Origin of the sequence: Pseudomonas gingeri (assembly GCF_013385635.1) — a bacterium.
Taxonomy (GTDB): domain Bacteria; phylum Pseudomonadota; class Gammaproteobacteria; order Pseudomonadales; family Pseudomonadaceae; genus Aquipseudomonas; species Aquipseudomonas gingeri_A.
In genome coordinates, this window is sequence record NZ_JACAPR010000022.1 from 22,425 (window position 1) to 80,095 (window position 57,671).

The 57,671-nt window shown below is 65.3% G+C and carries 24 protein-coding genes and 3 pseudogenes (1 of these 27 only partly in view); 20 read left to right on the forward strand and 7 right to left on the reverse strand.

The features are described from left to right. Positions 1 to 30: 30 nt before the first annotated feature. From HX851_RS25455 to HX851_RS25470, 4 genes are all read right to left on the reverse strand, one after another. On the reverse strand, positions 31 to 3,603 hold the full coding sequence (locus tag HX851_RS25455; RefSeq protein ID WP_177065596.1) for a hypothetical protein: 3,573 nt from the start codon (positions 3,601 to 3,603) through the stop codon (positions 31 to 33). Between the two features lie 364 nt (positions 3,604 to 3,967). Further along, positions 3,968 to 6,799: an ATP-binding protein gene (locus HX851_RS25460; protein WP_256262847.1), complete on the reverse strand. Its 2,832-nt coding sequence runs from the start codon at positions 6,797 to 6,799 to the stop codon at positions 3,968 to 3,970. Between the two features lie 818 nt (positions 6,800 to 7,617). After that, positions 7,618 to 8,589 carry an alpha/beta hydrolase gene (locus HX851_RS25465; RefSeq protein WP_177065594.1) on the reverse strand — a complete coding sequence of 324 codons (972 nt, stop codon included), beginning with the start codon at positions 8,587 to 8,589 and terminating at the stop codon, positions 7,618 to 7,620. 325 nt (positions 8,590 to 8,914) lie between these two features. Beyond that, complete coding sequence (locus HX851_RS25470; RefSeq protein ID WP_177065642.1) at positions 8,915 to 10,699, reverse strand: NAD(P)H dependent flavin oxidoreductase family protein; 1,785 nt, start codon at positions 10,697 to 10,699, stop codon at positions 8,915 to 8,917. Between HX851_RS25470 and pdxR the strand changes: the two genes are divergently transcribed. Next, entirely contained in the window at positions 10,700 to 12,187 is a 1,488-nt protein-coding gene (gene pdxR / locus HX851_RS25475; protein WP_177065592.1) for a MocR-like pyridoxine biosynthesis transcription factor PdxR, read from the forward strand. A 56-nt stretch (positions 12,188 to 12,243) separates the two neighbouring features. Here the strand turns inward: pdxR and HX851_RS25480 are convergent, their stop codons facing one another. Both HX851_RS25480 and HX851_RS25485 read right to left on the reverse strand, forming a co-directional pair. After that, on the reverse strand, positions 12,244 to 12,546 hold the full coding sequence (locus HX851_RS25480) for a DUF2388 domain-containing protein (protein WP_177056874.1): 303 nt from the start codon (positions 12,544 to 12,546) through the stop codon (positions 12,244 to 12,246). 91 nt (positions 12,547 to 12,637) lie between these two features. Beyond that, the gene (locus HX851_RS25485) at positions 12,638 to 13,252 is read right to left on the reverse strand and encodes a TetR/AcrR family transcriptional regulator (RefSeq protein ID WP_177065590.1); all 615 of its coding nucleotides are present in this window, start codon (positions 13,250 to 13,252) and stop codon (positions 12,638 to 12,640) included. Positions 13,253 to 13,393: 141 nt separating this feature from the next. On the opposite strand from HX851_RS25485, the gene HX851_RS25490 reads away from it, so the two are divergent. The 19 genes and pseudogenes from HX851_RS25490 to HX851_RS25570 all read left to right on the forward strand — a co-directional run bounded on the left by HX851_RS25490 (position 13,394) and on the right by HX851_RS25570 (position 57,242). Continuing rightward, entirely contained in the window at positions 13,394 to 13,834 is a 441-nt protein-coding gene (locus HX851_RS25490) for a hotdog fold domain-containing protein (protein WP_177056876.1), read from the forward strand. A 103-nt stretch (positions 13,835 to 13,937) separates the two neighbouring features. Further along, entirely contained in the window at positions 13,938 to 14,357 is a 420-nt protein-coding gene (locus tag HX851_RS25495; protein ID WP_177065588.1) for a DUF2946 domain-containing protein, read from the forward strand. 119 nt (positions 14,358 to 14,476) lie between these two features. Next, positions 14,477 to 15,082 (forward strand): SCO family protein, encoded by a 606-nt coding sequence (locus HX851_RS25500; RefSeq protein ID WP_177056878.1) that lies wholly within the window; start codon positions 14,477 to 14,479, stop codon positions 15,080 to 15,082. A 29-nt stretch (positions 15,083 to 15,111) separates the two neighbouring features. After that, positions 15,112 to 15,576, forward strand: coding sequence for a copper chaperone PCu(A)C (locus HX851_RS25505; protein ID WP_177056879.1), 465 nt, complete (start codon positions 15,112 to 15,114; stop codon positions 15,574 to 15,576). 283 nt (positions 15,577 to 15,859) lie between these two features. Then, positions 15,860 to 16,061: pseudogene (locus HX851_RS25510) on the forward strand (YbdD/YjiX family protein). A 42-nt stretch (positions 16,062 to 16,103) separates the two neighbouring features. Next, positions 16,104 to 16,622, forward strand: a complete 519-nt coding sequence (locus HX851_RS25515; RefSeq protein WP_177065586.1) for a cytochrome P460 family protein — start codon at positions 16,104 to 16,106, stop codon at positions 16,620 to 16,622. A gap of 508 nt (positions 16,623 to 17,130) precedes the next feature. Then, positions 17,131 to 18,675, forward strand: coding sequence for a sugar ABC transporter ATP-binding protein (locus tag HX851_RS25520; RefSeq protein ID WP_177065584.1), 1,545 nt, complete (start codon positions 17,131 to 17,133; stop codon positions 18,673 to 18,675). A gap of 55 nt (positions 18,676 to 18,730) precedes the next feature. Continuing rightward, positions 18,731 to 19,717: an ABC transporter permease subunit gene (locus HX851_RS25525; protein ID WP_177056883.1), complete on the forward strand. Its 987-nt coding sequence runs from the start codon at positions 18,731 to 18,733 to the stop codon at positions 19,715 to 19,717. A gap of 99 nt (positions 19,718 to 19,816) precedes the next feature. Further along, positions 19,817 to 20,758: an ABC transporter substrate-binding protein gene (locus HX851_RS25530; protein WP_177065582.1), complete on the forward strand. Its 942-nt coding sequence runs from the start codon at positions 19,817 to 19,819 to the stop codon at positions 20,756 to 20,758. Between the two features lie 26 nt (positions 20,759 to 20,784). Next, positions 20,785 to 21,783 carry a LacI family DNA-binding transcriptional regulator gene (locus HX851_RS25535; RefSeq protein ID WP_177056885.1) on the forward strand — a complete coding sequence of 333 codons (999 nt, stop codon included), beginning with the start codon at positions 20,785 to 20,787 and terminating at the stop codon, positions 21,781 to 21,783. 28 nt (positions 21,784 to 21,811) lie between these two features. Beyond that, the gene (gene xylB, locus HX851_RS25540) at positions 21,812 to 23,302 is read left to right on the forward strand and encodes a xylulokinase (RefSeq protein WP_177065580.1); all 1,491 of its coding nucleotides are present in this window, start codon (positions 21,812 to 21,814) and stop codon (positions 23,300 to 23,302) included. A 282-nt stretch (positions 23,303 to 23,584) separates the two neighbouring features. After that, positions 23,585 to 26,653 (forward strand): annotated as a pseudogene (locus HX851_RS45605) (amino acid adenylation domain-containing protein); the annotation flags it as partial. Positions 26,654 to 26,782: 129 nt separating this feature from the next. Next, positions 26,783 to 28,198, forward strand: a pseudogene (locus tag HX851_RS45610) (amino acid adenylation domain-containing protein); the annotation flags it as partial. A gap of 87 nt (positions 28,199 to 28,285) precedes the next feature. After that, positions 28,286 to 31,807 carry a non-ribosomal peptide synthetase gene (locus HX851_RS45615; protein ID WP_439899236.1) on the forward strand — a complete coding sequence of 1,174 codons (3,522 nt, stop codon included), beginning with the start codon at positions 28,286 to 28,288 and terminating at the stop codon, positions 31,805 to 31,807. 101 nt (positions 31,808 to 31,908) lie between these two features. After that, a complete protein-coding gene (locus HX851_RS25550) occupies positions 31,909 to 42,336 on the forward strand; it encodes a non-ribosomal peptide synthetase (RefSeq protein WP_177065576.1) in 10,428 nt (3,475 codons plus the stop codon). Further along, entirely contained in the window at positions 42,333 to 46,493 is a 4,161-nt protein-coding gene (locus HX851_RS25555) for a non-ribosomal peptide synthetase (protein ID WP_177065574.1), read from the forward strand. The genes HX851_RS25550 and HX851_RS25555 overlap by 4 nt, the downstream gene beginning before the upstream one ends. Then, positions 46,493 to 55,696, forward strand: a complete 9,204-nt coding sequence (locus HX851_RS25560) for a non-ribosomal peptide synthetase (protein ID WP_177065573.1) — start codon at positions 46,493 to 46,495, stop codon at positions 55,694 to 55,696. The genes HX851_RS25555 and HX851_RS25560 overlap by 1 nt, the downstream gene beginning before the upstream one ends. Continuing rightward, the gene (locus tag HX851_RS25565) at positions 55,686 to 56,357 is read left to right on the forward strand and encodes a hypothetical protein (RefSeq protein ID WP_177065563.1); all 672 of its coding nucleotides are present in this window, start codon (positions 55,686 to 55,688) and stop codon (positions 56,355 to 56,357) included. Before HX851_RS25560 ends, HX851_RS25565 begins: the two co-directional genes overlap by 11 nt. 15 nt (positions 56,358 to 56,372) lie before the next feature. Further along, positions 56,373 to 57,242 (forward strand): TauD/TfdA dioxygenase family protein, encoded by an 870-nt coding sequence (locus HX851_RS25570; RefSeq protein WP_177056893.1) that lies wholly within the window; start codon positions 56,373 to 56,375, stop codon positions 57,240 to 57,242. Between the two features lie 10 nt (positions 57,243 to 57,252). On the opposite strand, the gene HX851_RS25575 is transcribed toward HX851_RS25570, so the two are convergent. Then, positions 57,253 to 57,671 carry the 3' portion of a hypothetical protein gene (locus HX851_RS25575; protein ID WP_177065560.1) on the reverse strand. Its footprint extends 277 nt past the window's final position, so the window shows 419 of its 696 coding nt (coding positions 278-696); its start codon lies beyond the right edge, outside the window; its stop codon occupies positions 57,253 to 57,255.

Here is a 57,671-nt window from a genome sequence, read left to right on the forward strand (position 1 = left end):
ATCAGCCTCGCTACACATCACCGACCTGAATCAGCTCCCCAGCGGCTTGTCGACATCGTGATAGGTGCCATAGCCGTCGGTGGTCCGCCAGATCACCTTGTGATCGTCATCGATCCACTCCGAGTCGCGGGTCGAGTACTTGAAGTCCTCGGAGCGCCGGTTGCTGCCGTCGCCGATATAGTCCGGGTGATAAGGCTTGTCCTTGATCGTCGAGTGATGGGCCCATTCCTCCCCGCGGAAATCGAACACGCTCTGGTTGGTCGGCGCATCGCGCTGGCCCCAGTCCGACAGGTAGGTCTGCAGCCAGACATAGGCGTCATCGCCACCTGGTTTGAGCAGACCGTCATCCTTGAAGTCCTTGATCTGGTCCCAGTTCTGCATCGACAGCTTGTGCAGCTTGTGTTCCTTGATCGAACCGAGGATCACCCCGACCAGCGACAGTGCGCCACTGAACAGGAAACCGGCCGGCCCGAGCCCGCCGATCACCCGGCCGACCGTACCGAACAGGCCGGTCACCCCGGCGATCGAACCGACCAGGCCGCTGACCCCGCCGGCCACGCCGAGGGCGCCCTGGGCGATCTTGATATCGTCCTTCTCGCGCACGCCGTCGCGAATGGTCAGGGCACCGCTGGTAATGCCGAGCACGCTGCCGACCACGTCCGCGGTGGCGCCGATGATCTTGATCGCGCTGCCGGCGATGCGCTGCCAGCGGGCCGGTTCCTTGATATTGATGCCGCGCTTTTCCACGCCGCTGATGATGCCGTCCTTGACCTTGTCGATATTGTCGTCGCTGAACAGCCCGGCGCCCTTGTTGAGGGCCTTGCCGGCATTCTTGGCACCGGCATCGCCGTCAAGCATCGAATTGTCGATGGTGTCGAAGATCTTCGACTGGATGTCCTCGCGCTTGAGGTGATCCTTGAGCTTCTCGGCCGCCGCGGCTTTCTGCTCCGGGGTCAGGGCACTGGTGGTGCCGTCGATGCCCGGTACATCGCTGGTCTTGGGCTTCCAGATATCCGGCAGGGACTTGTCCAGGCCGAGCATCTGGCTGGCTTCGGTGCCCGTGAGCTTGTCGTAGATGTTGCCGCCCAGCTTGGCGAAATGGCTGCCGGTGCCGAGGAAGCCGATAAAGTCACCGGCAATCGCCAGGCGCTGTTGCGGCGTGGCACCGAGGGTATCGCCCTTGATCAGTTGATAGACCGCCCGCGCGCCGCTGATGGTGCCGCCGATGGAGCCGAGGATGCCGGCACTGTTGAGGGTGCCCAGGTGTTCGCGGAAGGCCGACTTCTTCGTCGCGTCCATCGGCGAGTTGTCGACCACCTTGCTGATGTCCTCGGTGGTGATCTTGCCGTTCTTCTGCCAGATATCCCCGAGTTCAGTGGCCGCCTTGCCGAAGTCGCGGGCCGAATCCTTGTCCTTGAGCAGGACTTCCTGGACGAACTTCTCGTAGGTATTGAGGCCGTTGCGCGGGATATCGACGCCGGTGGTCTTGAGCACGCTGATGGTGGTCAGCGCGACGTCGCGGGTCGCCTGTGCCGTGGCGTCGTCGGAAATCAGGCTGGGGTCCTTCATCAGCTTGTCGATTTCCAGGGTGTAGCTGTCGACCTGCAAGTCCTTGAGGAACTGGTCGGCCCTGGCCGGGTCGATGTCCGCCAGGCCCTGGTAGGCCGAGCGGATTTCCTCGCCGGCCAGTTCCGTCTTGCCGTCCTTCTGCAGGTCGGCGATGTAGTTGATGAAGTTCTCCGACGAGGTGCTGTCCAGCAGCTTCTGGCGGGTCTCGTCGACCTTGGCCTGACCGCCGTCGACCTTGCCCAGGGCCGCGTCGTGGTGCGACTTGAGGTCGGCCTGGATGCTCTTGTCGGTGAGCAGGGTAGCGATCTGCTCGTCGATGGCCTTGACGTCGAAGATGTTCTCGCGCACATCGCGGGAGGTGACGCCGATGGCGTCCTGGGCATTGCCGAAGTTGCCGAAGCCGTGCTCGGGAATGATCGACATGCCGTTGTCGGCCATGTTCTTGGCGTCCAGCGCACGAATGAACCTGGCCCGTGGGTCATCCTTGCCGATGCTGCCGTCCTTCATCCCGGCCCGGTAGTCGTCCACCAGGCTCTTCATGGTCAGGTCCTGCACCGACAGCGGGTTGCCGTCGTCGCCTTTCTCGGTGGTCGCCAGGCCGTCGACCGTGACGTCCTTGAGCGGCGGCAGGCCATGGTCGCCGCGCAGCTTGTCGATATCGGTGGTCTGCGCGGCGATATCGTCGCGGTAGCCCGAGATCTGGTCGAACATCTGCGGGTTGCTTTCCTGGGAGACGACGATCTTCTGCTCGTCGGCGCCCGGCTTGTGATAGGTGAAGGCGATCAGCCCCGGGCCATAATCACCGGCACCGCCGACGCTCATGATGTCTTCGGTGGACGGCAGGTAATCGTCGGGACCGGCCAGGGTGTAGCCGTCGCCCCTGGCTTTCTCGACACCGGCCAGGGTCTGGCCCTTCTCGCTGTACTGGGCAAAACTGGTGGGGGTGATGTCCTTGCTCACGGTGACGACCTTGTCGTCGTTGAGGGTGACCTTGAGCACGCCGTCGGCCGGGCTTTCCACCTTCTTGATATCGGTGAGTTTCGCGGCATCGCCGTCCTCGCGCACCAGGCCCTGGTTCGGATCGGCCAATGCGCCCTTGATCAGCTCGCCCGCCGGCGTGCCTTCGGTGGCGGCGAGGCCGTGCAGCAGGTTGTAGTCGGCCGGATTCGCCGCGCCGCTCATCATGTACTTGTGCCCGGCGTCCTCGAAGAAGATCACGCCGGTCTCGGGGTCCTGGGAATCGACCTTCAGGTGGTCGGCCTTGAAGTCGGTCGGCAGGCTGTTGATTTCCTCATAGCCCTTGGCCTTGCCCTCGGCCAGGGTGTCCTTGACCTTGCCGATCGCCGTGTAGGTCTCGAAGGCCCCGGGGGTGATGCCTTCGGCGACCACCTGCACCCGACCGTCCTTGAGGGTGACCTCGAGCACGCCTTCGGCAGCGGGATCGACCGACTCGATGGCGTCGAACTTGATCCCGGCTTCGTCCTTGCGCAGCAGTTGCTTGTCGGGATCGGAGAAACTCTCGGCGATGGCCTTGTAGGCCGGCGTGCCCTGGGCGGCATTGACCGTGTGCAGAAAATCGTAGAGTTGCGTGCCGTGGTCCGGGCCCTGGCCGGGGCGCTCGGCGACGGCATGGCCGAAACGCAGGTTGTCGGTGATGTTATAGCCGCCCTGGGCCTCTGCCGCGGCGGATTGGCTGATCTTGTACTGGTTGCCTTCATGCTCGAAGTAGATCACCCCGGCCGTGCTGTCTTCGGAAACGATCTTCAGCTTGCTGAAGTCCAGGGGCTCGGGCAGGGCGGTGATGTCCGTGTACTGCTTGGCCTGTTCGTCGCTGAGTTTTTCCGTGGCCGGTTTGCCCGGCGCCGGCTTGTGGTCGGCGGCGAGGACCTTGAAGTTCTTCAGCGGACCGTCAGCGGGCGCTTCTCCGGCGTTGCGTGCCAGGTGCCTGACCTTGTCGACCAGGCTGTCGAAGACACTGGGGTTTCTTGAAGAGGATTCGGCGGGAACCGTCGAAGGTTTGTCGAGTTTGATCATGGCGAAGTCCGTGCTAGAGAGGTCCGAGGCAGTTGGCGTTCCAGAAGGGGCTTCTGGTCGGGGCGCACGGTCGGCCCATGGCAGGGCCTGGCGGTGATCCGCGGGGTTGCTGCTCCTGGGCGCAGGCGTGCTGCTTCGGCGATGGTAGGTGCTGGAGGAGCCGGCGGGCGGCTTTCTTGGCAACTTCTCACAACGTTTCACGGCTGTGAAATACGCCTGTCACGATGATCGTTCCCACGCTCTGCGTGGTAACGCCTCACTGGACGCTCTGCGTCCGCTGTCGAAGTGACGCGGAGCGTCACGGGCTGCATTCCCACGCGGAGTGTGGGAACGATCATAAACCCTGGGCTGTTGAGGCTAGACCTCAGTAATTGGCCAGGCGCAGGCGCGGCTCGTCGAGTTGCGCCAGGTCGAGGTTGATCCGCGCGATCCAGAACCGCGCGCCCTGGTGGGTCGCCTCCGCCAGCGCCTGGTACAGCAGCGAATGCGCCAGCGCGTTGGCGGTGGCGCTGTTCTGCGCGGCACACAAGCGGGCCTTGAGCCGCAGCAGTTCCGGCAGGTACCAGCGTTCGTGGCGACCCTGGGTCAACTGCAGGGTTTCTTCCAGGACTTCGAGCCCGGCGTTGCCGAGGCCGATGGCCGCCAGGCCAAGGGCATATTCGCCCTGGAAAAAGCTGAACAACGGGCTGTCCGCCTGCAGGCGCAGCAACCGCAACGCTTCGCCGAGCTGGCGCACACCGCGCTCCGGGTGATCCTGGCGAATCAGCAGGACACTTTCGAAACAGTCGCCGAACAATCGCCAGATATGCAGGTCATGCTGGGTCGTGCTGTCCTGCAGCAGGCTCAGGTAACAGGCCGCGCCGGGCAGGTTGTCGGTGAGCAGCGCAATCGGCAGGGTGCTCATGCAGAGGGTGTACCAGAGCGTCGCCGGGTGGTTGAGCCGCAAGGCCTTTTCGACATTGCTGTCGATGGTGAACAGCGCCTCGTCGACCCGACCTTCGAGCAGCGAGACATTGGCTTTCAGGCAATAGGCGGCGATGCGCTGGTCGAAGTGTGCCTCGATCACATCCGAGTGCGAGGCGCAGGGGGCACTGATCGCCTCGTCGATATTCTGTCGTGCGCCGGCCAGGTCGGCCATGTAGAACAGCGCCGTGGCGCGCATGCGCTTGCCCAGCAGCGGGTAGTCGGCGACCCGCTCCTGTTCGGCCAGCAGGTTGTAGCGCTCGGCCAGCTCCAGCGCATCGCGGTACTGGTTGGCGGCGCAGCGATCGGACCACAATCCCCACAGGGCCTTGAGCTTGTGCTCGGTGTCGCCGAGCACCAGGGCATCCTCGCGGACCCGCCGCCAGGCCTCCCGCACCGGCTCGCCGGCGCCGTAGGTGAGCATCAGCACGGTGGCCAGCGCGGTCATCAATTGCATGCGCCGACGCATCGCCAGGTCGTCGCCGCCGGCGTTTTCCGCCAGGCCGCGCTCGACCTGGACCCGGCACTCATTGAGCAGGCCCAGGCGCAGCCACAGGGGCACCGCCACCAGGGTGATCTCCACGGCCAGCAGGTGCTCGGCCGCGCCATGAGCCCAGTCGAGGGCACTGCGCAGCGCGTTGATTTCCGGGCCGTACAGGGCGATCCAGGCCGCGGGTGAAAGGCTGTCGAGCTTTTGCCCGGCCTCGGCGAGCAATTGGCGGGTAAACAGCGCATGACGCTTGTGCACCCGCGCGGCGTCATCGTGCTCGGCGAGTTTCTCCAGGGCATAGACCCGAGTGGTTTCCAGCAGGCGGTAACGCTTGCCGGCCTCGTCTTCGCGGGCGCTGAGCAGCGATTTGTCCATCAGGCTTTCCAGCAGCGGCAGGGCATTATAGGCCTCCACGCCCTGCTGACCGATCACCGCCCGCACCGCCCCCAGGGTGAAGGGGCCGGTAAATACCGCCAGTTGTCGCAACATGCCCTGTTCGGCCGTACTGAGGATCGAATAGGTCCAGTCCAGCGCGGCACTCAGGCTGCGGTGGCGAGGCAGGGCCGTGCGGCGGCCGGTCATCAGCAGGCGGAAGCTGCCGTCGAGCAGGTTCACCAGGTCCGGGATGCCAAAGGCCCGGACCCGGGCGGCGGCGATCTCGATCGCCAGCGGGCTGCTGTCGAGTTTGCGGCAGATGGCACACACCGCCGCGACATCGGTGTCATTGAGGATGAAGCCGGGATCATGGGCCTGGACCCGCTCGACAAACAGCTGGATCGCCGGATAGGCCTGGGCCTGCGCGGCGTTCAGCGCGCTGTCGGGTGCCGGCAGCGGCAGGGAGTCGAGGACCTGTACGCATTCTCCGGCAGCCCGCAGGGGCTCGCGACTGGTGGTCAGTACGCAGCAGTGGGGCGCCTGGCGCAACAGCAGTTCGATCAGTCCGGCAACGGTCTCCAGCACATGCTCGCAGTTATCGAAGACCAGCAGCAGACGACTGCTGTTCAGGGCACTGACCACGCCCTGCAGCGGGTCTTCGGCCATGGCATTGAGGTGCAGGGCCGAGGCCAGCATGCCGGGAATCAGGTGCGGCGCGGTGACCGGTGCCAGGTCGATAAAGCAGCTGCCCTGGGGAAACTCGTCGGCCAGGGCGTTGGCCACCGCCAGGGCGACGGTGGTCTTGCCGATGCCGCCGGGACCGGCCAGGGTCACGAAACGACGACTGAGCACCTGGCCGCGGAGTTCGCGGATCACCTCGTCACGGCCGATGATCGGCGTCATCAGTCCGGGCAGCCCGGATTTCACTTCCGATTTCACTTCCGATTTCGCCGCCACCACCGCAGGACTGTTGTCGACGCCGGCGTACTGGGTGCCATATTGGGTAATGGGGGCGACAAAGCGGTACCCGCGGCCCGGTACGGTGGAGATGTAGCCGAAGTTGCCATCATCACCGAGGGCACGCCGCAGGGCGACGATCTGTGCCCGCAGGTTGCATTCCTCGACCACCATCTTCGGCCAGGCAAAGGCGATCAATTCGGTCTTCTCCAGCAACTCCCCGGCCCGTTCGACCATGGCGATCAGCAAGGCCAGGGCCCTACTGCCAAGGGTGACCGGCTCGCCGTCTTTGAGCAGCAGATGCTGTCGCGCCAGCAGGGTGAAGGGACCAAAACAGACCGCTCCTTGTTGCTGCACGTGGCTGAGGAGGATTACGTCCATGTTTACAGGGCTGCTGTTGCTCAACTTCATGTGGGCACCGTTTATTGAGTTTTCGGCAATCAGGCGCTTGCCTTTGTTGGTACTTGGCATGGTGTACAGGGCGCAGGACACGCCCAAGAGTCAGCTCAGCAGGCTTCATTTATATGAATGTATTCATGCTACGCAGGCGCATGGGGCCGCTGAGGTGGATCGATCGGCTAGACAGGGGGACGGCCCGACGAGGGCGAGTCGTTGCCGCAGGCTCGGTGCGGCAGGCAGGGTGGAGAGGCGCGGAACCCGCAAGGGGCGGGTGGCTGCAACAAGGAAACGGACAGGTGGCGTATTACCGGAATCAGCGTGCTCATCGTCTTACCCTCCATGGGCGGATCCAGTTCGTCGAGGTCGTTTTCGACCTTTGCCGGGGCAGTGCCAAGGCGGCAACAACAGGATCGCCGTGAGATGTTGGACCATTAGGAGTCATGATCAACACCTTCGTTCCGCACAATCAATCGGCTTTTCCGGTTCTGCTGAAGCAGTCGGCCGAGGGCTTGCAACGGAGTTTTTTGTTTGGGATGGAAGAAAGCAGGTTGTGTGCCATTGCGTAAAAAATTGTATCGAAAAAGTAACAATATGAAATTTAAAGTAATAGTTTCACCACGGTGAATCGCTGAATTTTATTTCGTTCGGGAGCCCGAATCGAACAAATACTTTGTGTTCGGAAAACCGACTGGCTGATGGACGGCGACGCTCGAAAAGTGTTGCCGGGCAGCCTGACGGCCCGCGGAACAAGATGTCGGGTTTGTGAGCCGTGTCTCATTCGAATTCGCGGGTCGCAGGCGTCAACCGATCAGTGGAGCGTTTTTTTCAGCTCAGGGGAACACCTTCAGTTCCTGGAAATTGCGTCCGACAAAGGTCAGCATGTTTTCCGAACCACTGGTCCAGAAGTCATAGTTGTGCTCACCGGGGCGGGTCGAAAAGCGGTTGGGCACCCCCAGTTTGTTCATTTCGGCATGCAGGACGCTGTTGCCGGTGAAGAAACGATCGTCGGTGCCGCAATCCAGGTAATACCTGGTCTTCCTGATGTCCTCCAGCGGCAGGGTCTTGAGCAGGTTGAGCGCGTTGTAGCTCAGGTAGTGCGCGTTGATGCGCGCCTGGCCTTGCAGGCCGACGCCCCAGCCATGGCCATAGCGCCGTTCGTAACCGGCGGTGTCCATGTCGATGATCTGCTCGTCGGTGCGCACCGCGGCGCTCATCACGGCGGCGGCACCGAAGCTGTCCGGATGCTTGAAGGCATAGATCAGCGAGCCGAAACCGCCCATGGACAGGCCGCCGATGGCGCGGAAACGTTTCTCCTTGAGCACCCGGTACTTCTTCTCGATATCGGGCATGAACTCGTTGAAGAACATGTCTTCCCAGCGGAACTGCCCGTCGGCGTCGTTCATGTAGAAGGTCGCGTACTGGTTGGCCTCGTTACGCAGGGCATCCGGGGTGACCACGATCATCGCCGGGATCTTGCCCGCGCGGATCAGCCGATCCAGCAGGTTGCCCAGGTTGTCCTGCATGAACCAGTCGTTGTAGCGCCCGTCATCGCCGCCGTGCAGCAGGTAGAGGATCGGATAGGAACGCGTCGACTGCTGATAGTCCGGCGGCAGGTAGACGCTGTACTTGACGTCCTTGGACAGGATTTTGCTCTTGATCGATGAAGTGTCATCGATGGTGCCCATGTCCGCCCGGGCCGGTGCGACACTGCACAGCAGCAACAGGCTCAATAGCAGGCCGGCCAGCAGGGGCCTGGCCGGTGTCCGGGGGAGGGAGTTTTCGTCGAACCACGCAAGCTGCATAACACGCTCTCCGTTCAAGGGAATGAAGGCCACGATGGGTTTCGTGCCGCTGGCAGGGGTCGCAGGTTCCGCGCCAGTGTCGGATCGAGCTGTGGGGATAAGCGATACCGGAGCCGCGTTCGGTCAATCGGGGATACCTCCCGGCGGGTAGCGGGCGACAGATGGCGGACGCAGACTTACCGGGCAGTCCGCGCATTCGGTCAAGCCACGGGCCGCGGCGTGCCGGACAGGGCAGCGTCGGCACGCCGGCGTTGCACCGATCTGCGCCACTGTGTAGCAAGGTAGCAGCCCTGTGCTCTACCGGCCTTGGGCTGCGTGCCTTTGCTCAAGCCACTGCACGACCTGTTGTAGCGTCCCTGGCGGCACCGGGTTGGCCAATCAGCAGGTCTTCGAAGAAACCGCCGACCGGCTCGGTGGGATGGCGCAACTGGATCTCCAGCACCCAGACCATCTCGCTCGGGACGATCTCGATATCCGCCAGATTGGCCGGGCCATGCAGGGCGTGGGGGAAATCGGACAACCGATGGCCGGCGATATTGCGCTCCAGGACCCAGCCCCTGGCGGCTGCACTGGCCTCGGCGAAGTCATACAGGCCACGTCCGCTCAGCCCATTGCGCCAGGCCTCGCAGCTCTCCTCGAAGACCTCGTGCAAGGCTTGCGTGCAGGCCCGGTGCAGCGGATGTTCGCCGAAGACAAAGGTGTCGCCATAGTCGCCTTCATAACCATCCCAGACCGGTCCGAGGTCGACCACGGCGATATCGTTCGCCTGCAGGCGACGTTGCAGGTCGACGCCCTTGCGCGGGACATGCACGGTGTCCGGACCGAAGCGCACATAGGTCGGGTGCCATGTGTGGGAGGAACCCATGGCCTGCAAGTGCTGGTTGGCCATGTCCAGGGCTTCGCCGGTGGTCATGCCGACCCTGAGCTTGCTGGCGATCTGCGCCAGGGCCCGTATCGACTGTTCGCGGGCGGCGAGCATGCCGTCCAGCGAGTAACGCGGGCCGACCTTTTCCCAGACCGGATCCAGTGGTTTGAACGGCCGGACATTGCCCTGGCTACCGCTGGGCACAAAGGCTTCGGCGACAAAATGCTGTTCCGGCAGGCCGGCGGCCAGGCACTGCGCGCGCACGTCGGCGATCATCCGGCCGTTGCCGCAGGCATAGACCTGGGAGTCCACCCAGCGATGGCCGTGCTGCAGGACTTTCTGCTGCAAGCGCGCCTGCGATGAAAGCACCGGGAACCAGCGCAGCCGTGGCTGGCCGGCACAGGCGGCGTCGAGAAACTCCCGATCATAGAAGTCCGCTGCCTGTGCGCCCCCCCAATACAAGGTGACGTCGGCACCTTCGGCCAGGGCCATCAGCAGCAACGGCTTGATCCCGGCGTAGCCGGTACCGGTGGCGAACAGCACTACCGGGCGCTCGCCATCGGGCTGCCAGGTGCAGGCACCGAACGGGCCTTCCAGGTTCAGCCGCTGGCCGTCCTGAAGGGCATCGAGGATACCCTCGGAAAACACCCCGCCGGGCACCCGGCGGATGTGGAAGACCAGTCGGCCCTGGTCCTGCTCCGGCAGGTTGGCCACGGAAAAGCAGCGGCTGTCGCCGTCGGCGAGGCGGAACTTGAAGTACTGGCCGGCACGTATCTGGAAGTTGGCGGTTTGCGGCTGCAGCACCAGCTCGACGATATCACTGCTCAGCGCCCGCTTGCCGTCCACCACGGCGCTGATTTCCAGGGTCGGGGTGTCCAGCGACCAGCCGGGGATTGCCAGGCGCATATCGGCGCAGGCATGGCTCTGGCACAGCAGCATTTCGTCCGCGGCCAGGGGATAGGAGGGCGCCGGGTCGTTCGGACCGAGCAGCTTGCCCCGGTACTGGCCATCGAGCACCTTGACCTTGCATGAGCCGCAAGCACCGCGGCGGCAGGAGAACGGCACCGACAAGCCGCTGGCCAGCATGGCGTCGAGCAGCAGTTCGTCGCCGGCACTGAAGGTTTTGCCCGAAGGCGACAGCTCGATGACATGGCGATGTGGGTTCATAACGACCTCCTGGCAGATAAGGTCGTCATTGTTGCGGTAGACTAGGACCATGAGAACCTCCAGTTTTGGATAATTCAGATGGTCCAGCTACGCAAATGGCGGCCCTTGCTCAATCTCGAGGCGAGCCAGGGCCAGGCGTCCTACCGCAAGATCGTCGAAGGCCTGGTCACGGCGATCCGCGACGGGCGGCTGGCGCCCGGCAGCCTGTTGCCGGGCACCCGGGAAATGGCGCAACTGCTCGACGTCAACCGCAAGACGGTGATCCTCGCCTATGAAGAGGCGATGACCAAGGGCTGGCTGGTCAGCGAGACGCGCCGGGGCACCTTCGTCAATACGCAACTGGAAACCGCACCGTCGGATCGCCGCGCACCACAGGACTTCGCCCCGCGCCTGCTCTCGGAACCGGCGGTGCCATATCTGACCCCTGGCCCGCGGGACAGGGGGATGCAACTGCTGCCGCAGGCACTGTTCTTCGACAATGGTGCCGCCGACCACCGCTTGCTGCCCCAGGCGGTGCTGCACCGCTACTACCGCAATGCCCTGCGCGACACCTTTGCCTCCAACACCGTGCGCCACGGCAGTGAAGGCACCGGTTATCTGTTGCGCACGACACTGGCCGATATGTTGAGGAACAACCGTGGCCTGGCGGTGACGGCGGAAAATATCTGCCTGACCCAGGGCGTGCAGATGTCGCTGTACCTGACGGCGAGCGCCTTGATCAAGCCGGGGGACGTGGTCTTGGTGGAGCGCCTGAGTTATCCGCCGGCCTGGGCAATCTTCCGTGCCCTGGGGGCACGACTGGTCACCGTGGATATCGACGATCAAGGCTGCCAGGTCGAGCAGATCGACGGGCTGTGCCGGTTGCATCGGGTGCGGATGATCTACCTGACGCCGCATCACCAGTTCCCGACCACCGTCAGTCTGCGCGCCGAGCGGCGGCAGAAGCTGCTGGCCCTGGCCCAACGCCATGATTTCTGCGTGATCGAGGAAGACTATGACCATGAGTACCATTTCGAGGGCCGGCCCTACCTGCCGCTGGCCAGCGATCTCCGGCAACGCCATGTGATCTATGTCGGCTCGCTGTCCAAGGCCCTGGGCGGGACCTTCCGTTGCAGCTTCGTGGTGGCGCCGGCCAATGTGATCGAAGTGCTCAACCGCAACGCCGTGTTGATCCAGTCCCAGGGCGATGCGGTCAGCCAGCAGATGCTCGCGGACCTGATCAATGACGGCGAACTGAAGAAGCACCTGCGGCGGGTGTCGAAAACCTATCGACAACGCCGCGAAACCTTGCAGGAGTGCCTGCTGGCAGCGTTCGGCGAACGCATCGCGATCCGCCAACCGGAGGGCGGGCTGGCGCTGTGGGTCGGTTTCGACGACGCCTATGATGTCGACCGGCTGGTGGCCGAGGCCCTGGAACACAAGCTGGTGGTGCGCAGCGGACGGCAGTTTTCGCCGCTGGACCAGCCGGAGAATGCCTTGCGCCTGGGTTTCGCCTCACTGGACGAGGATGAACTGCGCCAGGCCGTGCAGCGTCTGGCACAGGCGTCCAGAAGTGCGCTGAGATGAGCGCACCGGGACAACTGTCTTGACCGCCGCTCCATGGGAACGGCGGCAAGAGCACGTCAAGGCTGCAGCAGAATCGCTTCGGCCAGATCCTGGTCAGTGGCCTGCAAGCCCGGATGATCCTGGCGGATCTGCCTCAGGGCCGCTTCCAGATAGGCGCCACGAATGGTGCCGCCGCTGGCGATAAAGCTCGATGCATCATCGTGGGAAGGCGCCACCATCTTCTTGTCCTTCTTGAAGGTGGAGTACAGCGAGGCGGAAACCCCGGCCGAAGTCGCCACATCGCCAGCATCGACCCCGGCCACGGCATAACCGGCGGGGAACAAGAGGGCAACGGAAAGAACCAGCACTGCGCTACGCATGATCCTACGCTCCTGGAAATAGGGAGGTTTCCCATAGTAGAGCGTAGTTGCTGGCCGCTAGCGGGGTTGCCCGCTTATCGGACACCGCCCGTCAGGGTTGCAGGGATTTCCAGGCGGCTTCGGCCAACTCACTGCGCCAGGTTCGCGGTGAACTCTGGACACGCCCGGCCAGCCAGGCCCGGCAGTAGTTTTCCGCCGGGCCGACAATCAGCGACAGCAGCAACTCCCTGGGCATGCCGCTGACTTCCGTACCCTCGCGGGTGGCCCCCAGCCAATCGCGCAGTTGTCGGTTGCGGGCCCTGTTGCGGGTGGCCAGTTCCTCGGCGAAAGGGCCCTTGCTCACGACAAAACGCGCCTGGAACTGAAAACGTGCCCACTCTGGTTGCTCGTCGACCCAGTCCACATAGCTGTAGACCAGTCCCTGCAAGACCTCCTTCAGTGTCCGGGCCTCGGCCAGGAAGGCTTCGCGCAGCCGTGCCTGGTCCTCCAGCGCAGTGAAGAACAGCGCTGCCACCAGTCCCTCCTTGTTGCCGAAATGGTGATAGATCGCCCCCACGCTGGTATCGCAGGCGGCACGGATGGTTTCGATGGTGCTGGCTTCGATGCCCTGTTCGTTGAAACACAACAGTGCCTGTCGAAGGATCGCCCGTTTCAGTTCGGCCCTGCGGCCCGGGTAGCAGCGTTCCAGCAGATCGGGGGTTTCCATGGGCAATAACCTGAAAGTTCGCAAAGGGCCCTGGGCCCGGTTCAAGAGTGACCTAGCTTGACAGTTTTTCCGTTAACGGAATATTGTTCTTTTACAGAATATTATTCTGTAAAATCCAATCATCCATCATAAGGTCACAAGATGAGCCAGTTCCTGAGCATGTTCACCGCTGCCGGTCCGGAAAAATTCAGTCAGATGGCCTGCCAGATGGCGCCGTACTTCAGCACCATCAATCCCTTGATCAGTGAGTTGCGGGCCGGGCACTCCGTGGTGCAAGTGCCGTTTCGCCGGGAAATCACCAACCACCTGGGCACCGTCCACGCCATTGCCCTGTGCAACGCCGCCGAACTGGCGGCGGGGGTGATGACCGATGTGTCGATCCCCGAGGGCGCACGCTGGATTCCCAAGGGCATGAGCGTCGAGTACCTGGCCAAGGCCAAGACCGACGTGCGCACGGTGGCCGATGGCAGTGCCGTGGACTGGCAGACGCCGGGCGACAAGGTGGTGGCCGTCGAGACGTTCGACGAGACGGGCGTGAAGGTGTTTACCGCGCAGATCACCATGAACGTCAAGCTGGGCTGAGCCTGTCGCGGTAATGCAGGGCACATGGGCGCCGCCCGCGTTCATGTGCCATTTTGTCGCACCAACCGACGCGGGCCGGGCGACAGTGTTAAATTGCCTGCCCATGACTTCCTTTCTTCCCCTTCGAACCTTCAGGCGCCACACCGGAGCCTGGCTGAGCCTGTTCGCCATGCTGCTGGTGTTCGCCGGGCCGTTGGTCGGGCAGGGGATGGGCCAGGCCCATGGCACGCAGGCGGACCTGAGCGATATCTGCGGTGATGTGCCGCAGGGTTATATCGCCGGTGCCGCGCTGGCGGCCGAAGGCGATAGCGATCCGGCTCCCCATCACATCCTGCTGTGGGAAAAGTGCGGCTACTGCTCGCTGCTGTTCCAGCACCCGGCGCTGGCCGACTCCCATGCCGCCCTGGGTTACCTGGGCATCCGGCCGATCGCCTTGCCGATCCCGACATTCACCGCGCAACAGAACGTTGCGCCGGTCTTTCCCGGCTCCCGCTCACGGGCTCCGCCGCAACTGCGCGCCTGATCATCATTGCCAATCGTTGTCGGCACCCGACCTCGAACGCTCCGCGCCGGAGCTTGCGGGTCACGACAGCTTGCGTTGCACACCTGCGTTACAAAAAGGCTACCTAGAGGGCCCTTTACATGAATGACTTACTGACTCGCCGCCAGGTCGTTGCCGGCCTCGGGCTCCTGAGTCTCGGATTGCTGGCCGGTTGCGACAGCTCCCCCAAACTGTCCTACAAGTACGGCAAGGACCTGAGCGACGAAATCCTCGGGCGCAAGTTCAAGCTCAAGGACACCCAGGGCAACGTGACCATGCTCGGCAGTTTCGGCGGGATGATGCCGATGATCTTCTTCGGTTTCACCCAGTGCCCGGCCGTGTGCCCGACAGCACTGGCCCGGGCCGCCCGGGCCAAGAAGCTGATGGGTCCCGATGGCGATCGCTTGCAGGTGGTGTTCATTACCGTCGATCCGGAGCGCGATACGCCCCAGGTGCTCGATGCCTATGTCAAGGCGTTCGACCCCAGCTTCGTCGCCCTGTACGGCACCCTTGAGGAAACCGCGCAAACGGCCAAGGAGTTCAAGGTGTTCTACGAGAAGATCCCCGCGGGTTCGACCTACACCATGTCCCATACCGCCACCAGCTTTGTCTACGACACCCGCGGCCAGCTGCGCCTGGGGCTGTCGCCGTCGCTGTCGGCCCAGCAATGCGCGGACGACCTGCTCACGGTCATGTCCGTCTGCTGACGCACTCTAGAATTATTCGAGATATTGAAATGAAACCTTTGAAATATATTGCCTTTTCCATTCTTGGAAGCCTCAGTCTGCAGGTTTGCGCGCAGACACTGGTGGAAGATGCCTGGGTCCGCGCCACCGTGCCCGGGCAACCGTCGACCGGTGCATTCATGCGCATTACCTCGACCGAGGGCGGCAAACTGCTCGAGGCCAGGTCGCCGGTGGCCAAGACCGTGCAGATCCATGAGTCGAAGATGCAGAACGACATCATGAGCATGCAACCGGTGGATTCCGTGCCACTGCCGGCCGGCCAGGCGGTCAGCATCGACCCCGAGGGTTATCACGTGATGCTGATCGACCTGGTCGGGCAGGTGAAGGAGGGCGATAGCGTGCCGCTGACCCTGGTGGTGGAAAATGCCAAGGGTGTAAAGGAGTCGGTCGAGGTCAAGGCCACCGCGCGGTCACTCACTGAAATGCCCATGCATGACCATGGTGATATGCACTGAGGCTTTCTGCCAGCCGCCATCTCTGTGGGAGCCGGCTTGCCGGCGAAGAGGCCCTCGGGCCTTGCAGCGTCTGCCCCGGCGCTTTCGCCGGCAAGCCGGCTCCCACAACTGAATCGCCCTCGTCGTGTTCATGTTGTATCACAGTGTGTACAGCTAACCCTTTGATACAACATGCAACGTTTCGGGCAATCCGCGACACTTCCCGGATACATTCCCGCGCTTAACTGCTACCGCTCAAGGCCCTGAGTCCCCTCAGGCTTTCCCGTCATGCGGAGTGCAGCCCATGTTCAAACAAGCCAAAGCCAGCCTGCGGACCTTGCGCCAGATCGCGCGCTCGATGGTCGGCGTGCCGGATTACGACGCCTACGTCGCCCTGATGACGAGCCGACACCCGGACCAGCCGGTGATGAGCTACGAGGTGTTTTTTCCGCGAGCGTCAGGAAGCGCGTTACAACAGCCGCAAGTGCACGACACGTTGCTGCTGACGCGGCCGACCCACCCTCGGCGGGCAAACAGGAATTGATGATATGAAATGGCTTTATGCAAGCTTGCTGGGCGCCGGCGTGGCGTTGTCGGTGGGCATCGTGCTGGCGACGCCTGGTTCGTCCGGCGATACCACCACGCAAAACGCCTCGCCCATTTATGGCGTGACCGTCCCTGATGGCTATCGCCAGTGGGAACTGGTGGCGCCTTCGCTGCAGGGACCACCGCTGAACGAACTGCGGGTGATTCTCGGCAACCCCACGGCGCTCAAGGCCTACCGGGCGAACGACACCTTGCCGTTCCCGGACGGCACCGTGCTCGCCAAGCTCGCCTGGAAACACAGGCAATCGGCGGAAGCCGCCTCGGCGCTGGTGCCGGGAGAGGCGACCACGGTGCAATTCATGGTCAAGGACTCGAAGAAATATGCCAGCACCGGCGGATGGGGTTTTGGCCGTTTCATCAACGGCAAGCCGGCGGACGTGACCCAGCATGAAACCTGCTTTGCCTGCCATCAGGCGCTGGTAAAGGACCGGGACTACGTCTTCACCCGATTGGCCCGGTAACGCTTCCGATCTTGTGACGCGGAGCGTCACTGGCTGCATTCCCACGCAGAGCGTGGGAACGATCAGCGCCTGCTCTCCATCGATCGCTCCCAGGACGCTCCGCGTCCGCCTCCCTGACACGGAGCCCCAGTCCGTGCGCAACGGCTCTCAGCAAAAAATCCCTGATTGATCGTTCCCATGCTCCGCGTGGGAACGCCGCCCAGGACGCTCCGCGTCCGCTTCCCTGACACGGAGCCCCAGCCCGTGCGCAACGGCCTTCAGCAAAAAATCCCCTGATGAAACGTTTAACCTTTGATGAAATCGCCTGCGCAAGCGCTTGCGTAAACAATTTTATCTGATTACATTTTATTTCAATCAGGTCGACCAGGGCGTTTTTTTCCCGGTACGGCTCAGGTATAAAAATAAAAAATCCGGGTGTGAAAATGGGTCTCTTGCTTGGTCAGGTACTCCGCTTTTTTTGCCGTCCCCCCCAGTCTCCCGCGCTGATCATTGCCGCGAGGGCCTGTCCATGAGCCTCGCATCCGCCGCGGTTCCTCTTCTCGAAATGCACGGTATCTCCAAGACCTTCAATGGCCTGCGCGTCCTGAAAAACGTCGGCCTGACAGTCTATGCCGGGGAAATCCACGCGCTGATGGGGGAGAACGGTGCCGGCAAGTCGACGCTGATGAAGATCCTCTCCGGGGCCTACCAGGCCGACGCCGGCGGCGAAATCCGCATCGGCGGCCAAACCCTCGCCAGCTTCGACCCGAGCACCGCCAAGAGCCATGGCATCGCCGTGATCTACCAGGAATTGAGCCTGTGCCCGAACCTGAGCGTGGCCGAGAACATCTATCTCGGCCGCGAACTGCGCCATGGCTGGACCATCGACCGCAAGGCGATGGAAGCCGGTTGCGGCGAAGTGCTGGCGCGCCTCGGCGCCGAGTTCAAGGCCGCGACCCTGGTCAGCAGCTTGTCCATCGCCGAACGCCAATTGGTGGAAATCGCCCGGGCCCTGCATGCCCACGCCAGGATCCTGGTGATGGACGAGCCGACCACGCCCTTGTCCTCCCGTGAAACCGACCGCCTGTTCGCACTGATCAAGCAACTGCGCGAACAGGGCCTGGCGATCATCTATATCAGCCATCGCATGGCCGAGATCTACGAACTGTCGGACCGGGTCTCGGTACTCCGTGACGGCGAATACGTCGGCATGCTGGAGCGCGACGGACTGTCGGCGGAAACCCTGGTGAAGATGATGGTCGGCCGCGATCTGTCCGGTTTCTACAAGAAGGAGCACGCAGCCTACGCTCCGGGCGACGTGGTCATGCGGGTGCGCGACATGGCGGACGGCAAGCGCGTGCAGCCATGCAGCTTCGACCTGCATGCCGGCGAAGTGCTGGGCATTGCCGGACTGGTCGGCGCCGGGCGCACCGAACTGGCCCGGCTGATCTTTGCCGCCGATCCACGCACATCCGGCAGCCTGGAAGTGGCGGGGCGAGCGGTAATGCCGTTGCGCGGCCCGACGGATGCGATCCGCGCCGGGGTGGTCTACCTCACCGAGGACCGCAAGGCCCAGGGCCTGTTCCTCGACATGAGCGTGAACGACAACATCAATGTCTGCGCCTGCGTCCCCGATGCCCATGCCGGTGGTGTGCTCGACCGTGCCAGCGCGGCACGGCGAGCAATGGCCGCGATCAAGTCGCTGTCGATCCGGGTCGCCTCGGGCAAGGTCAGTGTCGGCGCCTTGTCCGGTGGCAACCAGCAGAAGGTGCTGCTGGCGCGCCTGCTGGAGGTCAAGCCGCACGTGCTGATTCTCGACGAACCTACCCGCGGCGTGGATATCGGCTCGAAATCGGAGATCTACCGGATCATCAACGAACTGGCCAAGGCCGGCGTCGGCATCCTGGTGATCTCCAGCGAACTGCCGGAAATCATCGGTACTTGCGACCGCGTGATGATCATGCGCGAAGGCCGGCTGGTAGCCGAAGTCGGCGGCACCTCCGGCCGGGACATCTCCCAGGAGGCCATTATCGAACTCGCCACCGGTGGCGAGCAGGTGGCCGCCCATGGCTGATTCCAACAACACGCAACGGCCAATCCCCCAAACCAAACCCGTGGAGACCAACACTATGGCGCTGACCGTAGGCAATCCGGCGCAGGCGCTCGGCAAAGGTGAACGCATGCGTGAACTGATGCGCACGGTGGGCATGTTGCCGGTGCTGATCCTGCTGCTGGTGGGTTTCGCCCTGGCCAGCGAAAACTTCATGACCGTGCAGAACCTGTCGATCATCACCCAGCAGGCCTCGGTCAACGTGGTGCTGGCCGCCGGCATGACTTTTGTCATCCTGACCGCCGGCATTGATCTGTCGGTAGGCTCGATTCTCGCCGCTTCGGCGGTGGTGGCCTTGCAGGCCTCGTTGTCGCCACAGTTCGGCATGCTCGGCATCCTCGCCGGGGTCGGCTGCGGCCTGTTGCTGGGCCTGGTCAACGGCGGGCTGATCGCCTTCATGCGCTTGCCGCCGTTCATTGTCACCCTCGGCGCCCTGACCGCCATGCGCGGCCTGGCCCGGCTGCTGGCCGACGACAAGACGGTGTTCAACCCGGACCTGCCCTTTGCCTTTATCGGCAACGACTCGATCCTCGGCGTGCCCTGGCTGGTGGTGATCGCGGTGTGCGTGGTCGCGCTGTCCTGGTTCATCCTGCGCCGCACCGTGATCGGCGTGCAGATCTATTCCGTGGGCGGCAACCCCGAAGCGGCGCGGCTGTCCGGGATCAAGGTGTGGAAGGTGCTGCTGTTCGTCTATGCACTTTCCGGCGCCCTGGCCGGACTGGGCGCGGTAATGAGCGCTTCGCGACTGTTCGCCGCCAACGGCCTGCAACTGGGGCAATCCTACGAACTCGATGCGATTGCCGCAGTGATCCTCGGCGGCACCAGCTTTACCGGTGGCGTCGGCACCATCGGCGGCACCCTGATCGGCGCGCTGATCATCGCGGTATTGACCAATGGCCTGGTGCTGCTGGGGGTGTCCGATATCTGGCAATACATTATCAAGGGCATCGTCATCATCGGCGCGGTGGCGCTGGACCGCTATCGCCAGTCCGGAGCCCGTACCTGACGTGGCCCACACCCGAGCCCACGGCTGAAAAGCAGCGTACCTGACAAACACCGCAACTCCCGATACCGACGCTTCAACAATAATCACAAGAGAGCAATCATGAACTTCAAACGCATGTTTCCCGCTGTCCTGTCCCTGAGCCTGGCCGCGTTGCTGTCCCAGGGTGTAGAGGCCCGTGAACTGAAGTCGGTGGGCATCAGCCTCGGCTCGCTCGGCAACCCGTATTTCGTCACCCTCGCCGACGGTGCCAAGGCCCGGGCGCTGGAGCTGAACCCGAACGTCAAGGTCACCTCGGTATCGGCCGACTATGACCTGAGCAAGCAATTCACCCAGATCGACAACTTCATCTCCGCCGGCGTCGACCTGATCCTGCTGAACGCGGTCGATCCGGCGGCCATCGAGTCGGCCATCAAGAAAGCCCGCAAGGCCGGGATCGTCGTGGTTGCCGTGGACGTCAATGCCCGGGGCGTGAATGCCACGGTGCAGACCGACAACGTCGAGGCCGGCAAGCTGGCCTGCCAGTTCATCGTCGACAAGCTGGCCGGCAAGGGCAATGTGATCATCCAGAACGGCCCGCAAGTGACGGCGGTCACCGACCGGGTCACTGGCTGTAAATCCGCCCTGGCTGCCGCGCCGGGAATCAAGGTGCTGTCCGATGACCAGGACGGCAAGGGCTCTCGCGAAGGTGGCCTGAACGCCATGCAGGGTTACTTGACGCGCTTCCCGAAAATCGACGGTCTGTTCGCTATCAATGACCCGCAAGCCATCGGCAGCGACCTGGCCGCCAAGCAGTTGAAACGCAGCGGCATTGTCATCACCTCGGTGGACGGTGCGCCGGATATCGAGAACGCGCTGAAAACCGAGACCTCGATCCAGGCCTCCGCCAGCCAGGATCCCTGGGCCATGGCGCAGACCGCGGTGAATATCGGCAATGACCTGCTCAACGACAAGCCACCGGCCCAGGAAGTGACCCAACTGACGCCGAAGCTGATCACCCGGGACAATGTCGGTTCCTACACCGGCTGGTCGAGCAAGCACTGATTCGATAAGAGCAGGGGGGCAGCAGCGTGGTCACCATGGATGATGTGGCGAGGATCGCCGGGGTCTCGACCTCGACCGTCTCGCATGTGCTCAACGGCACACGCAAGGTCAGCCCGGCCACGGTCAGGGCGGTCGAGCTGGCGATCGAGCAGTTGGGCTACATCCCCAATACGCTGGCCCGCTCGCTGGCGCGTTCACGGACCCATACCATCGGCGTGGCGATCTCGGCGCTGTCCAACCATTACTTCAGCGAGACGGTACACGCGATTGAAACCGAGTGCGCCAAGCACGGCATCATGATGCTGTTCGTCGATACCCATGACGATCCCGAGCAGGAACTGCGGGTGGTCAAGGCGCTGCATCATCGCCGGGTCGACGGCATCCTCCTGGCGCCGTCCACCGGCTCCCGCCCCCTGGCCCTGGATTACCTGCTGGAAAACGAAATACCTGCGGTGCTGGTGGATCGCCTGGTCACCGAGGGCTTCGACCAGGTCGGCGTGGAAAACCGCCGCTCGACCGAGGAGCTGGTGACGCACCTGGTCGAGCATGGACATCGGCGTATCGGCTTCATCGCCGGTCGCGAAGGTTTCAGTACCACCGACGAGCGGGTCGAGGGTTATCAGGCGGCGCTGCACAAGGCCGGGCTGCCATTCGATCCCGCGCTGCTGGTCAACGGCGGTTCGGACAGCGAGCCGGCGCGACTCGCCACCGGGCAGTTGCTGGCGCTGCAATCACCACCGACGGCAATCATGGCCGCCAACAACCTGATGACCCTGGGTGCCATGCATGCCTTGCGTGATGCCCATGTCGACGTGCCAGGGCAGATGGCCCTGGTCGGCTTCGACGATTTCGACTGGGCCGACTTCTTTGTCCCGCGCCTGACCCTGATCGCGCAACCGGTCAAGGCCTTGGGGGCGGAGGCCGTCAACCTGTTGCTCAAGCGCATCGAATCGCCCGAGGCACCACGACAGACCGTGCACCTGGCCCCGACCCTGCGGATTCGTAACTCATGTGGCTGCCCCTAGGCAGCCCGCCGGATGGAAGTGAATTTAGATGAGCAGTCCCGTCTCCCTCGGTATCGATCTCGGCACCTCGGAACTCAAGGCCATCCTGCTGGATGAGAACGGCACAGTGCTGGGCCATGCCGGTGCGCGCCTGACGGTTTCACGGCGCCAGGTCGGCTGGTCCGAGCAGGACCCGCAAGACTGGTGGCAGGCCTGCCTGGCGGTCCTGGCACAGCTGCGCCTGTCCCACCCCGACGCTTACGGCCGCGTGCGCTGTATCGGCCTGTCGGGACAGATGCATGGCGCGGTGCTGCTGGGCGCCGACGACCGCGTGCTGTATCCGGCGATCCTCTGGGACGATTCGCGGGCCATGGCCCAGGCCGACAGCCTGGGGCGCGACCATGGGGATTTTGCCGCAGTCACCGGCAGCCTGCCGATGGCCGGCCTGACCGCGCCAAAGCTGCTCTGGCTGCAACAGCATGAGCCCCAGGTCTTCCGGGCGATTGACTGTGTCCTGTCGCCCAAGGACTACCTGCGCCTGCGCCTGAGCGGCGAACGGATCAGCGATGTCTCGGATGCCGCCGGCACCTTGTGGCTGGATGTGGCCCGACGCGACTGGTACCCGCCGATGCTCCATGCTACCGGGCTTGAACCGGGACAGATGCCACGGCTGGTCGAGGGGCCGGCGGCGTGCACCGCGTTGGGTACGTCGGCGGCCTTGCAGATCGGCCTGCCGGTTGGACTGACGATCGCCGGAGGCGGCGGGGACAACCCGGTGTCGGCGGTCGGCATCGGCGCGGTCAACGTCGGCGATGCCTTTGCCACCCTCGGTACCAGCGCCGCGATTGTCGCGATCACCGACCACGCGGCAGGCAATCCGGCCAGCGCGGTGCACAGTTTCTGCCATGCGTTGCCGCAGCGCTGGTACACCATGGGCGCGATGCTCGCCGGGGCCAGTTGCCTGCGCTGGGTCACGCGCCTGCTGGGCTTCGCCGATGAGGCGGCGCTGTTGCGGCAGATCCAGGCAACCTTGCCGATAGAGCAATCGGTGGCGCTGTCCAGCCCGCTGTTCCTGCCGTACCTGGCCGGCGAACGTACACCGCATAACGACCCGCTGTTGCGCGGCGGCTTCATGGGCCTGGGGCATGACTGTGTACCGGCCATGCTCGGCTATGCGGTGCTCGAAGGTGTCGGCTTTGGCCTGCTGGATGCGATGAACGCCGTGCTCTCGGCCGGCGCCACCGTGGAACGTTGTGCGCTGGTGGGCGGTGGAGCACGTAGCGAGTACTGGGCCCAGTTGCTGGCCAATATCCTCGAACGGGAAATCTTCACCCTGCAGGGCAGTGAACTCAGCGCCTGTATCGGTGCCGCCAAGCTGGGTTTCCTGGCCATGGGGCAGGGCACCGATCTGTTGCGGGCAGGCATGCCGGTCAAGGCACGCTACTTCCCCGATCCAGGCCAAGGGCCGCTACTGCAGGCCCGTTACCGGAAATTCCAGGGGTTGCTCCCGGCGGCAAAAACACTGCACGGGCAAATGTAACTTTATATTCCCAGGCAGCGAAAATCATGGTTATTATCCACCCGCGCCGAGGGCCACAATCCCTGCCGGCGTAAAGGACTGCCACCTGTCGCCACAGACAGGCCAGTCGCAGCCGATCGGGTCGACCCTAGCGCTGTCATCCCCGCGCAGGTTCGTCACCAATCGTTGATCCTCCAATGGAATGAGAGGCTTGAATTGGTCAGAGAACCGAACACCGCGCTTATCCAGCAACTGTTCGAATCCCGGGTACTGCGTGATCCCTCGGCCCCGGCGCTGGGTTTCATGGGCCAGGTCCTGAGCTACCACCAACTGAATACCCGGGCCAATCGCCTGGCGCACCACCTGCGTACACGGGGCGTCGGTCCCGACAGCCGGGTCGCGTTGTGCCTGGAGCGCTCGCCGCAGATGCTGGTCGGCGTGCTGGCGGTGCTCAAGGCCGGCGGCGCCTATGTTCCCCTTGACCCCAATTATCCCGCGCAACGCCTGGCGTACATGCTCGACGATTGCGCGCCGCGACTGCTGCTGACCCACGCGGCGGCGCGCCATGGCCTGACGGCGGCCCTGGAGACCCTGGCGACGTCTCCCGAGGTGCTTGAGCTGGACGACGAATCCGCCTGGGCCGATTGCCCGGCGGACAATCCTGATCCCGAAGCCTTCGGCCTGCACCACCGTCACCTGGCCTATGTGATCTATACCTCGGGCTCCACCGGCATGCCCAAGGGCGTGATGGTCGAGCACCGCGGGCTGGTCAACCTGGCCCGGGTCCAGGGCCCGCTGTTCGAGGTCGACCGCGGATGCCGCGTGCTGCAATTCGCCTCGTTCAGTTTCGACGCCTCGGTCTTCGAATGGGTCATGGCCCTGACCCACGGCGCCTGCCTGGAAATCGCCGACCCCGGCACCTTGCTGCTGGGCGATAGCCTGGTGCATCTGCTGCGTGAACGGCACATCAGCCACGCGACCTTGCCACCGCTGGTACTCGCCGGGCTGGGCGAACCCGACGCCTTGCCGGCGTTGACCACGCTGGTGCTGGCCGGCGAAGCGCCGAACCCGGCACTGGCGGCGAGCTGGGCAGTGGGGCGGCGCCTGTTCAATGCCTACGGGCCGACCGAAACAACCATCTGGGCCACGGTGTATCGTTGCAATGAACAGCACGACCCTGATTGCCCGGTGCCCATCGGCGAACCAATCGACCGGGCCAGTGTTGTCCTGCTGGACGAGTCGGGCGTTCCGGTGCGCACGGGCGAAGTCGGCGAGCTGTTTATCGGCGGCATCGGCGTGGCGCGGGGCTACCTGAACCGCGCCGAATTGAGCGCCGAGCGATTTGTCGACAGCCCCTTCGTGGCGGGCGAACGCCTGTACCGTACCGGCGATCTTGCCCGCTTCGACACCGACGGCCAATTGCTGTTTCTCGGGCGCTGCGATTTCCAGGTCAAGGTCCGCGGATTCCGCATCGAGCCCGGTGAGATCGAAACCTGCCTGGAGCGTCTGCCGGGAGTCGAAGAAGCCCTGGTGATCGCCCGCGAGGACACGCCCGGCGAACGCCGGCTGGTGGCCTACTACCTGGCGGACAGCGAGGTCAGCCCACGCCGGTTGCGTGAGCACGCCCGCCGGGCATTGCCCGAACATATGTTGCCGGCGGCCTGCGTGCGCCTGCGGCAGTGGCCGCTGAACAGCAACGGCAAGCTGGATCGCCAGGCGCTGCCGGTGCCAGATGCCGCGGCGTTGATCAGCAGCGAATACGTGCCACCTCGGAGCGAGCTGGAACAATGGCTGGCCGATATCTGGGCCGAGGTGCTGAAGGTCGAGCGGGTCGGGCGCGAGGACAATTTCCTCGCCCTCGGCGGTGATTCCCTCAGCGCCCTGCAGATCAGCGTGCGGGTTCGCGAGCAGGGCGGACGCAGCCTGCCGCTCAAGAGCCTGTTTCTCGAAAGTACGCTGCACCAGGTGGCACAGCGGCTGAGTGAGCCGATGACGGAGAGTGCGCCGCAAGAGCCGGTCACTGGCGGGGCCTCGCCGATCGCCCCGTTGTCGTACCAGCAGAGCGGTGTCTGGTGGTTGAACAAGGTGTCCGACGCCCGTGCCTATCACGCCCAGAGCGTGATAGGCATCCAGGGCCAGATCGAGGTGGCGTTGCTGCAACGCTGCCTGGACGAGATCGTCGCCCGCCATGAAATCTTCCGCACCACCTTCCATGCCGATGGCGAAGGTGTGCCGTACCAGCGCGTCCATGAGCACGCGCGTGCGGCGCTGACCTGTATCGATATTCCCGCGGACGATGAGCCGGCCTTCAACGCACGGGTCAGCGCGCAGGTGCAGCGTGACATCGACGTGGCGAGCCTGCCGCTGGTGCGCTGGCTGTTGGTCCGGCGCGGTGTCGACTCGTACGCACTGGTGCATATCGAACACCATTTTGTCCACGACGGCTGGAGCGCGAATCTTTTTCTCGAAGAGCTGTTGCATCTCTATCAGTTTCATCACGGCGACCGCAGCGATCCCTTGCCCGCACCGGGCGCGCAATACGCTGACTACGCCCGCTGGCAACAGAGCCCGGCGGCCGAGGCCGGGTACGACCGGCAGTTGCTGTTCTGGAAGGAACAGTTGCAGGACGTGCCGTTCACCCTGCCGTTGCCCACCGACTTTCCCCGACCCGCGCAACGCAGCGGGCGTGGCCGGCAACTGCGCTTCGAACTGCCCGTCGAGCTGGCGGCACGGTTGCGCCAGTTCAGCGAGGCCGAAGGCGTCACGGTCTTCACCACCTTGTTCACGGCGTTCCAGTTATGGCTGGGACGGCGCTGCGGCATCGAGGACTTCCTGGTCGGCTCGGCGGTGGCCAACCGCAAGTCGGTGGCCCATGAGCGCTGCCTGGGGATGTTCGTCAACAGCGTGGTGATTCGCGCCGATCTCAGTGGCGCACCGAGCTTTCGCCAGTTGCTGCGGCGCACCGCCGAGCGCGCGCTGGATGTCTATGACCACGAGAGCGTGCCTTTCGAACGCTTGGTGCGCGAGTTCCAGCCCAGCCGCTCGCTGTCGCGCAACCCGCTGTTCCAGGTGGCCTTCAGTTTCCACAACTCGCAGACCCCGCGGCTCCAGGGGCCAGGGTTCGATCTCTCGCTGTTCGAGGCCTACAGCAACCAGACCGCGAAATTCGACCTCGAAGTGGTGCTGATTCCCCGGGGCACCCGGGCCGACAACCCGGACACGTTGTCACTGCTGTGGAACTACTCGGTTGATCTGTTCAAGGAAGACACCATGACTCGCCTGCGCGACAACTACCTCGATCTGCTCGGACAGTGCCTGGAGGCACCCGAGCGTCATTTCGACAGCGACGCGGTGATCGGCGCCGAGGAGCGCCAGCGCCTGCTCAACGAATGGAACCACGTGACCCTGCCGGGCGCAGCGCCGCGTTGCCTGCACCAGTTGTTCGAGGCCCGGGTGGAACTGGACCCCTGGGCCCCGGCGGTCAGTTGCGAAGGCCAGACGCTCGGCTACCGCGAGCTGAATGCCCGGGCCAATCGGCTGGCACGACACCTGCGTACCCTCGGTGTCGGTCCCGATGTGCTGGTGGGCCTGTGCGTCGAGCGGTCACCGGACATGGTGGTGGGACTGCTGGCGATCCTCAAGGCCGGCGGCGCCTATGTACCGCTGGACCCGGTCTACCCGAGCGAGCGCCTGCACTTATTGCTCGCCGACAGCGCGCCGGCGGTGGTCCTCACCCACGCCGCGGCCCGGCCCAGCCTGACGGCGGCCTGCAAGGGACTGGTGAGCAAGCCACGCCTGCTCGACCTGGAAGCCGACGCCACGCGCTGGGCCGAACGCCCGGACGACAATCTCGACCCACGGGAAATCGGCCTGACCGCGAACCACCTGGCCTATGTCATCTACACTTCCGGCTCCACCGGCACGCCCAAGGGCGTGATGATCGAGCATGCCCAGGTGGCCCGGCTGTTCGCCAGCACCGCCGGACAATTTCATTTCGACAGCGATGACGTCTGGACCCTGTTCCATTCCTTCGCCTTCGATTTCTCGGTCTGGGAAATCTGGGGCGCGCTGCTCCATGGCGGGCGCCTGGTGATCGTGCCGACCCTGACCAGCCGTACCCCGGCGGACTTCTACCAACTGCTCTGCGAGCAAGGGGTAACGGTGCTCAACCAGACCCCGAGCGCCTTCCGCAGCCTGCTCGGCGCCCAGGCCCGCAATCCGGCGGCCCACAGCCTGCGCTGCGTGGTGTTCGGCGGCGAAGCGCTGGAGCCGACCTCGCTCAAGCCGTGGTTCGCCGACCCGCGCAACAGCGAAGCGCAACTGGTCAATATGTACGGCATCACCGAAATCACCGTGCACGCCACCTACCTGGCCCTGCGTGCGGAAGATGCCGAACAACCCGGTGCCAGTCCCATTGGCCGGCCGCTGGCGGACCTGCGTTGTTACCTGCTCGATCCTGCCGGGCAGTTGCTGCCGATCGGTGCCGAAGGCGAGATCCATATCGGTGGTGCCGGGGTCGCCCGCGGTTACCTGAATCGTGCGCAGCTGACCGCCGAACGCTTTATCGACAATCCTTTCGTCGCCGGTGATCGCCTGTACCGCACCGGTGACCTGGCCCGCTACCGGGCGGATGGCAACCTGGAATTTCTCGGACGCAACGATTTCCAGGTGAAGATCCGCGGGTTCCGCATCGAGCTGGGGGAAATCGAAGCCTGCCTGGGCCGCTGCGGCGGGGTGCGCGAAGCGGTGGTCATCGCCCGCGAGGACCAGCCGGGCGAGCCGCGCCTGGTGGCGTACTACACCGCCGTCGAGGGCGCTGTGCCGAACGTTCGCGAACTGCGCGCGCAACTGACCGCAACATTGCCGGAGCATATGGTCCCGGCCGCCTATGTCGGCCTGGAGGCGCTGCCGCTGACGGCCAACGGCAAACTCGATCGCCGGGCGTTGCCAGCCCCCGATGACAGTGCCTTCGGCACGCGACCGTTCAGCCCGGCGCAAGGACCGGTGGAAATCGCCCTGGCGGAAGCCTGGGCCCATGTGCTCGGTCGCGAACGGATCGGCCGCGACGACAACTTCTTTGCCCTTGGCGGCCATTCCCTGTCGGCCCTGCGGGTGCTCGAACGCCTGCGCCGCCAGGGCATCGAGCTGGACGCGCGGTTGATGTTCAGTGCGCCGGTACTGCGCGAGCTGGCCGCCGGCGTCGAAGTGGCACAGATCGCCGCGCCGATCCCGGCCAACGGCATTGTCCGGGGCCTGCCGATCACGCCCGAATGCTTGCCGCTGGCGACGCTGGACCAGGCGCAGATCGATGCCATTGTCGCCACGGTGCCCGGCGGCGCCGACAATGTGCAGGATATCTATCCGCTGTCGCCGTTGCAGGAGGGCATGCTGTTCCACCACCTGATGGCGCGCAACGGCGATCCCTATCTGCTCTGGAGCCTGATGAGCTTCAGCGACCGGGCGACCCTCGATCGTTATGTCCAGGCGCTGGAGACGGTGATCGAGCGCCATGACATCCTGCGCACCTCGATGTTCTGGGACGACCTGGAACAGCCGGTGCAGGTGGTCTGGCGCCAGGTCGGGGGACTGGTCGAAGAGCTGCAACTCGATCCGGCCGACGGCGATATCGCCGGGCAGTTGCGCCAGCGCTTCGATCCCCGGCATTACCGCTTGCCCCTGGATCGCGCACCGCTGATGCGCATGATGGTCGCCCGCGACGATACCCACGAGCGCTGGCTGGGCCTGCGCCTGTTCCATCACATCATCGACGACAACACCTCGCTGAAACAGCTGAATGCCGAGGTCGAGGCGGTACTGGGCGGTCAGGCCGACAGCCTGTTGCCGGCCTTGCCGTACCGCAATTTCATTGCCCAGCGGGTGAGGGGTGGTGACCAGCAGGCCCAGGAGCAGTTTTTCCGCGGCATGCTGGCCGGCGTCACTGAACCTTGCGCACCGTTCGGCCTGCTGGATATCCAGGGGGACGGCAGCGGCATCGGCGAGGCCCGACTGCAACTCGATGGCGATCTCGCCCAGCGCCTGCGCCAGGCCGCCCAGGCGCTGGGCGTGAGCCCGGCCAGCCTGTTCCATGTCGCCTGGGGTCAGGTGGTGGCCCATACGTCAGGACGTCATGACGTGGTGTTCGGCACGGTATTGTTCGGACGCTTGTACGGTGGCGAGGGCGCCGAACGCATTCTCGGCCCGTTCATCAATACCTTGCCGATCCGTATCGACCTCGCCGCCGAAGGCGTGGCGGCCTGTGTCCGCCGCACCCATCGGCTGTTGACCCAGTTGTTCGAGCACGAACACGCCTCCCTGGCACTGGCCCAGCGTTGCAGTGGCATCGCCTCGCCAACGCCGTTGTTCACCACCTTGCTCAATTACCGGCATAGCGAGCGGGCCACTGAAGGCGGCGATTCGACCTCGGGGGCCTGGAAAGGCATTCAGGTGCTGGGCGGCGAGGAACGCACCAACTATCCCCTGGTGCTGGCCGTGGACGACAGCGGCGAGGGCTTTCGCATTGGAGCCCAGGTCTGCGCGGCCCTGGATGCACAACGCACCTGCGCGATGATGCAACGCGCCCTGAAAAGCCTGGTCGCGGCCCTGGAGCAGGCGCCGCAGAGTCCGGTCGAACGCCTGGATATCCTCCCGGCGAACGAACGCCGCTTGCTGTTGGAGGAATGGAATCCGTTGCCCGGCACCCTGGCGGACAGCCGCTGCCTGCACCAGGGTTTCGAGCGCCAGGCCACCGCCCAACCCTCGGCGACGGCCCTCAGCTTCGAAGGCACGACCCTCAGTTATGGCGAGCTCAATGTCCGGGCCAACCGCCTGGCCCACTATCTGTGCGGACGCGGTGTCGGGCCTGAAGTGCGTGTGGGCCTGTGTGTCGAGCGCTCGCTGGAAATGCTCGTGGGCCTGCTGGCAATCCTCAAGGCCGGCGGTGCCTATGTGCCGCTGGACCCGGCGTATCCCGGCGAACGGCTCAGGCACTTGCTCGACGACAGCGGCGTGCCGCTGGTGCTGCACCACGGCGCGACCCGCTCTGTCCTGGATAAGGCTATCTCGGGGCTGACAACGGCACCCGACTGCCTCGACCTGGATAACCCCGGTGACTGGGCCGGGTGCCCGGCGGACAACCTCGATCCGCAGCCGATGGGGCTGACCGCGGCCAGCCTGGCCTATGTCATCTATACCTCGGGCTCCACCGGCACGCCGAAGGGCGTGATGATCGAGCACCGGCATGTCGCCCGTCTTTTTACCAGCACCGCCGGGCCATTCGCTTTCAACCGCGACGATGTCTGGACGTTGTTCCATTCCTTTGCCTTCGACTTCTCGGTCTGGGAAATCTGGGGTGCGTTGCTCCATGGCGGGCGCCTGGTGATCGTTCCGGGCCTGACCAGCCGCAACCCGGCGGACTTCCATCAGTTGCTCTGCGAACAGCGGGTGACGGTGCTCAACCAGACGCCCAGCGCCTTTCGCGGGCTGCTCGATGCCCAGGCCCGCAGCCCGGCGACCCATAGCCTGCGCTGCGTGGTCTTCGGCGGCGAAGCGCTGGAGCCGACCTCACTCAAACCGTGGTATGCCGATCCGCGCAACAGCGATACGCAACTGATCAATATGTATGGCATCACCGAGATCACCGTGCACGCCACCTACCTGGCGCTGCGCCCGCAAGATGCCGAACAGTCCGGCGCCAGCCCCATCGGCCGGCCACTGGCGGACCTGCGCTGCTATCTGCTCGACAGCCTGGGGCAACTGGTGCCGGTCGGCGTCGCCGGTGAAATCCATATCGGTGGTGCCGGGGTCGCCCGTGGTTACCTGAACCGCGCGGCCCTGACAGCCGAACGCTTTATCGACAATCCCTTTGTCGCGGGTGAGCGTCTTTACCGTACCGGCGACCTGGCGCGCTATCGGCCCGATGGCAGCCTGGAGTTTCTCGGGCGCAACGACTTCCAGGTGAAAATTCGCGGCTTCCGTATCGAGCCGGGTGAAATCGAGGCTTGCCTGCGGCAGTGCGCCGGCGTGCGCGAAGCCGTGGTCATCGCTCGCGAAGAGCAGCCGGGCGAGGTGCGCCTGGTGGCTTACTGCACCGGCGCCGAAGGGGCAGCCGTCGACGTCGTGGTGCTGCGTGAACAGGTGGTGGCGCGCTTGCCCGGTCATCTGGTGCCGACGGCCTATGTGCTGCTGGACACGTTGCCGCTGACCGCCAACGGCAAGCTCGACCGCCAGGCCTTGCCAGCGCCGGGTGAGGGCGCGTTCGCGGTGCAGGGCTTCGTCGCCCCGAGCACGCCTATCGAATCGGCGCTGGCGCGGATCTGGTGCGAGGTGCTGCGCTGCGAGCGCGTCGGCCTGACCGACAACTTCTTCCATCTCGGCGGCCACTCGCTGCTGGCAACCCGCATCGTGGCGCGTATCGAAGACCTGCTGGGAATCGAGTTGCCGATGCGGGTGCTGTTCGATCATCCGACGATCGAGGCGGTGCTCGACCATCTCTTCACCCAGGCGCAGGAAAACCGCGCTTCACCCTGAACTCCGGCGACCGGCCCGGCCCTGGTGGCCGGGCACCGATGCCCGGGGCGAGACGCCCCGCAGCCCGACAAAAATAATGCAGTCATGGACGGTAGCCCTCAATGTTCGACAAGACCTCGTTGCGTGAAATGACGCCGGCGCAGTTCGCCGCCTTGCACAAACGCCCGAAAATCACTCCGCTGGAACGCACCGGTACGCCACTGGCGTCCTTCGCCCAGCGGCGGCTGTGGTTTCTCGCCCAACTGGCGGGAGGTGGCGGCGCTTATCACATCCCCCTCGGCCTGCAGTTGCGCGGCCCCCTGGACCGAACCGCACTGAAGCGGGCGCTGGATCGGCTGGTGGCCCGTCACGAATCGCTGCGCACCACCTTCGCCGCCCATGACGACGAGGTGGTGCAGGTGATCGCCGAACCCGGACGGGGTTTCGACTGGCAGATCCACGATCTCGTCGATCATCCCGAGGCCGAGGCACGGATCACGGTATTGACCGAAGAAGAAGCGGATGCGCCCTTCGATCTGAAACAGGGGCCTTTGTTTCGCGGGCGTCTGCTGATAGTCGGCGAGCAGGAACACGTACTGCTGCTGACCTTGCATCACATCATCTGCGATGGCTGGTCGATGGCGGTACTTACCCGCGAACTGGGGGAGCTGTATGACGCCTTCCGCCAGGATCTCGATGACCCGCTGCCGGCCCCGGCCCTGCAATACGCCGATTATTGCGAATGGCAGCGACGCTGGCTCCTCGACAATACCCAGGCCGACCACGGTGCCTACTGGCGCGACACCCTGGCCGGGGCACCGACCTTGCTGGAGCTGCCCGGTGACCGCCCGCGGCCCGTGCTGCCTGACTACCAGGGCGGCTTCGAACCCCTGATGCTGGATGCCACCCTGACCGAACAGCTCAAGGCCCTCAGCCTGCGCCACGGCAGCACGCTGTTCATGACCCTGCTGGCCGGCTGGGCCGTGGTGCTGGCGCGTCTCTCGGGACAAAGCGAGGTGCTGATCGGTACGCCGACCGCCAACCGCACACGCCGGGAAACCGAGGACCTGATCGGGTTCTTCGTCAATACCCTGGTGCTGCGCCTGTCACTGACCGACTCGCCGACGGTGAGCCAGTTACTGGAGCACAGCCGCGCCGTGACCCTCGGCGCCCAGGAACACCAGGAGTTGCCGTTCGAGCAGGTGGTGGAACAGCTCAATCCCACCCGCAGCCAGGCCTACAGTCCGCTGTTCCAGGTCATGTTCGCCTGGGAAAACACCGAGCCGGGCACGCTGCGACTGAGCGGGCTGGAAAGCCGCCCGCTGCGCGGCGGTCATCAGGCGGCCAAGTTCGACCTGACCCTGGTCCTGGCTGAGCAGGATGGCGTGATCAGCGGTGGCCTGGAGTACGCCAGTGCGCTGTTCGATGCAACGACCGTGGCGCGTTTCGCCGGGTATCTGCGCCGGGTTCTGGTCGGCATGGTGGCGCAGCCGCAGCGTCCGGTGGCGGAGCTGGAACTGCTGGATGCCCAGGAGCGCGACAGCCTGGTGCTGGACTGGAACCGCACCGAACGCGCCTTCGACACCAGTCGTTGCCTGCATGAACTGTTCGAAGCCCGGGTACGGCATGATCCCGGGGCCATTGCCGTGCGCTGCGGCGTCGACAGCCTCGACTATGGTGAACTGAATGTCCGCGCCAATCGCCTGGCCCATGAACTGCGCGCACGGGGTGTCGGCCCGGACGTGCGGGTCGGCCTGTGCCTGGAGCGCACCCTGGATATGCCGCTCGCCGTGCTGGCGGTGCTCAAGGCCGGCGGCGCCTATGTACCGTTGGACCCGGGTTACCCGCTGCCGCGCCTGACGCATATGTTGAGCGACAGCGCGCCGGCCGTGGTCCTGACCCATGGCCCGGCCCGCGCGGCGTTGCTCGCCGCCCTCGACGGTGTGGCGATAAAACCGACAGTGCTCGACCTGCAACAGGATGCGCCGCGTTGGGCCGACCACCCTGAGCAGGACCTCGACCCACAAGCGCTGCAACTGACCTCGCGACACCTCGCCTATGTGATCTATACCTCGGGCTCCACCGGCCAACCCAAGGGGGTGATGGTCGAGCATCGGGGACTGGTGGCGGTCAGCAGCGCCTGGGAAGACCTGTACAATCTGCGGCCGGGGCTGCGGCACCTGCAGATGGCGGGATTTTCCTTCGACGTATTCAGCGCCGACCTGATCCGCGCCCTGGGTTTCGGCGGCGAGCTGGTGCTGTGCCCGCGCCAGGTGCTGATGGACCCACCAGCCTTGTACCGGCTGTTGCGCGAGAGCGAGATCGATTTCGCCGACTTCGTCCCGGCGGTGCTCAACCCGCTGCTGGCCTGGGTCGAGGAAAGCGGCCAGGGGTTGTCGTTCCTCGACACCGTGATCTGCGGATCGGATATCTGGACCGCCCACAGCGCCCGCCAATTGCGCCAGTGCTGTGGCGAGCGGGTACGGATCGTCCATGCCTATGGCGTGACCGAAGCCAGTATCGACAGTACCTGCTTCGAACTGGCGGCCCAGCAGTCACTCGACAGCAGCTTGCCCATCGGCCGGCCGCTGGCCAATACCCGTATCTATCTGCTGGACGCCGCCGGTGCCACGGTGCCGATTGGTGTCGCCGGGGAACTGCATATCGGGGGTGTCGGTGTTGCCCGTGGCTACCTGAATCAGGCGCAATTGAGCGTCGAACGTTTCGTCGACAATCCGTTCGTGGCCGGCGAACGGCTCTACCGTACCGGCGACCTGGCTCGCTACCGCGCTGATGGCAACCTGGAGTTTATCGGCCGCAACGACTCCCAGGCCAAGCTGCGCGGGTTGCGCCTGGAACTGGGCGAAATCGAAGCACGACTGGCCGAGATCGATGGCGTGCGCGACAGCCTGGTGCTGCTGCGCAGCGACAGCCTCGGCGAGCCGCGGCTGGTGGCTTATTACCGCAGGGCCGGGGACCAGGTCCCCGGCCCTGGCGAGTTGCGGGAAAAACTGGCCCGCAGCCTGCCGGACTATATGGTGCCGAGCGCCTTCGTGCGCCTCGACGCCTTGCCGTTGACCGCCAACGGCAAGCTCGACCGCAGCGCGTTGCCGGCACCGGATGCCACGGCTTTCGACCAGCAGCACTACACAGCACCGCAAGGACCGCTGGAAACCGAGCTGGCACGGATCTGGGGCGAGGTCCTGGGGATCGAGCGGGTAGGGCGTGACGATGGTTTCTTTGCCCTCGGCGGTCATTCCTTGCTGGTTATCCAGGTGATTGCGCGGATCCGTCGCAACCTCGACCTGGACATCGCCGCCTCGGCCTTGTTCGCCGCGCCGCAACTGAAGCATTTCGCCCTGCGCCTGGGCGATGCCCGGGAGACGCCGCACTCGTCCATCGAACGGGTCGAACGCGGTGCCACGCAAACGTTGTCATTCGCCCAGCAGCGCCTGTGGTTCCTGGCGCAGATGGACGGTGGCAGCGCCGCCTACCATATGCCGCTGAACCTGCGCCTGCGCGGCCGACTGCAGATACCGGCCCTGGAGCGCAGCCTCAATCAGCTGCTGGCGCGGCATGAAGCGTTACGCACCACCTTCATCCGCATCGAGGGCGAGCCACGGCAAGTGATTGCCGGGCCAGGACAGGGCCTGAAGCTGGAGCAAACGGTACTTGAAGGCGATGACCCCAGCGGCGAGCGCCTGGCGCGGCTGGTCGACGAGGAGGGTGGCCGGGCGTTCGACCTGGAACGCGGACCGCTGATCCGGGCGCGCCTGATACGCCTGGCCGACGACGATCAGCTGTTATTGCTGACCTTGCACCATATCGTCTCGGACGGCTGGTCGATGGGCGTGCTGACCCGCGAACTGCAGCAGTTGTACACGGCGGCTCTGCAGGATCGCGACGATCCGCTGCCGCCACTGGCGCTGCAATACGTCGATTATTCGGCCTGGCAACGCGACTGGCTGACCGGCGAAGTGCTGGAACGGCAGAGCCGTTACTGGCGCGAAACCCTCGTCGGTGCCCCGGTGCTGCTGGAACTGCCGGCCGACCACAAGCGCCCGCCGGTGCAGGATTATCGTGGCGGTGTGGTGCCGCTGGTATTCGACAAGGAACTGACCCGAGGCCTCAAGGCCCTGAGCAGGCAGCAGGGCACTACCCTGTTCATGACCTTGCTGGCCGGCTGGGCACTGGTGCTGGCCCGATTGTCGGGACAGAGCGAAGTGGTGATCGGCGTGCCGTCGGCAAATCGCCCGAACAGCGAGCTGGAGGCGCTGATCGGTTTCTTCGTCAATACCCTGGCCCTGCGCCTGAACCTGTCCGACAACCCCAGCGTCGGACAGTGGTTGCAACGGGCCCGCACGGTGGCGTTGCAGGCCCAGGAACACCAGGACCTGCCGTTCGAGCAGGTGGTGGAGTTGCTCAACCCGACCCGCAGCCTGGCCCACAGTCCGCTGTTCCAGGTGCTGTTCGCCTGGGAGCAGGTGCAGTGCGAAGACCTGATACTGCCGGGGCTCGACGTCGAACATGTGGAAAGCCAACGGCATATCGCCAAGTTCGACCTGCAACTGGCCCTGAGCGAGTGCAACGACGAGATCGTCGGTGGCCTGGAGTACGCCTCGGGATTGTTCGAGCCGGCCACGGTAGTCGGTTTCGGCGAATACCTGCGCCGGGTACTGACACAGATGGTCGCCGACAGCCAGCAAACGGTTGCCGGCCTCGACCTGCTCAGCCCGGAACAACATCAGCAACTGCGCGATGAATGGAATAGCAGCGGCTCCGGGCGTGTCCCGCAAATTGGTTTTCTTGCCCGCTTCGAGGCCCAGGTGGCATTGACGCCGCAGGCCGCAGCACTGCTCTGGCACAATGAAGAGCAGGACTACGCCGGACTGAATGCGGCCGCCAACCGCCTGGCGCATTTTCTGCGCGGGCAGGGCATCGGTGCCGAGGACCGGGTCGGCCTGAGCCTGGAGCGTTCGCCACAGATGGTTATCGGTCTGTTGGCGATCCTCAAGGCAGGCGCCGCCTATGTACCGTTCGATCCCGCCTATCCGGCCGGGCGCCTGGCCTATATGTTCAGCGATGCGGCACCGAGCCTGCTGCTGACCAGCGCGCAACTGCGCGACAAGCTGCCGGTCACTGCCGGCGAGCTACCGCTGTATTGCCTGGACAGTGACCAGGCGTGCTGGGCTGGACAGCCGAGCGACAACCCCGAGCTGGCGATCAAGCCGGCCAACCTGGCCTATGTGCTCTACACCTCCGGCTCCAGCGGCCGACCCAAGGGCGTGGCGCATACCCACCAGGCCCTGGACAACCTGATCGATTGGCAGCTGACCGAGGCCACGGGCCAGGCGCCGCTCCCGAAACGAGTGCTGCAATTCGCCTCGCTGAACTTCGATGTGTCGTTCCAGGAAATCTTCAGCACCCTGTGCCAGGGCGGCTGCCTGGTACTGATGAGCGAGGAGCAACGCAAGGACCTCGCCAATCTGCGCCCGACCCTGGTGGCGGCCGGCGTGCAACGGGCGTTCCTGCCGTTCGCCGTGCTGCAACAGCTCGCTGGCCTGACCGAAGTTGGCGCACCGATGCCACCCGGCGGCTGCGATATCATCACCGCCGGCGAAGCCCTGCGGGTCAACGACGAACTGCGGGCCTTTGTCCGCGGCCTTGGCGGCACGCACCTGTACAACCAGTACGGACCGACCGAAACCCATGTGGTCAGCCAGTTCCGCCTGGCCTGTGCCGAGGCCGGCGAGTGGCCCGAGGCGCCGCCCATCGGCCGGCCGATCAACAACGCCCGGCTGTACGTATTGGATGACGCGTTGAACCCGCTGCCGGTCGGTGTGGCGGGCGAGCTGTACATTGCCGGTACCTGTCTGGCGCGGGGCTACCTGAACCAGCCCGGCCTGACCGCCGAACGTTTCCTGCCCGACCCGTTCAGCCGCGAACCGGGGGCGCGCATGTACCGCAGCGGCGACCAGGCGCGCCGGCTCGCCGACGGCAATGTGCAGTACCTGGGACGTATCGACCAACAGGTCAAGCTGCGCGGTTTCCGCGTCGAGCTGGGTGAAATCGACAGTCTGCTGCAGCAACAACCGGGAGTCCTGGAAGCCGCTGTGCTGCTGCGCGAGGACTCACCGGGAGATCCGCGCCTGGTGGCCTATATCGTCGGTTCGGCAACGGTAGAAACCTTACGCGATGCACTGCGCCGGCATCTGCCCGAGCACATGATCCCGGGCGCCTGGGTGACCCTGGCGCAGTTGCCGCTGACCGGCAACGGCAAGCTCGACCGCCGTGCGCTGCCGGCGCCGGAGCGGCTGTCCGGCGGCACCTACGTGGCTCCAGTAACAGACGATGAAATCCAGCTGACGGCGATCTGGGCCGAAGTCCTGCGCTGCGAGCGGGTCGGCCTGCGGGACAACTTCTTCGACCTCGGCGGGCATTCGCTGCTGGCCACAAGGCTGGTCTACGCGATCAACCAGCGCATGTCGGCGCAACTGTCCCTGAGCAGCCTGTTCAAGACGCCGACGCCGGGCGAGCTGATCGCCGAGGTCCGCGCCAGTCGTGACGAGCGGATAGAGGCCGAACCGGCATTCGGCGTGATCGAGCCGGACCTCGCTGCCCGCCACCAGCCGTTTCCCCTGACCGATATCCAGCAGGCCTACTGGTTCGGCCGTGAGGCCACGGTCAGCCTGGGTGGTGTCAGTGCCCACGGCTATGAGGAACTGCGCATCCGCGATTTCGACAGCGCCCGTTTCGAGCGGGCGCTGAACCGCATGATCGAGCGCCATGACATGTTGCGCGCGGTGTTTCTCAGCGACGGCACCCAGCAGGTCCTGGCCGAGGTGCCGGTCTACCGCATGCCGAGCATCGACCTGCGCGGCCTGGACCCCGAGGCCGCGCGCCAGGCCCTGGAAAGCAACCGCCAGCGCCTGTCCCACCAGGTGTTGGACGCCAGTCGCTGGCCGCTGTTCGAGTTCAGCCTGACCTTGCTCGACGACGGCATCAGCCATCTGCACATCAGCCTCGATGCGCTGATCGTCGATGCCGCCAGCAGCCAGATCCTCGCTCGTGAACTGATGGCCTGCTACATCGATCCGCAGCTCGAGCTACCCGTGCCGGGCCTGGGCTTTCGCGACTATGTGCTGGCCGAACACCGGCTGCGCGGTGGCGTACGTTATGAACGGGCGCTCGCCTACTGGCGCGAACGCGTCGGCAGCCTGGCGCCGGCCCCGGACCTGCCACTGGTGCGCCAGCCGGAAAGCCTCGCCGCACCGCATTTCACCCGGCGCGACCGACAACTGCCAGCGGCGCATTGGACAGGCCTGAAGGCGTTGGCCAAGTCGTTTGCCGTGACCCCTTCGGTGGTGTTGCTGACCGCCTTCTGCGAAGTGCTGGCGCTGTGGAGTCGCCAACCGCGCTTCACCCTCAGCCTGCCGTTGTTCAATCGCCTGCCGTTGCACCCGGACGTCGACGGCATCATCGGCGACTTCACCTCGCTGGTGCTGCTGGAAGTGCGCATCGACGGCAACCAGGGCTTTATCGACAAGGCCCGGGCGATCCAGCAGCAACTCTGGCAGGACATCGACCACGCGGCAGTCAGCGGCGTGCGGGTGCTGCGCGAGCTGTCCCAGGCCCGTGGCGCCCAGCAGACGGCGATCCCCATCGTGTTCAACAGCACCCTGTCGGAGGCCGCCGCGCAACAGGCCGAGTACAACCTGGCGGACGCCTTGCAGGCGCAGAACGTGCACAGCATCACCCAGACCCCGCAAGTGTGGATCGACCATACCTTGCTGGAACTGGAAGGACGGCTGCTGTTCAACTGGGACAGCATCGACGAACTGTTCCCCGAAGGCCTGATCGGCCAGATGTTCGACGCCTATAACCAGTTGCTCGATCGCCTGCTCGAACCCCAGGCCTGGACCGCGAGCACCACGCAGTTGCTACCCCGGGCCTGCCTGCCGGCACCGCCGCCAGGCCCGGCCACGGCGCCGTTGATGCACGAGTTGTTCGAGCGCCAGGCCCTGGCGACACCGACGGCGCTGGCGTTGATCGCACCTGACCGACAGCTGAGCTACGAGCAACTGCGTCGCCAGGCGCGCCAGCTCGGCGCCTGCTTGCAGACGCGGGGCGTGGTGCCCAACCAACTGGTCGCGGTGATGATGGAGCGGGGTTGGGAGCAGGTGGTGGCGACCCTGGCGATCCTGTATGCCGGCGGCGCCTATCTGCCCCTCGACCCGGCACTGCCGGCACAGCGCGTGCGGCACATCCTCGAACGGGCCGAGGCCAGGCTGGTGTTGACCCAGCCCGGCCTGGACCTGGACAGCGATGCGTTGTCGAGCGTGGCGATCATCCACGTGACCGACGCCGCCGAGAGCGACGGGCCTGAATTGCAACCGGTGACGATGAGTGTCGGCGACCTGGCCTATGTCATCTATACCTCGGGCTCCACCGGGGTGCCCAAGGGCGTGGTCATCGATCACGCCGGGGCGGTCAATACGCTGCTGGATATCAACCGGCGCTTTGCCGTGGGCCCGCGGGACCGGGTCCTGGCGGTCTCGTCATTGAGCTTCGACCTGTCGGTCTATGACTTCTTCGGCACCTTGGCGGCCGGTGCGGCGGTGGTCCTGCTGGATCACCGCCTGGCCCTCGACCCGCTGCATTGGCGCGAATTGATCGGGCGTCATCGGATCAGCCTGTGGAACTCGGTGCCGGCCTTGCTCGGGCTGTTGCTGGAGTCCGAGGAAAACCGGGGCGGCGAACTGCCGGCCAGCCTGCGCCTGGCGATGTTGTCCGGCGACTGGATCCCCCTGAACCTGGCGGACCGCGCGCGGGCGCTGCAACCAGCCATCGAGGTGATCAGCCTGGGCGGTGCCACCGAGGCCTCGATCTGGTCGATCTGCTACCCGATCGGCCAGGTCGACCCCGACTGGCGCAGCATTCCCTATGGCAAGGCCCTGGATCACCAGCGCTTCCATGTCCTCGACGAGGCGCTGCAATCGCGCCCGACCTGGGTGCCCGGGCAGTTGTATATCGGCGGTATCGGCCTGGCAAAAGGTTACTGGCGCGATGAAGCCCAGAGCGCCGCCAGTTTCTTCAGCCATCCGCTGACCGGCGAACGCCTGTACCGCACCGGCGACCTCGGCCGCCTGCTGCCGGACGGCAATATCGAATTCCTCGGGCGCGAGGACAATCAGGTCAAGGTCCAGGGCTATCGCATCGAACTGGGTGAGATCGAAGCCGTGCTCAACCGCCATCCCGGCGTACAGAGCGCGGTGCTGCGCATCCTCGGCCGGCAGCACGGCGAAAAGCGCCTGGCGGCCTATGTGATCAAGGCCGATACACAGTTGCAGGCTGGGGATTTCGCCCTCTACCTGACAGACAAGCTGCCGGCATACATGGTGCCGACGTCGTTTACCTTCCTGGAAACCTGGCCGCTGTCGGCCAACGGCAAGGTCGACAAGAGCCGCCTGCCCGAGCCCCGGGTGAACCAGGACAGCGGTCCCTTGCTGGAGCCGCAAGGTCCACGGGAACAACGGCTGGTGGCAATCGTCGAGGCACTGCTCAAGCACGACGGGATTGCCGGCAACGCCAATCTGCTGAGCCTGGGCGCCACCTCGATCGATATCGTCAGGATCAGCAATGCCTTGTCCGCCGAACTGCAGTTCCGTCCGCACCTGGCGCAACTGCTGGCCCAGCCGACCCTGGCCAATCTGCTGGAACTGTATCGGCGCAGCCTGGAGGGCCAGGCACTCGTCAGCCGTGTCCTGCCACCGGCGGCGGTGGTCGAGGAGGTCATCGAAGACCCGCAACTGCGCCAGCAATTCAAGGCCGACGAGCGTGGCCGGCGGCGTTTTTCCCGGTCGTTGCCGGCGGTGGCCCTGGCATTGCCCGAAGACGCCGGGTTCGCCCGGCGCTTCAGCGACTGTCGCTCGGTACGCCGCTATGATCCGCAGCCGATCCCGACAACGGCATTCGCCCACTGGCTGGCCGGGCTGTCGCGCGGACAACTGGAAGGCGCGGTTAAGTACCAGTTCCCTTCGGCGGGCGGGCTCTATCCGTTGCAGGCCTATCTGTATATCAAGCCCGGGCGTGTCCATGGCGTGCCCGGCGGCGCCTTCTACTACGACCCGGTGCAGCACCGGTTGCAGGCCTTCGGCGAAGCGTCGCGGCTGGATCCCGACACTTACGACTATTTCGTCAACCGTCCGGTGTATGAGGATGCCGCGTTCGCCCTGTTCCTGATCGCCGACCTGGCGGCCATCCGTCCGCTCTATGGCGAGCGCAGCCGGGATTTCTGTCGGATCGAGGCCGGCGCGATGGCGCAGTTGCTGACCATGACGGCGGTGGAGCAAGGCCTGGGCCTGTGTGGCATGGGCTCGATCGACGAGCAGTCGCTGCCGGCACTGTTCGACCTGGGGCCGAGCCACCAACTGGTCTATTCGCTGGTCGGCGGCCTGCGCGCCGCGGGCGAACAGCGCAATGCCCAGCTAGAGGCCTTCGCCACTGCCCACACGGATGATGACAGCGACATGGAGGAGATCGAAGTATGAATGCCCATCAGTTGCTGGACCTGTTCAGTCGTCAGGGCGTGAGCCTTGAGGTCGATGGCGACAAGCTGCGCTGCAAGGCGCCCAAGGGGTTCCTCGGCGAGGACTTGCTGCAAGCCCTCAAGCAACACAAGCAGGCGCTGATCGCGCTGCTGGGCGAAGGCGATGGTATTGCACCGCGAATGGCAGGAACGACGCCGCTGCCGTTGTCGTTTTCCCAGCGGCAACTGTGGTTTCTCGACCAGTTGGAGCCGGGCAATCCGTTCTACAACATTCCCAATGCGCTGCTGCTCAGGGGCCGGCTCGGCGTCGCCGTGCTGGAGCGGGCCCTGAACGAACTGGTGCGGCGTCACGAAGTACTGCGCACCACGTTCGGCAATCTCGACGGCGAGCCATGCCAGGTGGTGCATCCACACCGGCCGATGCCGTTGCCGGTCACCGACCTGCGCGACCTGTCGCCCGGCGAACGCGAGGCACGGGTGCGCAGGCGGGTGAGCGAGGATGCCCGCGCGCCATTCGACCTGGCGGGCGGGCCGCTGCTGCGGGCCTCTCTGCTGCAACTGGCGGACGAGGAGTACCTGTGGCTGTACAACCTGCACCACATCATCGCCGATGGCTGGTCGATGGGCATCGTGCTGCGCGAGGTGGTGACCCTGTACGGCAACTACCTCGGGGGGGAACCGTCGAGCCTGGCGCCATTGCCGGTGCAGTACGCCGATTACGCCTGCTGGCAACAACGCCAGCTCGGCGGCGAGGCTTTGCAGGAGCAGCTTGAGTACTGGCGCCGGACCCTGGCCGACGCACCACCGTTGCTGACCCTGCCCACTGATCGGCCACGACCACGGGTGCAAGGTTACGCCGGTGCGACTTGCCACAGTCGTCTCGGCAGCGGCACCCTGCGTGGGCTGCAGGACCTGGCGCGGCAGACCCAGGGCTCGCTGTTCAATGTGCTGATGGCGACTCTGGCGGTGTTGCTGTGGCGCCACAGCGGCCAGTCGGACGTGTCCATCGGTACGCCGTTCGCCAATCGCGGGCGGGCGGAAATCGAGCCGCTGATCGGTCACTTCGTCAATACCCTGGTGATCCGCAACCACCTGCAAGCGGGGCAGACCTTCGCCGAACTGCTGCGCGAGGTCCGCGTGCGCATGCTGGAGGTCCACGCCCATCAGGACGTGCCGTTCGAGCGGGTGGTCGAGGCGGTCAATCCGCAACGCGATACCGCCTATTCACCGTTGTTCCAGGTGATGCTGGTGTTGCAGAACACTCCTGGCGCGGCCGTCGAGATGCCGGGCCTGAGCCTGACGCCCCATGGCACCAGCAGCGCCACGGCCAAGTTCGACCTGGCCTTTGAACTGGTGGAGCAGGACAACGGCCTGCAACTGACGTTGGAATACAACACCGATCTGTTCGACGCTGCCACCGTGGAGCGTCTGGCGGGTCACTACCGGCAGTTGCTCGAACAGGTCGCCGAGGACGCCAAGCAGCCGATTGGCGCCCTGAACCTGCTGACCGCGGCAGAGCGCGAGCAGATAGTCGTCGACTGGAACCGCAGCGCCCCTCTGGCCCAGGTCCCCGGTTGCGTCCATCACCTGGTCGAAGCCCGGGCGGCGAGTGCGCCACGGGATCACGCGGTGCTGTTCGAGTCCGCAACCCTCGACTACGGCGAACTCAACAGCCGGGCCAATCGCCTGGCCCATCATCTGCGTGGCCTCGGTGTCGGTCCGGATGTGCGGGTCGCGGTGTGCCTGGAACGCTCGCTGGAACTGCCGGTGGCCATCCTCGCGGTGTTCAAGGCCGGCGGCGCCTATGTGCCCCTGGACCCGACCTATCCGGTCGGGCGCCTGGGCCACATGCTGGCGGACAGCGCGCCGCTGGTGGCGCTGGCCCATGGGGCGACCCGCGACTTGCTGCGCTCGGCTTTTGCCAAAACGGGCCGCGAAGTACCGGTGTTCGATCTCGAAAGCGACGCGGCGAGCTGGGCCGGGCAATCGGCGCACAATCCCGATCCGCGCGCGGTGGGGCTGACACCCGAGCACCTCGCCTATGTGATCTACACCTCCGGCACCACCGGGCTGCCCAAGGGGGCGATGGTCGCCCATCGCGGCTTGAGCAATCTGCTGCTGTGGTGTTCGCAGGTCTGTGGCGAGGGGCCGGATTCGGCGATGCTGCAGAAGATCCCGTTCGGCTTCGATGCCTCGGCCTGGGAACTGCTCTGGCCGCTGGTCACGGGCGGACGCCTGGTGCTGGCGCGGCCCGGCGGCCATCTCGAACCGGCGTATCTGGTACGCGTGACGCGGGAGCAACGGATCAGCGCGCTGGTCTTTGTGCCGGCCATGCTGCAACTGTTCCTGGAGATCGATGAAGTCAGCGACTGTGTCGACCTGCGCAACGTGTTCTGCGGCGGCGGCGAACTGACACCGTCGATTGCCCGACGCTTCCAGGAAGTCTTGCCGAACGCGCGGTTGCACAATGTCTACGGTCCCACCGAAACCACGGTGATCAACAGTATCTGGACCCTGGAACCGGGTGCCGAGGTACCGGCGCGGCAATTGCCCATCGGCCGGCCCATTGCCCAGGCCCGCCTGTATGTCCTCGACGAACACGATACGCCGGTACCGGTGGGTGTCAGCGGTCAGTTGCACATTGGCGGGGTCGGCGTGGCCCGGGGTTACCTGGGGCTGGAGTCGTTGACCTCCGAGCGGTTTATCGACAGCCCGTTCGTCCCCGGCGACCGCCTGTATCGCAGCGGCGACCTGGCGCGTTATCGCCCGGACGGCCAGCTGGAATTCCTTGGCCGCAATGATTTCCAGGTCAAGCTGCGTGGTGTACGCCTGGAACTCGGCGAGATCGAGGCGCGCCTGGAGGGGTTTCCCGGCGTGCGTCGCGCAGTGGTGCTGATGGTCGGCGATACCGCGCAGAACCAGCGACTGGTGGCCTGTTGTCGCGTAGCCATGACATCCCGCCCCGAGGAAGCCACAGTGCACGCGTACCTGGCGAGCACCTTGCCGACCCAGGTCCTGCCCGCCGCGTACCTGTGGCTGGAGGACCTGCCGCTGACCAGCAACGGCAAGATCGACCGCGAGGCACTGCGGACCATGGCCGACCAGGACCTGGCGAGCCGTCAGGTCAACCTGTCCAGCCCGCGCGACCATATCGAACTCAAGCTCTATCAGATCTGGAAAGGCCTGCTGCTGGCCCCGCAGATCGGCATCCGCGACAACTTCTTCACGGTCGGCGGCACCTCCATCGCCGCGATCAAGATGGCCCACCAGGTCGGCCAGGCCTTCGGCATCGAGCTGCCGATCCGCGTGGTGATCGGTCATCCGAGCATCGAGGAGCTCGGCGGCTGGATCCGCTCGGGGGCCAATCCGGCGGTGGCGCAAAGCAACCTGATCGAGTTCCGCCGGGGTGACGGCCAACGCAATGTGGTGTGCATCCATCCCGCCGGCGGTACGGCGTTCTGCTACTTGTCGCTGGCCAAGGTCCTGGCGGAATCGGTGGGGGTGTATGGCGTGCAGTCGCCAGGACTCAATCCCGGCGAAACCACCGAGCCGACCGTCGAGGCCATGGCCACGGCCTATCTGCGTCTGATCGAACCGCTGGTGGCGCAACCGCTGGTACTCACCGGCCTGTCGTTCGGCGGGCTGGTGGCCTACGAAATGGCCCGGCTGCTGACAGCGGCGGGACACCGGCAGGTCACCGTGGTGCTGCTCGATACCCAGGGTTCGGACAACACCGCCTACCGGCAACAGATGGCCCCGGTGGACATGGCCGAGTTCCGCGACAAGCTGGTGCGCTTCAACGGCATGTATCCGGGTATCGATGACGCCCAGGTCGAGCGCTACTTCCATATCTACAACCACAACCGCATGGCCGTGGCGGAGTACGTCTGCCAGCCCAAGGCCGGGCGGGTGGTGCTGATCCAGGCCCGCGAAGGCTTCAGTCGCGCCCAGCTCCACGGACTACGCGATTTCTGGCGTCGTCGGGCCGGGGCCGGTTACCTGGCGAAACTGGTCAATGGCGGGCACTGGGACATGCTGGAAACCGTGGAGATGCGCCGTGTCGCGCGCACCCTAGAACAGGAATTGCGCCGTTTCGACAGCGCCGCCCGGGTGGTAGCGCAGGCCTTGCCGGCTGAATCTTTGACGCAGGAGGCGTAATGGACAGTGTGCAGCAAAGCAGGACGCAGCAAGACAGTCAGCAGCCAGCAGTTCCGGCAACCTTGCTCGGGCGTTTCGCCCGGCAGGTGACGGCATCGCCCCAGGCCCTGGCGGTGATCGACCGGCAGACGCGTTTGAGCTACGCGGAACTGGCGGCCGCCAGCGAACGTATCGCCCACGGCCTGCTGGCGCGTGGCGTGCGCCCCGAACAGTCACTGGCCTTGTGCATGCCGCGCTCCTGGCGCTGGCTGGCGGCGCTGCTCGGCGCCTTGAAGGTCGGGGCCGTGGTGGTGCCGCTGGACCGGGCCAGCCCGCCGCCGCGACGGACACGGATGCTGGAGGACAGCGCCTGCGTCGGGTTACTGGTGGACGAGCCGTTCGCCGATCTGCCGGCCAGTCTGTGGCAGGCTGAAGTGGCGGTATTGCTCGATACCCCGGCAACCCGCACCCTGCCGCCGACCAAGGCACCTGCCGAGGTGAGCTTCCTGTTCTACACCTCGGGCTCCACCGGCACCCCCAAGGCGGTGGAAGTCGGCGAGCTCGGGATCTTGCGCCTGGCACAGTCGGGCGGTTATATCGAGATTCGTCCCGGCGAACGCTTTGCCTGCCTGTCCAACCCGGCGTTCGACGCCATCAGCTTTGAACTCTGGGCACCGCTGCTCAATGGCGGCACCTGCGTCATGATCGCCGATGAAGAACTGCTCGACGCACGACGCCTGGCCCAGGTTCTGGAAACCCAGGCGGTCGCCACGTTGTTCATGACGGTGTCGCTGTTCAACACCCTGAGCCAGGAATACCCGCGTTGCTTCGCCAGCCTGCGCCAGGTGTTGATCGGCGGAGAGCAGATCAGCGCCGTCGCGGTGCGCGACTGGTATCGGGCCAACCCGCACAGCGCCTGCCGGATCTTCAATGTCTACGGTCCGACCGAATGCACCACCTTTGCCTTGTGCCATCCGATCTCCCGCGACTTCGAGGGCGCCACAGTGCCGATCGGTCGCCCCTTGCCCGACACCGGGGTACTGCTTCTCGACGAACAGCAAAGGCCGGTCACGCCGGGAACGCCGGGCGAGCTGTACCTGACAGGCAGCGGCGTGGCCCGTGGTTACCGCCAGCGGCCCGAGGAAACGGCGCGTTGCTTCGTTCTCTTGCCCGGCGCCGATGGCCAGCCACGGGTGCATTACCGCACGGGCGACCGGGGCCGCGAGAACGAGGCGGGGCTGATCGAATACATCGGCCGCGTCGACCGCCAGGTCAAGGTGCGCGGTTTCCGTATCGAACCCGGCGAGGTCGAGCAACGCATCCTCGACTATCCGGGCGTGGCCCAGGCCTATGTCTGCACCCGGCGCCAGGCCGCCGAGGACCACCAGTTGCTGGCCTTTATCGTGCCCCGCGACGAGCTGGACCCTGTCGGCTTCGACGCCCATCTGCGGACACAACTGCCGGCCTATATGCGTCCGCAGCAGCTGTTCCTGCTGGAACGCCTGCCTCTGACCGCCAACGGCAAGGTCGACCGTGTGCGCCTGCTGGAGCAGGGTGGTCAGCCGTGGCGCGCGCCAAGGGCCACGGCGGTCGAGGAAACACCGACGTTGTCCTGGTTGCTGGAGCAGGCGCGGGCGCTGCTGGGCCAGCCACAACTGGGTGGCGAGGACGATTGGTTGCGCAGCGGCGGCGACTCGCTCAAGGCCCTGCGCCTGCGTTCGGCGGTACGCCGGCAGTGGCGGGTGGAGCTGAGCATGGCGCAGTTGCTGGAGGACAACTTCGCCGGGCTGGCCGAGGCCATTGCTACGCCGCAGGAGCATCCCGCGCTGTATCCGCCGGCACCGCCGCCAAGCTTGTCGCCGCGCCTGCCGGCCACCACCGAGCAACGACGCCTGTGGTTGTTGCAGCAGCGCGAACCGGGCTCCACCGCCTATAACGTGCCGTTGGTGCTGCGACTGCCGGCGGGCATCGAACTGGAGACCGTGAGCCTCGCCCTGGCGCAACTGGTCGCGCGTCACCCGGCATTGCGCACGGCCTTCGAGTCCGGGCCGGAGGGGATCGACCAGGTGGTTGCCGAACAGGGGAGCACCTGCCAGACCTTTGCCCGTGGGCAGTTCACCGAGGACAACTGGCCGGCGTTCGCCGCACTGATATTCGCGACACCCTTCGATCTGCGCAGCCCCACGCTGTTCCAGTCCTGGCTGTTGCCGTTCGCCGATGGCAGTGCGCGGTTGCTGCTGCACCTGCACCATAGCGTGGTCGATGGCTGGTCGCTGAACCTGCTGTTCGACGATCTGCTGACGCTCTACAGCGACATTCTCCATGGCCGTACCGCTGCTGAACGAGCCGATCGCCTGACGCCGCTGGAGTTCAGCCAGTGGCAGGGGCAGTGGAGCATCGCGCCACACTATCGCCAGCAACGCCGGGCCCTGGCGCAGTTCCATCGCGAGCAGCCGGAGGCATCGCCGGCATTGTTGCCCCAGCGCAGCGACGCCGGCAGCGAAGCCCGCCACTATCGCCAGGCACTGGAAACGGAGCAATGCCTGGCCCTCGACCGGTTCTGCGGACAACAACGACTGACCCGCTTCGAGGTGCTGATCAGCGTATTCGCCTGGAGCCTGCATGCCCTGACCGGTTTGCCGCGTCCACGTATCGCCAGCCCGGTGTCCAACCGGCCCCTGGCCGAGTTCGAGGATGCGGTGGGCATGTTCGCCAATACCGTGCTGATCCCGACGGCAGTCGACGGCGCCCGCTCCCTGGACGCACTGCTGCATGAGCAGACCGCGACGATTCGCCAGGTACTGGCGCTGCAGGATGTGACGCTGGCGGATGTGGTGGAGGACCTGCGCCTGTCGGGCAGCCAGGCGCTGTTCGATTTCATGTTCGTGCTGGAAAACACCGACTTTGCCAAGCTGGACGGTCTCGGCGAACCCCTGGCATTTGCCGGGCCGTTGCAGGCCAAGTGCCCGCTGACCCTGTCGCTGGTGGAGGGCGCGCAAGGGCTGACCGGCGAGTGGGAGTACCAGTGCGACTATTTCACCGAGGCACAGGTCCAGGCAGCCGCCGAGTTGTTCCGCCATAGCCTGGACCTGCTGTTGCAGACGCCGGACAAACCGCTGGACACGCTGCTGTTGCCCTATCGCCGCCGCCTGCCGGCGGCCAGCCAGGGCGCGGCGGGGCAGCCGCCGTTTACCACTGTGGCGGACTGGTTCGAGTACCAGGTGCGGTGCACGCCGGACGCCACGGCGCTGGTGGCCGGCGAACAGCGGCTGAGCTATGGGCGCCTGAATCAACTGGCCGATACCCTGGCGGCCACCTTGCGTGAAGATCCGGCAGTGCCGGCGCCGGGTGTTGCCCCCGGCCCGGTGCTGCTGTTCCTCGATACGTCAGTGGAGCATATCGTTGCCTTGCTGGCGCTGGCCAAGCTCAACCTGACCGCCGTTCCCCTCGACCCCGGCTATCCCCAGGTCGTACTGCGCCAGGTACTGGGGCAGTCACAAGCCCATTGCCTGCTGTTCAGCAACACGACCGAGGCGGCCCTAGAAGGTCTTGGCGACCACGCCATCGCTCGTCATCGAGTGCAACTCGATGCCCCGGCAAGACCGTTCAACCGCGTGCCGCACCAGGGCGAACGACCGTTGTACATGTTGTTCACCTCCGGCTCGACGGGCACGCCCAAGGGCGTCCAGGTCGCGGACCGGACCCTGTGCAACCTGCTGCAGTGGCAGCGCGGCGAGGGTGGTCTGGCGGCGCGGGCACGGACCCTGCAATTCTCCATGCTGTCCTTCGACGTTTCGTTCCAGGAGATTTTCAGCACTCTGTGCGGCGGCGGTTGCTACCACCTGATCAAGCCGGGCTGGCGCCAGGACGCAGCGGCGCTACTGAAGTACCTGCAGGACGCCGGTATCGAGCGTCTGTTCCTGCCCTGCGTGGCGCTGCAACACCTGGCCGAAACCGCCGTGAACCGGGGCCTCTATCCAACCCGATTGCGCGAGGTGGTCACGGCGGGAGAACAACTGCTATGCACCACGGCCTTGCGGGAATGGTTCGCCGGCATGCCCCTGGCGAGCCTGTTCAATCACTACGGGCCGAGCGAAACCCACGTGGTGACCGGCCTGCGCCTGGCGGGAGCACCACGGGACTGGCCGTTGCGCGCACCCATCGGCCGGGCGGTGGACAATGCCTGCCTGCTGCTGGTGGATGAACACGACCGGCCGCTGCCGCCGGGCACACCGGGCTACCTGCTGGTGGCGGGGCCGATGGTTGCCCGCTGCTACCTGGGCGATCCGCAATTGAGTGCCGGCCGTTTCGTCGAACTGCCCGATGCCAATGGTGCCACGCGCCTGTTCTACCGTACCGGCGACCTGGCGCGGGTCGATGCCCTGGGCCATCTGCATTACCTGGGCCGTGACGACCAGCAGGTCAAACTGAGTGGTCATCGTCTGGAACTCGGGCAGATCGAGGCGGCGCTGATGCAGGCCCCTGAAGTGACGGGGGCAATCGTGACCCTGGAGGCCGAGCCGCCGAGACTGATCGCCTACCTGCAACTTGAGGGTATGGCACCCGCTGCCGAGGAACTGGACCGCCGGGTGGCCCGGGAACTGCCGGCCCATGTGCGGATCGATGCCTATCGGCGAGTCGGGCAATGGCCCCGCACACCCAGCGGCAAGGTCGACCGCAAGGCACTGGCGGGCCTGGGAGAACTGCTGGGACGCTCGACCCTGATTGAACCCGAGGCGTCGTCGAGCCCACTGGAACGTCGTCTGGGCCAACTGTTCGAAGCGGTGATCGGCCGCCCGATCAACCCGCAACAGACCTTCTTCGAGGCCGGGGCCACCAGCCTCGGGCTGATGCGCCTGCACACCCGCTATAACCAGGAAGCCGATCTGCAAGTGAGCATGGCCGAGCTGTTCGAGCAGGTCACTCCGCGACGACTGGCCGCCCACTTGTCGAAGGCACCGGCGACGCCGGTCGAACCGCTGCTCGAGCGCGATGGTATTGATCAGCGCAATGCTCATTCACCCATGGCGGTGATCGGCATGGCAGTGAATGTCGCCGGGGCCGCGGACCTGAGCGCCTTCTGGTCGATGGTCGAGGCGGGCGGTTCGGGCATCGAACTGTTCAACGCCGAAGAGGGGCTGGTCGGTGCCCGTAGCCAACTGGCCGGGATGTTCGATTTCGATCCCGAGTACTTCGGCATCAGCCGCCAGGAAGCCCGGCTGATGGACCCGCAGCAGCGCCATCTGCTGATGGCCTGCGTGCAGGCCCTGGAGCACGCGGCGATTGTCCCCGTGGCGGACGGACCGCGCATCGGCCTGATCGCCAGTTGCGGCGAAACCACCTACTTCCAGCAACTGCTGCGCCAGGCCGACGCGGCGCAGTTGCCGGATACCTTCCAGATGGCCCTGCACCACGACAAGGACTTCCTCGCGACCAAGGCGGCCTACCACCTTAACCTCGGCGGCCCGGCCATGAGCGTGCAGGCCGCCTGCGGCAGTTCATTGATCGCCGTGCACCTGGCGGCGGCGCTGCTCAGGCAGGGTGACGCCGATGTCATGCTGGCCGCCGGCGTGCTGGTGGACCCGACCCTGACCGAGGGTTATCGCTACCGGCCGCAACATATCTTCTCCCGCGACGGCCAGTGCCGCCCCTTCAGCGACGATGCCAGCGGCACCCTCGGCGCTAGCGGCTATGGCGTCGTTGTGCTCAAGCCCCTGGCCCGGGCACAACGGGACGGCGACCGGATCTACGGAGTCATCGAGGCCTCGGCGCTGAACAACGACGGCCACGACAAGATGAGCTATACCGCGCCCTCGGTGGCCGGCCAGAGCGCGGTGATCCGCGAAGCGCTGGACAAGGCCGGACTGCGCGGCGCCGATATCGGTTATGTCGAGGCCCATGGCACCGGCACGCTGCTGGGCGACCCGATCGAAGTCGCGGCCTTGAGCAAGGCGTTCGGCGAGGCGCCGGCGAACAGTTGCGCCCTGGCCTCGGTGAAAAGCCAGATCGGCCACCTCGGCGCGGCGGCCGGCGTGGTCGGGCTGATCCGCGCGACACTGGCGGTGTATCACGGCGTGCTGCCGGCGAACCTGGGGTTCAACCGGATCAATCCGCAGATCGACCTGCAACACACGCCGTTCCATATCCCCACCGAAGCGCTGCCCTGGCCGGAGGGCCGGCGCCGTCTGGCGGGGGTCAGCAGCTTCGGTATCGGCGGTACCAATGCCCATGTGATTGTCGGTGAGGCGCCCGCGAGCGGGCCAGTGGTGTCGCAGCCTGTTCCGCAAAGCCTGCCGTGCCTGCTGATCTGCGCCCATAGCCGCACGGCACTGCAACGCAATATCACAGCGATCAAGGCGTACCTTGACCGGTTCCCGCAACGCCACGAAGCGGTATTGCGTTTCCTGCAAACGGGTCGTCGTCAACACCGCTGGCGCTACGGTCTGGAGTATCGACCAGGTGAGCCGTGGGCGGTGGATGAAGCGTTGATCCGCGAAGTGCCGCTGTCGAGCCGACGCTGGCAGGCCCGGGACGCGACGCCGCAAGCCATCCTGCAAGCCTGGTATGACGGTGCCCGGATCGACTGGCCGGCACGTTCGGCGCCGCCCCCCTGGGACCTCGGGCCATCGGCGTTCGACCTGGAAGCCTGCCGGTTCCAGTTATCGGTAAAGCCCCCCGTTATCGTGTCCGAAAGTCCACCTGAGCTTTCCCGTAAACCCTTGCCAGAGTGGTTCCACCAACGCCAGTGGCTGCGCGTACGCCGCTTGAGCGACAAGTCGTCCGACCTGCGCCGCGACACCCTGGTGGTCTGTGCCAACGAGCCCCTGGACAGTGCCTTGCTGGACGCCCTGGGGGCGGTCTACCGGCGCGTGGTCCAGGTACGAGCCGGCAACGGTTCGCGGCGCCTGGGACCGGACCGCTACGAGCTCGACCCGAGTGATCCGCAGGCGCTGTTGCCGTTGCTTACAGAGGTCGTCGAGCCGCAACTGACCGAGCTGGATTGGCTGCACGCCTTGCCGCTGTCGGTCGGCGGCGCGGTGAACGAGCAAAGCCTGGCCGCCGCCCAATGGGCCTGCCTGGATACCCTGGGCGCCCTGATGCAGGCCTGGGGCGATTCACGTCCGGCGAAGTTGCGCTTGTGGCTGCTGTCCTGGCAGGCCTGCGCGGTCGAAGGCGAGATCAACAGACCGGAGCTCGGCGCACTGGCCGGGGCCTGCGAAGTGCTGCCTCAGGAATATCCGCTGCGCTGCCACTGGCTGGACCTGCCGTCGGCGCACTGGGCCGACCAGGCCGAACGGCTGGCGGTGCTGCTCAGCGACCCGACGGCATTGCCCCGACGCCTGGCGATTCGTGGCGACTACCTGTGGCAACCGCGACTGATCGCCAGTGCGCCGCCGCCAATGCCTGAAACCTCCGCCTTGCTGCCCCTGGCCGGGACGTTCCTCGTCCTGGGCGGCAGCGGCGGGATCGGCAGCAGCCTCTGCGAACATTTGCTGCAAGCGCCTGGACGGCGGGTGGTGCTGATATCCCGCAGAGGTGAACTGCCGGCGAACCTGATGGCCCATCGCGGACGTATCGACAGCCTGCAGGCCGATATCGCCGACCTCGCACGCTGGCCGGCGGTGCTCGAACAGTTGGCCGAACGCTACGGCGAGCTGGCCGGGGTCATTCATGCGGCGGGCGTCGGGGCCGGCAGCCTGGTCCGCCATCGCGATGCGCGGCAGATGGACTCGGCCATGGCCGCCAAGACCCTGGGCATGCTGGCGGTGGAAGCGCTGATCGCGCGACTGGCTCCCGGTTTTGTCCTGTACTGCTCGTCCATGTCGGCCATGCTTGGCGGCGCGGGGCATATGGACTATGCCGCGGCCAGCGGGGTACTGGATGGTTTTGCCCATTACCACCCGGACCCGGCAAACCGGTGTGTACGGATGGGCCTCAACTGGGATATCTGGCGCGAGCGCGGCATGGCCACCACCGTCACCTCCAGCGACGAAGCCCATCAACGCCACCTGGCGGTCGGGCTGTCGGTCGAAGAGGGGGCCCGGGTGTTCGACCTGGCCCTGGCGATGCAATTGCCGCAGTGCCTGGTATCGACCACCGCCATCGAGGCGTCGCGGGCTTTTTATCCGGTTCGCCACCAGGGCGGGGTGACGGTCGCCGATAGCCTGGCTACCGGACAGGGCGTCGATCCGGCCGAACATCTGCATCATTGCCTGTGTCAATGGCTCGGCCTGGACACCTTGCCGGACGATGCCTCGCTGTATGACCTGGGCGCGGACTCGCTGACCCTGCTCGACCTGATCGACGAGGTGCAGTCGCGGCTGGGCATCGGCCTGCAACTGTCGCAGTTCAGCCACAAGGTCAGCCTGGCGGAAGTTCTCGCCCTGATCGATGCCAGCCATGCCCAGGACTGTCCTGCCAGCAACAGCGCCATCGACTGGGCGGACGCGGTGCAACTGGATATCTGGAATCCGGGGGCCGGCAAGGAATGGCTGTGCCTGGTCCATCCGGTGGGCGGCGATGTGCAGGCCTATCGCGAGCTGGTGGCGGCATTGCCCGCCACTCTGGGCGTCTGCATGATTGCCGATCCGGCGTTGCAGCATCCACAGTTGCCGCCGATCAGCCTCTCGCAACGGGCCGCCTGCTACTTGGCGGCCTTACAGGCGCGCTTCCCGCGTGAGTCTTTTGACTGGCGGCTGGCTGGCTGGTCCTTCGGTGCGTGGGTGGCCCAGGCCATGTGCGCGGCGGCAGGGCAGATGGGCCTGGAGCAACCCCGGCTGTACCTGATCGACCCGCCCGCGCCGGATGCCGGTGCCGAGCTGGCACGGATGGATGAGCGGCAGATCGAGACGGTGTTCCAGCGTGAGTTTTCACAACGCTGGCCGCAGGCGGGCGGGCAGGGCTTATCCGAGGAGATGCAGGGCTATCGGCAACGGCTGACCACTTGCTGCAAGCACAATATGACCAGCATGGGCACCTTCACCCCGCCGATCTTGCCGGACACCCCGACCCGGGTGTTTATCGCCAGCCAGGCCAATCCCCATGGCATCGGCCAAGGCTGGCAGGCGGACGAACTGAAGCAGGCCTGGCAAGGGTTGCTGCCACGGTTGTCGGACTGGATGACGCTGGATACCGATCACTACGGCATTGTCGGCGGACGCTGGGCCCGGCGGATTGCCGAGGTGATCGGCAGCGATGGGCAAGGAGAACGGCATGCACCTTGAAACAGCAGCGGACTGGCTACGGGCGCTGGTCCCGGTATTGCTCGCCGGGCAGCCAGAGGACTGGGTGCGGAGCTGGCGGCGCAGCTTGCAGGGGCTCGGTGGGCCGGTGTCTTTCCGGGTGGTCCATGCCTGGCAGGCTGAAGTGGTGTTGTCGCGCTTACCCGGCAACGGCACCGAGGATATCGACCACGCGGCCCTGGCGGCCTTGCAGCAATTGCATCGACGCGCCGCCCTGGGACTCAACGGCCGTCGTGGTGAATGGCTGGCGGCACTCAAGCCGCTGCTGCCGGCGTTGTATCGCCGGGCCTTTCCCTATGCCGCAGGTTACGCCAGGGCCCATGAGATCGCCCTGGAATACGCCACCGCGCCGGCCAACACCGCCATGATCGCCGAGCATTTTGGCGATGCCCGGGGTTATGCCGACTACTACGCCGAACTCAGCACGGAGGCCAACGCGGCGGCCTTCGCCGATGCCAACAGCCGGGCCTACGCGCAAATGGCCGCAAGCATCTATGCCGATAACGATGCCGCCGGTTATACCGGGATCTGCGTCGGGGCGACCCGGGTGTGGGCCCTGGCCTGTGCCGGCAGTGGCGAACAGGACGGCGAGTGCCGGCGGCGGATGTTGCGGGAGCTGGCCGAAGGTTTGATAAATTCTTAAAAAAGGTGAGGGAACATGGATCAGTGGGCATTGAAGGCAGTCGAGAAGATCGCCGGCGAACGCCGGGCGCCGTACCAGCACATCACGGTTGACCGCCTGACGCCGATCATCGGCGCACATATCGGCGGTGTCGACCTGTCCGGAGAACTGGCACCGGAACAATTGGCGGAGATTCGCCGGGCGTTTCTGGAGAACCATGTGCTGGTGTTTCGCGACCAGCACCTGAGCGTCGAACAGCACAAGGCCTTTGGCCGGTTGTTCGGCGAGCTGCGGGCCCTGCCGCTGGAGGATATCGATGGCGATGACCCGGAACGGGTGGTGATCCGCGCCACCGCGCAGTCACGTTTCGTCGCCGGCGAAGCCTGGCATACCGACGGCACCGCCGACCTGGCGCCGTCGCTGGGCTCGATGCTGTATATCAAGGAAACCCCGGCCATCGGCACGGGTGGCGATACCCTGTTCGCCAATATGCACCTGGCCCTGGAAATGCTCTCGCCGACGATGCAGAACTTTCTGCAAGGCCTGACCGCGGTCCATGACGGCGCGATCCCGTGGAAGGGCTACCCGGCGCCCGCCGATCTGCCGAAAAACGAGCATCCGGTGGTGGTGCGCCACCCGCAGACCGGACGCAGGACGCTGTTCGTCAATTCCGGCTTCACCTCGCATATCACCCAGTTGTCCGAAGGCGAGAGCCAGGCGCTGCTCAAGCTGCTGTTCGATCGGGTGGCCCAGGAGCCGATCCTTACCTGCAGGGTACGTTGGGAGCCCAATACCCTGGTGTTCTGGGACAACCGCTGCACCCAGCACCATGCGGTCTGGGATTATTTCCCGCACTCGCGTTATGGCGAGCGGGTGACCATCCTCGGCGAACCACCGCGGGCGTAGACAGGTTCGGCTAGAGCCCGCGTGCGAGCAGGGCTTCGACGATCAGCCCGCCAAAGGCGATATTGCCATGCAGGGGGTCGTCGACCTCGCAGAAGCGCGGGTCTTGCCAGCCGTCCTCAGCCGTCGCGGCGCTGCGCACATCGATCAGTTCGATGCCCAGCGCGCGGAACCGGCGGACCAGCACGGCCTGCGCCGCCGTGAACACCCGCGCATCGGAGAACTCCGGCACGCGCTGCGGTGGCAGGACGACAAACACCTTGAGCCCCAGCGCCAGGACGCGCTCGTAGAACGCCAGGGCATGGCGACTCATGGCGTCGATAATCGATTCGAACAGCGGCCCGGAGAGAAAACCCGGATCGAACTCGCCGTGCTCATCCTGATAGCAGTGCCAGTTCGGACGGCTGGCGAGAAAGTGCACGCTCATGCCGA

Coding starts and splice junctions, on each gene's coding strand:
- HX851_RS25455 (WP_177065596.1), bottom strand. CDS start 3,603: ATGATCAAACTCGACAAACCTTCGACGGTTCCCGCCGAATCCTCTTCA.
- HX851_RS25460 (WP_256262847.1), bottom strand. CDS start 6,799: ATGAAGTTGAGCAACAGCAGCCCTGTAAACATGGACGTAATCCTCCTC.
- HX851_RS25465 (WP_177065594.1), bottom strand. CDS start 8,589: ATGCAGCTTGCGTGGTTCGACGAAAACTCCCTCCCCCGGACACCGGCC.
- pdxR (WP_177065592.1), top strand. CDS start 10,700: ATGGTCCAGCTACGCAAATGGCGGCCCTTGCTCAATCTCGAGGCGAGC.
- HX851_RS25480 (WP_177056874.1), bottom strand. CDS start 12,546: ATGCGTAGCGCAGTGCTGGTTCTTTCCGTTGCCCTCTTGTTCCCCGCC.
- HX851_RS25485 (WP_177065590.1), bottom strand. CDS start 13,252: ATGGAAACCCCCGATCTGCTGGAACGCTGCTACCCGGGCCGCAGGGCC.
- HX851_RS25490 (WP_177056876.1), top strand. CDS start 13,394: ATGAGCCAGTTCCTGAGCATGTTCACCGCTGCCGGTCCGGAAAAATTC.
- HX851_RS25495 (WP_177065588.1), top strand. CDS start 13,938: ATGACTTCCTTTCTTCCCCTTCGAACCTTCAGGCGCCACACCGGAGCC.
- HX851_RS25500 (WP_177056878.1), top strand. CDS start 14,477: ATGAATGACTTACTGACTCGCCGCCAGGTCGTTGCCGGCCTCGGGCTC.
- HX851_RS25505 (WP_177056879.1), top strand. CDS start 15,112: ATGAAACCTTTGAAATATATTGCCTTTTCCATTCTTGGAAGCCTCAGT.
- HX851_RS25515 (WP_177065586.1), top strand. CDS start 16,104: ATGAAATGGCTTTATGCAAGCTTGCTGGGCGCCGGCGTGGCGTTGTCG.
- HX851_RS25520 (WP_177065584.1), top strand. CDS start 17,131: ATGAGCCTCGCATCCGCCGCGGTTCCTCTTCTCGAAATGCACGGTATC.
- HX851_RS25525 (WP_177056883.1), top strand. CDS start 18,731: ATGGCGCTGACCGTAGGCAATCCGGCGCAGGCGCTCGGCAAAGGTGAA.
- HX851_RS25530 (WP_177065582.1), top strand. CDS start 19,817: ATGAACTTCAAACGCATGTTTCCCGCTGTCCTGTCCCTGAGCCTGGCC.
- xylB (WP_177065580.1), top strand. CDS start 21,812: ATGAGCAGTCCCGTCTCCCTCGGTATCGATCTCGGCACCTCGGAACTC.
- HX851_RS25550 (WP_177065576.1), top strand. CDS start 31,909: ATGTTCGACAAGACCTCGTTGCGTGAAATGACGCCGGCGCAGTTCGCC.
- HX851_RS25555 (WP_177065574.1), top strand. CDS start 42,333: ATGAATGCCCATCAGTTGCTGGACCTGTTCAGTCGTCAGGGCGTGAGC.
- HX851_RS25560 (WP_177065573.1), top strand. CDS start 46,493: ATGGACAGTGTGCAGCAAAGCAGGACGCAGCAAGACAGTCAGCAGCCA.
- HX851_RS25565 (WP_177065563.1), top strand. CDS start 55,686: ATGCACCTTGAAACAGCAGCGGACTGGCTACGGGCGCTGGTCCCGGTA.
- HX851_RS25570 (WP_177056893.1), top strand. CDS start 56,373: ATGGATCAGTGGGCATTGAAGGCAGTCGAGAAGATCGCCGGCGAACGC.